58 protein-coding genes and 2 other annotated features (1 of these 60 running past the window's edge) are annotated in these 57,671 nt (G+C 41.7%); of the genes, 3 read left to right on the forward strand and 55 right to left on the reverse strand.

The window, feature by feature from the left end; all coding sequences use genetic code 11:
- Positions 1–132: 132 nt before the first annotated feature.
- From yajC to AC25Y5_RS11270, 39 genes are all read right to left on the reverse strand, one after another.
- The gene (yajC, locus tag AC25Y5_RS11080) at positions 133–399 is read right to left on the reverse strand and encodes a preprotein translocase subunit YajC (protein WP_482100834.1); all 267 of its coding nucleotides are present in this window, start codon (positions 397–399) and stop codon (positions 133–135) included.
- Positions 400–439: 40 nt separating this feature from the next.
- Positions 440–1,579: a tRNA guanosine(34) transglycosylase Tgt gene (tgt, locus tag AC25Y5_RS11085; protein ID WP_488140343.1), complete on the reverse strand. Its 1,140-nt coding sequence runs from the start codon at positions 1,577–1,579 to the stop codon at positions 440–442.
- A gap of 1 nt (position 1,580) precedes the next feature.
- Positions 1,581–2,630 (reverse strand): tRNA preQ1(34) S-adenosylmethionine ribosyltransferase-isomerase QueA, encoded by a 1,050-nt coding sequence (gene queA / locus AC25Y5_RS11090; RefSeq protein ID WP_488140344.1) that lies wholly within the window; start codon positions 2,628–2,630, stop codon positions 1,581–1,583.
- Positions 2,631–2,658: 28 nt separating this feature from the next.
- The gene (gene ruvB / locus AC25Y5_RS11095; RefSeq protein WP_488140345.1) at positions 2,659–3,669 is read right to left on the reverse strand and encodes a Holliday junction branch migration DNA helicase RuvB; all 1,011 of its coding nucleotides are present in this window, start codon (positions 3,667–3,669) and stop codon (positions 2,659–2,661) included.
- Positions 3,670–3,701: 32 nt separating this feature from the next.
- Complete coding sequence (gene ruvA / locus AC25Y5_RS11100) at positions 3,702–4,307, reverse strand: Holliday junction branch migration protein RuvA (RefSeq protein WP_482105322.1); 606 nt, start codon at positions 4,305–4,307, stop codon at positions 3,702–3,704.
- Positions 4,308–4,483: 176 nt separating this feature from the next.
- Complete coding sequence (locus tag AC25Y5_RS11105) at positions 4,484–5,719, reverse strand: ATP-binding protein (protein ID WP_488140346.1); 1,236 nt, start codon at positions 5,717–5,719, stop codon at positions 4,484–4,486.
- Between the two features lie 149 nt (positions 5,720–5,868).
- A complete protein-coding gene (locus AC25Y5_RS11110) occupies positions 5,869–6,597 on the reverse strand; it encodes a YebC/PmpR family DNA-binding transcriptional regulator (RefSeq protein ID WP_488140347.1) in 729 nt (242 codons plus the stop codon).
- Between the two features lie 13 nt (positions 6,598–6,610).
- The gene (locus AC25Y5_RS11115; RefSeq protein WP_488140348.1) at positions 6,611–7,501 is read right to left on the reverse strand and encodes a phosphotransferase; all 891 of its coding nucleotides are present in this window, start codon (positions 7,499–7,501) and stop codon (positions 6,611–6,613) included.
- Positions 7,488–8,693 carry a LysM peptidoglycan-binding domain-containing protein gene (locus AC25Y5_RS11120; RefSeq protein ID WP_488140349.1) on the reverse strand — a complete coding sequence of 402 codons (1,206 nt, stop codon included), beginning with the start codon at positions 8,691–8,693 and terminating at the stop codon, positions 7,488–7,490. Before AC25Y5_RS11120 ends, AC25Y5_RS11115 begins: the two co-directional genes overlap by 14 nt.
- A 430-nt stretch (positions 8,694–9,123) precedes the next feature.
- Positions 9,124–10,014, reverse strand: a complete 891-nt coding sequence (pheA, locus tag AC25Y5_RS11125; protein WP_488140350.1) for a prephenate dehydratase — start codon at positions 10,012–10,014, stop codon at positions 9,124–9,126.
- Positions 10,015–10,029: 15 nt separating this feature from the next.
- Complete coding sequence (locus tag AC25Y5_RS11130) at positions 10,030–10,485, reverse strand: ACT domain-containing protein (protein ID WP_488140351.1); 456 nt, start codon at positions 10,483–10,485, stop codon at positions 10,030–10,032.
- A gap of 62 nt (positions 10,486–10,547) precedes the next feature.
- Positions 10,548–11,840, reverse strand: a complete 1,293-nt coding sequence (gene obgE / locus AC25Y5_RS11135) for a GTPase ObgE (RefSeq protein WP_488140352.1) — start codon at positions 11,838–11,840, stop codon at positions 10,548–10,550.
- Positions 11,841–11,851: 11 nt separating this feature from the next.
- On the reverse strand, positions 11,852–12,370 hold the full coding sequence (locus tag AC25Y5_RS11140; RefSeq protein ID WP_488140353.1) for a Spo0B domain-containing protein: 519 nt from the start codon (positions 12,368–12,370) through the stop codon (positions 11,852–11,854).
- A 169-nt stretch (positions 12,371–12,539) separates the two neighbouring features.
- Positions 12,540–12,830, reverse strand: coding sequence for a 50S ribosomal protein L27 (gene rpmA, locus AC25Y5_RS11145; protein ID WP_482100847.1), 291 nt, complete (start codon positions 12,828–12,830; stop codon positions 12,540–12,542).
- 15 nt (positions 12,831–12,845) lie between these two features.
- The gene (locus AC25Y5_RS11150; RefSeq protein ID WP_482100848.1) at positions 12,846–13,175 is read right to left on the reverse strand and encodes a ribosomal-processing cysteine protease Prp; all 330 of its coding nucleotides are present in this window, start codon (positions 13,173–13,175) and stop codon (positions 12,846–12,848) included.
- A 6-nt stretch (positions 13,176–13,181) separates the two neighbouring features.
- A complete protein-coding gene (gene rplU / locus AC25Y5_RS11155) occupies positions 13,182–13,490 on the reverse strand; it encodes a 50S ribosomal protein L21 (protein ID WP_482100849.1) in 309 nt (102 codons plus the stop codon).
- A gap of 14 nt (positions 13,491–13,504) precedes the next feature.
- Positions 13,505–13,577, reverse strand: a sequence feature (ribosomal protein L21 leader region).
- A 42-nt stretch (positions 13,578–13,619) separates the two neighbouring features.
- Positions 13,620–14,231, reverse strand: a complete 612-nt coding sequence (locus tag AC25Y5_RS11160; RefSeq protein ID WP_488140354.1) for a M50 family metallopeptidase — start codon at positions 14,229–14,231, stop codon at positions 13,620–13,622.
- A complete protein-coding gene (locus AC25Y5_RS11165; RefSeq protein ID WP_488140355.1) occupies positions 14,228–14,779 on the reverse strand; it encodes a hypothetical protein in 552 nt (183 codons plus the stop codon). The genes AC25Y5_RS11160 and AC25Y5_RS11165 overlap by 4 nt, the downstream gene beginning before the upstream one ends.
- Before the next feature lie 172 nt (positions 14,780–14,951).
- A complete protein-coding gene (minD, locus tag AC25Y5_RS11170; protein ID WP_488140356.1) occupies positions 14,952–15,749 on the reverse strand; it encodes a septum site-determining protein MinD in 798 nt (265 codons plus the stop codon).
- 1 nt (position 15,750) lies between these two features.
- Positions 15,751–16,422 (reverse strand): septum site-determining protein MinC, encoded by a 672-nt coding sequence (gene minC, locus AC25Y5_RS11175; RefSeq protein ID WP_488140357.1) that lies wholly within the window; start codon positions 16,420–16,422, stop codon positions 15,751–15,753.
- Between the two features lie 43 nt (positions 16,423–16,465).
- Positions 16,466–16,969, reverse strand: a complete 504-nt coding sequence (gene mreD / locus AC25Y5_RS11180; protein WP_488140358.1) for a rod shape-determining protein MreD — start codon at positions 16,967–16,969, stop codon at positions 16,466–16,468.
- Positions 16,966–17,856 carry a rod shape-determining protein MreC gene (gene mreC / locus AC25Y5_RS11185; protein ID WP_488140359.1) on the reverse strand — a complete coding sequence of 297 codons (891 nt, stop codon included), beginning with the start codon at positions 17,854–17,856 and terminating at the stop codon, positions 16,966–16,968. The genes mreD and mreC overlap by 4 nt, the downstream gene beginning before the upstream one ends.
- A gap of 19 nt (positions 17,857–17,875) precedes the next feature.
- Entirely contained in the window at positions 17,876–18,892 is a 1,017-nt protein-coding gene (locus tag AC25Y5_RS11190) for a rod shape-determining protein (protein ID WP_488140360.1), read from the reverse strand.
- Positions 18,893–19,038: 146 nt separating this feature from the next.
- A complete protein-coding gene (gene radC, locus AC25Y5_RS11195) occupies positions 19,039–19,710 on the reverse strand; it encodes a RadC family protein (protein ID WP_488140428.1) in 672 nt (223 codons plus the stop codon).
- A 16-nt stretch (positions 19,711–19,726) separates the two neighbouring features.
- Entirely contained in the window at positions 19,727–20,341 is a 615-nt protein-coding gene (locus AC25Y5_RS11200; RefSeq protein WP_488140361.1) for a Maf family protein, read from the reverse strand.
- A 95-nt stretch (positions 20,342–20,436) separates the two neighbouring features.
- Positions 20,437–21,084, reverse strand: a complete 648-nt coding sequence (locus tag AC25Y5_RS11205; RefSeq protein ID WP_488140362.1) for a hypothetical protein — start codon at positions 21,082–21,084, stop codon at positions 20,437–20,439.
- A gap of 124 nt (positions 21,085–21,208) precedes the next feature.
- Positions 21,209–21,964, reverse strand: coding sequence for a prepilin peptidase (locus AC25Y5_RS11210; RefSeq protein ID WP_488140363.1), 756 nt, complete (start codon positions 21,962–21,964; stop codon positions 21,209–21,211).
- Positions 21,961–22,644, reverse strand: coding sequence for a hypothetical protein (locus AC25Y5_RS11215; protein ID WP_488140364.1), 684 nt, complete (start codon positions 22,642–22,644; stop codon positions 21,961–21,963). The genes AC25Y5_RS11210 and AC25Y5_RS11215 overlap by 4 nt, the downstream gene beginning before the upstream one ends.
- A complete protein-coding gene (locus tag AC25Y5_RS11220; RefSeq protein ID WP_488140365.1) occupies positions 22,637–23,281 on the reverse strand; it encodes a PilN domain-containing protein in 645 nt (214 codons plus the stop codon). Before AC25Y5_RS11220 ends, AC25Y5_RS11215 begins: the two co-directional genes overlap by 8 nt.
- A gap of 2 nt (positions 23,282–23,283) precedes the next feature.
- Complete coding sequence (gene pilM / locus AC25Y5_RS11225; RefSeq protein WP_488140366.1) at positions 23,284–24,243, reverse strand: type IV pilus biogenesis protein PilM; 960 nt, start codon at positions 24,241–24,243, stop codon at positions 23,284–23,286.
- Positions 24,244–24,294: 51 nt separating this feature from the next.
- Positions 24,295–24,744 carry a prepilin-type N-terminal cleavage/methylation domain-containing protein gene (locus AC25Y5_RS11230; RefSeq protein WP_488140367.1) on the reverse strand — a complete coding sequence of 150 codons (450 nt, stop codon included), beginning with the start codon at positions 24,742–24,744 and terminating at the stop codon, positions 24,295–24,297.
- 123 nt (positions 24,745–24,867) lie between these two features.
- A complete protein-coding gene (locus AC25Y5_RS11235; protein WP_488140368.1) occupies positions 24,868–26,079 on the reverse strand; it encodes a type II secretion system F family protein in 1,212 nt (403 codons plus the stop codon).
- 2 nt (positions 26,080–26,081) lie between these two features.
- Positions 26,082–27,119, reverse strand: a complete 1,038-nt coding sequence (locus tag AC25Y5_RS11240) for a type IV pilus twitching motility protein PilT (protein ID WP_488140369.1) — start codon at positions 27,117–27,119, stop codon at positions 26,082–26,084.
- Between the two features lie 12 nt (positions 27,120–27,131).
- A complete protein-coding gene (locus AC25Y5_RS11245; protein ID WP_488140370.1) occupies positions 27,132–28,790 on the reverse strand; it encodes a GspE/PulE family protein in 1,659 nt (552 codons plus the stop codon).
- Between the two features lie 26 nt (positions 28,791–28,816).
- Positions 28,817–30,181 carry a VanW family protein gene (locus AC25Y5_RS11250; protein WP_488140371.1) on the reverse strand — a complete coding sequence of 455 codons (1,365 nt, stop codon included), beginning with the start codon at positions 30,179–30,181 and terminating at the stop codon, positions 28,817–28,819.
- 7 nt (positions 30,182–30,188) lie between these two features.
- Positions 30,189–30,638, reverse strand: coding sequence for a hypothetical protein (locus AC25Y5_RS11255; protein ID WP_488140372.1), 450 nt, complete (start codon positions 30,636–30,638; stop codon positions 30,189–30,191).
- Between the two features lie 417 nt (positions 30,639–31,055).
- Positions 31,056–32,765, reverse strand: a complete 1,710-nt coding sequence (locus AC25Y5_RS11260) for a sensor domain-containing diguanylate cyclase (protein WP_488140373.1) — start codon at positions 32,763–32,765, stop codon at positions 31,056–31,058.
- Between the two features lie 24 nt (positions 32,766–32,789).
- Positions 32,790–34,493 (reverse strand): sensor domain-containing diguanylate cyclase, encoded by a 1,704-nt coding sequence (locus tag AC25Y5_RS11265; protein ID WP_488140374.1) that lies wholly within the window; start codon positions 34,491–34,493, stop codon positions 32,790–32,792.
- 117 nt (positions 34,494–34,610) lie between these two features.
- Positions 34,611–35,816, reverse strand: coding sequence for a bifunctional folylpolyglutamate synthase/dihydrofolate synthase (locus AC25Y5_RS11270; RefSeq protein ID WP_488140375.1), 1,206 nt, complete (start codon positions 35,814–35,816; stop codon positions 34,611–34,613).
- 61 nt (positions 35,817–35,877) lie between these two features.
- Here AC25Y5_RS11270 and AC25Y5_RS11275 point away from each other — a divergent pair, with 61 nt between their 5' ends.
- A complete protein-coding gene (locus AC25Y5_RS11275; RefSeq protein WP_488140376.1) occupies positions 35,878–36,744 on the forward strand; it encodes an ATP-grasp domain-containing protein in 867 nt (288 codons plus the stop codon).
- Complete coding sequence (locus tag AC25Y5_RS11280; protein ID WP_488140377.1) at positions 36,741–37,532, forward strand: ATP-grasp domain-containing protein; 792 nt, start codon at positions 36,741–36,743, stop codon at positions 37,530–37,532. Before AC25Y5_RS11275 ends, AC25Y5_RS11280 begins: the two co-directional genes overlap by 4 nt.
- Positions 37,533–37,801: 269 nt before the next feature.
- Here AC25Y5_RS11280 and AC25Y5_RS11285 read toward each other — a convergent pair whose 3' ends face one another.
- The 4 genes from AC25Y5_RS11285 to AC25Y5_RS11300 form a co-directional block, all read right to left on the reverse strand.
- The gene (locus AC25Y5_RS11285; RefSeq protein WP_488140378.1) at positions 37,802–39,061 is read right to left on the reverse strand and encodes a hypothetical protein; all 1,260 of its coding nucleotides are present in this window, start codon (positions 39,059–39,061) and stop codon (positions 37,802–37,804) included.
- A gap of 17 nt (positions 39,062–39,078) precedes the next feature.
- Positions 39,079–39,510 carry a PilW family protein gene (locus tag AC25Y5_RS11290; protein WP_488140379.1) on the reverse strand — a complete coding sequence of 144 codons (432 nt, stop codon included), beginning with the start codon at positions 39,508–39,510 and terminating at the stop codon, positions 39,079–39,081.
- A gap of 37 nt (positions 39,511–39,547) precedes the next feature.
- Complete coding sequence (locus tag AC25Y5_RS11295) at positions 39,548–39,967, reverse strand: PulJ/GspJ family protein (RefSeq protein WP_488140380.1); 420 nt, start codon at positions 39,965–39,967, stop codon at positions 39,548–39,550.
- Positions 39,968–40,184: 217 nt separating this feature from the next.
- Positions 40,185–42,830: a valine--tRNA ligase gene (locus tag AC25Y5_RS11300; protein ID WP_488140381.1), complete on the reverse strand. Its 2,646-nt coding sequence runs from the start codon at positions 42,828–42,830 to the stop codon at positions 40,185–40,187.
- A gap of 104 nt (positions 42,831–42,934) precedes the next feature.
- Positions 42,935–43,210 (reverse strand) — a binding site (T-box leader).
- A gap of 67 nt (positions 43,211–43,277) precedes the next feature.
- On the opposite strand from AC25Y5_RS11300, the gene AC25Y5_RS11305 reads away from it, so the two are divergent.
- A complete protein-coding gene (locus AC25Y5_RS11305) occupies positions 43,278–43,469 on the forward strand; it encodes a hypothetical protein (protein WP_488140382.1) in 192 nt (63 codons plus the stop codon).
- On the opposite strand, the gene AC25Y5_RS11310 is transcribed toward AC25Y5_RS11305, so the two are convergent.
- From AC25Y5_RS11310 to AC25Y5_RS11365, 12 genes are all read right to left on the reverse strand, one after another.
- Positions 43,437–44,018, reverse strand: a complete 582-nt coding sequence (locus tag AC25Y5_RS11310; RefSeq protein ID WP_488140383.1) for a hypothetical protein — start codon at positions 44,016–44,018, stop codon at positions 43,437–43,439. The genes AC25Y5_RS11305 and AC25Y5_RS11310 overlap by 33 nt on opposite strands.
- Before the next feature lie 851 nt (positions 44,019–44,869).
- On the reverse strand, positions 44,870–46,162 hold the full coding sequence (gene hemL, locus AC25Y5_RS11315) for a glutamate-1-semialdehyde 2,1-aminomutase (RefSeq protein ID WP_488140384.1): 1,293 nt from the start codon (positions 46,160–46,162) through the stop codon (positions 44,870–44,872).
- On the reverse strand, positions 46,163–47,143 hold the full coding sequence (gene hemB, locus AC25Y5_RS11320) for a porphobilinogen synthase (protein ID WP_488140385.1): 981 nt from the start codon (positions 47,141–47,143) through the stop codon (positions 46,163–46,165). It abuts the gene before it with no gap.
- Between the two features lie 2 nt (positions 47,144–47,145).
- A complete protein-coding gene (locus tag AC25Y5_RS11325) occupies positions 47,146–47,904 on the reverse strand; it encodes a uroporphyrinogen-III synthase (protein ID WP_488140386.1) in 759 nt (252 codons plus the stop codon).
- Entirely contained in the window at positions 47,897–48,826 is a 930-nt protein-coding gene (gene hemC, locus AC25Y5_RS11330) for a hydroxymethylbilane synthase (protein ID WP_488140429.1), read from the reverse strand. Before hemC ends, AC25Y5_RS11325 begins: the two co-directional genes overlap by 8 nt.
- 63 nt (positions 48,827–48,889) lie before the next feature.
- Positions 48,890–49,720, reverse strand: a complete 831-nt coding sequence (locus AC25Y5_RS11335; protein ID WP_488140387.1) for a cytochrome c biogenesis protein — start codon at positions 49,718–49,720, stop codon at positions 48,890–48,892.
- 89 nt (positions 49,721–49,809) lie between these two features.
- On the reverse strand, positions 49,810–51,174 hold the full coding sequence (hemA, locus tag AC25Y5_RS11340) for a glutamyl-tRNA reductase (RefSeq protein ID WP_488140388.1): 1,365 nt from the start codon (positions 51,172–51,174) through the stop codon (positions 49,810–49,812).
- A gap of 286 nt (positions 51,175–51,460) precedes the next feature.
- Positions 51,461–52,042, reverse strand: coding sequence for a ribosome biogenesis GTP-binding protein YihA/YsxC (gene yihA / locus AC25Y5_RS11345; RefSeq protein ID WP_482100885.1), 582 nt, complete (start codon positions 52,040–52,042; stop codon positions 51,461–51,463).
- Entirely contained in the window at positions 52,039–54,363 is a 2,325-nt protein-coding gene (gene lon / locus AC25Y5_RS11350; protein ID WP_488140389.1) for an endopeptidase La, read from the reverse strand. Before lon ends, yihA begins: the two co-directional genes overlap by 4 nt.
- 124 nt (positions 54,364–54,487) lie before the next feature.
- Positions 54,488–55,753, reverse strand: coding sequence for an ATP-dependent protease ATP-binding subunit ClpX (clpX, locus tag AC25Y5_RS11355; protein ID WP_482100887.1), 1,266 nt, complete (start codon positions 55,751–55,753; stop codon positions 54,488–54,490).
- A 145-nt stretch (positions 55,754–55,898) separates the two neighbouring features.
- Entirely contained in the window at positions 55,899–57,185 is a 1,287-nt protein-coding gene (tig, locus tag AC25Y5_RS11360) for a trigger factor (RefSeq protein ID WP_488140390.1), read from the reverse strand.
- A 113-nt stretch (positions 57,186–57,298) separates the two neighbouring features.
- A protein-coding gene (locus tag AC25Y5_RS11365; protein ID WP_488140391.1) for a tetratricopeptide repeat protein crosses the window boundary here: on the reverse strand, positions 57,299–57,671 show its 3' portion. Its footprint extends 599 nt past the window's final position; 373 of the gene's 972 nt are visible here — the last part of the coding sequence; its start codon lies off the right edge, out of view; it ends in the stop codon at positions 57,299–57,301.

Here is a 57,671-nt window from a genome sequence, read left to right on the forward strand (position 1 = left end):
TTCGATTAAATTGTATGGATACCCCAACAAATATTATAGAACCGTAAAAAGAAGCGATTATCTGAACGGGAAAATGCCCGTCAAATAATCGCTTCTTTGTTTTTTTAAAAAACCACTTAAACTTCGGTGTGATTAAATTGAAGTCGTTACTCGACCTACTGCTTGTCTGTCGAACTGCAACGTAGTGCCTTCAGATACTTTTAGGAAAACCGATGAATCATCTACAGCGTCAATTGTACCGTGAATTCCACCGATTGTGATGACCTTATCTCCACGTTTCAAATCTGATTGCATTTGTTTCGTCGCTTTTTGTTTCTTCTGTGCTGGTCTGATTAACAAAAACCACATCACTGCGAACATCGCAACGAATGGTAATAATTGTACTAATCCTCCACTCATATAAATAGCCCCCTTTCAATCAAGATTAATTATACAAGATTTAAAAGTTTTTTGCATTCGGTTTATTAAATCCGTAGCTTTCAAAAAACTCTTCACGGAAATCTCCGAGACGATCTTGGCGAATTGCTTCCCTTACTTGCTCCATTAAATTAAGAAGAAAATGAAGGTTATGATAAGAAGTCAGCCTGATACCGAATGTTTCATCTGCTCTGATCAGATGCCTAATATAAGCCCGACTGTAGGTTTTACATACATGACAGCTGCAATTTTCATCAAGTGGACGGAAATCCCTTTCAAATTTCGCATTACGGATGTTCAAACGCCCTTCACTCGTCATGAGCGTACCGTTTCTCGCTATGCGTGTTGGTAGGACACAGTCGAACATATCAATACCGCGGATTGCGCCGTCAATGAGTGAATCAGGAGAACCTACACCCATCAGGTAACGTGGCTTGTCCGATGGCAGAAGAGGTGTCGTGTGTTCCAGAATACGGTTCATGATATCCTTCGGCTCGCCAACGGAAAGTCCGCCGATCGCATAACCTGGGAAATCAAGTGACACAATGTCCTTTGCACTTTGCGCGCGCAGATCCTCAAATTCGCCCCCTTGCACAATTCCGAACAGCGCCTGGTCATTCGGACGTGCATGTGCCCCCAGACATCTTTCAGCCCATCTAGACGTCCGTTCAACGCTTGCTTTCATATACTCACGTGTAGCCGGGAATGGTGGACATTCATCGAATGCCATCATGATATCTGCACCTAGTGAATTTTGGATTTCCATTGCTTTTTCGGGACTTAGAAAGAGTTTACTGCCATTTAAATGGTGTCTAAAATGGACGCCTTCTTCCTTAATCTTGCGGAATTCGCTCAATGAAAACACTTGGTAGCCGCCTGAATCAGTTAGAATCGGTCTATCCCAATTCATGAACTTATGTAGACCCCCTGCTTCTTCCACGATATCCTGCCCTGGACGCAACCATAGATGGTATGTGTTACTCAAAATAATACCCGCTCCGACTTCCTTCAGTTCTTCAGGAGACATGGTCTTAACGGTTGCCTGCGTACCAACGGGCATGAATGCTGGTGTTTCAAATGATCCGTGCGGTGTATGGACGATTCCAAGACGAGCCCCGGTCTGTTTACATGTTTTTATATGTTCATATGTGACTGCTGGCATTTTATAGTTCCTTCCTTTGTGACGGTTTGATGAACATTGCATCTCCAAAGCTAAAGAAGCGATATTTCTCCGCAACCGCTCGTTTGTATGCTGCAAGTATATGGTCCTTCGTTGATAAAGCTGAAATTAGCATGATTAATGTAGACTTAGGTAAATGGAAATTAGTTACAAGTCCATCTAGAATACTGAATTGATAACCCGGGAAAATAAAAATGGATGTCCATCCACTTGAAGATACGATTTTACCATGATTAGCTGATGCAATGGTCTCCAAAGTTCTAGCAGATGTCGTACCGACCGCTATGACACGTCCTCCAGACTCTTTTACCTGGTTAATGGCATCCGCTGCTTGTTCGGTCACATGATAATATTCGGAATGCATTGTATGTTCCTCAATCGTATCTGCACTGACAGGACGGAATGTGCCTAAACCAACATGCAGTGTGATGAATGCAATGTTCACTCCTTTATTCCTAATGCTATCCAGAATTTCATCCGTGAAATGAAGTCCTGCCGTCGGTGCCGCGGCGGATCCCCGTTCTTTCGCAAACACCGTTTGATAGCGTGCCTGATCATCAAGCTTTTCAGTAATATAAGGTGGTAAAGGCATTTCGCCAAGGGCATCTAGAATTTCATAAAAAATCCCTTCGTAACGGAATTTAAATGCCCGTCCGCCCGTTTCCATAACGCCGGTGCATGTTGCAGTTAAACGTCCGTCACCAAATGTGACAATTGTTCCAAGCTTCACACGTTTCGCGGGTTTTACAAGTGTTTCCCACTCATCATCTCCTGTTTGTTTCAGGAGTAAAACTTCAATCATGGCTCCAGTTTCTTCTTTAACACCCATTAACCTTGCAGGCAGTACGCGCGTGTCATTCAGAACGAGCATGTCTCCAGCTTCGAGTTCATAAAGAAGGTCCCGGAAATGACGATGCTCCACTTCCCCAGTTTCACTGTCGAGAACCATCAGGCGGCTTGCTGTACGGTCTAGTAGCGGTGTTTGCGCTATCAAGTTATCTGGTAGTTCGAAATCGAATTCATTTACATCCATCTACATATATTCTCCCTTTATAAGTAAGTTAAAATTCATGATGCTCCGGAATCGAATATCCGAAATGTTCATAAGCAAGACGAGTTGCAACACGTCCGCGTGATGTACGCTGAATAAAACCTATTTGCAGCAGATACGGTTCATAGACATCCTCTATCGTCACGGATTCTTCACCAATACTTGCTGATATCGTGTCGATGCCTACGGGTCCCCCTCTGAAGCGCTCAATCATTCCTGCCAGTAACTTATGATCGATGTGGTCAAGCCCCCTGGAATCGACCTGAAGCATTTCGAGTGCTTCATTCGCCATATCTAAAGTAATGCTACCGTTACCCCTGACTTGTGCGTAATCGCGTACACGACGCAACAGTCGGTTCGCAATTCTCGGAGTACCGCGAGACCTGCGGGCGATTTCAACAGCTGCCAGACCGTCTATTGAAACTTCAAATAGACCTGCACTACGAATGACGATTTCTTTAAGTGGTTCAACATCATAATACTCAAGTCGGAGCGGAACACCAAATCTGTCGCGCAAAGGCGCAGACAATGCTCCGGCACGCGTTGTTGCACCAATCAGAGTGAATGGCGGCAAATCAAGCCTAATTGACCGTGCAGATGGCCCTTTCCCGACAACGATATCAAGACAAAAGTCTTCCATTGCGGGATATAGCACCTCTTCAATCGCGCGATTCAGCCTATGTATTTCATCGATGAATAGTACATCCCCTGGCTCAAGGGATGAAACGACTGCCGCTAGATCACCAGGGCGTTCAATAGCAGGTCCGCTAGTCATTCGAATATTGACGCCCATTTCATTGGCAATGACGGTTGCGAGCGTCGTTTTCCCTAAACCAGGCGGTCCATATAATAAGACATGGTCTAAACTTTCGCTTCGGCCTCTTGCCGCTTCAATGAAAATACTGAGATTTTCCTTCACTTTTTCCTGTCCGATATACTGACTTAGAAATTGTGGTCTAAGCGATTGTTCAAAGCGCTCATCGAAATCCGATACTTCTCCCGAAATAACACGTTCCTCCATTGTCCACCCTCCTTTCTCTCATTGATAAAAATTTAAGTCTGTTTCAGAAGTAACCGAAGTGCCAACTTCATATAACCTTCAGTATCATGCTCTTCTTGTTCTAATTTTGACTTTATTTTTGTCAGTTCGCGCTGTGAATATCCGAGTGCTTCCAATGCGAGTAACGCTTCATCAAGTGCTCCATTCTCCGCCATCGTCAGTAGTGTGACATCATCCTCTGGCATGTCCATTGCATTAAATAAATCATACAATTTACCTTTCAGATCAAGTATCATCTGTCGAGCAGTCTTTTTCCCCACTCCGGGAAATTGAATTAGGAAAGTCTCGTCTTCACGTTCGATGGCACCAATAACTTGTGATGGAATGCCGCTTGCGAGTATCGCAAGCGCCCCTTTAGGTCCGATGCCCGAAACGGTAATTAGCTTTTTAAATAACTCCCGCTGTTCAAGTGTTTTGAAGCCAAGAAGCAGCTGGATGTCTTCACGAACATGCAAATAAGTGAACACTTGCTGAATATCTTCAGTTTTATGAAAAGCGTATGGATTCGGCGTTGCAATAAGCCAACCAATTCCACCTTGTTCAAGTGTGATATGTTCAGGAGTCACACGTGTGACCTGCCCTTTTATGTAGTCGTACAAACTTCTCTCCCCCTATATATATTAACCAATTATACCATACGAACGCACCTTCTACCTTTAACAGGAGTCGTTTTGCAAAAGAAAAGATGGCCGCTTTGTCGGCGGCCACCGGTCGTACAGTCGTTTTTAGCAGATTACATATATCATAGCAAGTACCTCGTTTTTAATCAATGAAGTTATACGGGTATGGAAATCAGAAAAGTGGTACCTTTTCCGACACTGCTTTCCACCTTGATTTCCCCATTCAAATGCCTAATTGTACTATAAACCATTAGCATTCCTAGGCCTGTCCCCTTTTCTTTTGTAGAATAATAGGGTATTCCCAATTGAGAAATTCCTTGTTTCGACATACCAATTCCGCTGTCTTTAACAGTGATCAGTATATTCTTTTTGTATTCCGATATATCTACTTGAAGCGTTCCCCCATTTTGTTGCATCGACTCAATCCCATTTTTGAATAAATTAATGAGGCATTGTTGAATTTGATTCGCATCATAATTCCTTTTTAATGTATTGGTAAAATGTACTTGGATATCTACTTGGTTCATCTTGGCGTAAGGATGCATAATGTTTTCCACGTATTCAACTTCTTTTCTAAAATCAGATAAAACCATACTTTCTCCTTGGGGTTTCGAAAACATTAGAAAATCACTAACTATCTGTTCTGCCCGATTCAATTCTTTTATAGAAAAATCTATATATGCTCTTTCATTGGATGTAATTGTTTTCGATTCGTTTAACAGCTGCAGGAAGCCATTCGTAACAGTTAAAGGATTTCTAATTTCGTGGGCTATGCTAGCCGATAAATCACTTATGTCATTCAGTCTTTCCGAACGCAAATACAATTCCCGCTTTTTAATATTAGTAATAATTTTTTCGACGATAGACACGATAATGAATACCACAACGAGGTGAGTGGTTATATAAAAGAGCACTAATGTCCAATACTCAATGGTTAGCTTTGGGAAAACAAAACTTAATGTAAAAAAATAAAAAGAAAATACTGATACACCGGTAACTGTTGCACAAAAAACTCTTTTATGCGAGGACTGACGTATGAAATAACTATGCAATAAAGGAATTACTAGAAAAATGAGAGTGGAGAAAATGAGGGATTGATAAATCCCCTCTCCGCCGATGATAAACCGGTAAGCATTTAAAACGAGGTATAGTGGAAAAACCATCTTATACCCACCGTAAAGAGCTACAATTATAAACGGAATATATCTCAAATCTATGATGTATCCTTGATCTAATTTAATAGGGAATGCCATGCATAATATGAGGGAAACTGCCGATAGCGAAACGAGTATGTATTTATTGGAATTCGTTAACTTATCTTCAAAGAAAATTAAGGCCGTTAAAACCGGAAATAGTAAAAACAAGAAATTCAACAATATTGTTTCTATCAAGCCAAACTTCCTCCCTGACTTTCATCAATTTACATTCTTCATTGAAATTGTACACTATGGAACGACGCTAGTGTACATAATTTAATCACTCTAAAAAAATATCCATCCACCATTTCTGCCTAGTGGATGGATATTACTATGAGCCAGATTTAATCTTTCAATTCTGCATTATGGTAAACGTCTTGAACGTCGTCGTTATCTTCAAGGACTTCTAGCATTTTTTCAAACTGCTCTTCATCTTCTCCGCTTAAAGCGGTATACATAGAAGGGATCATCTCAATTTCTGCAGAAATAAAATTGATTCCTTCCGATTCAAGTGTTTCTTTTACTGTTAAAAAATCTGATGGTTGTGTGATGATCTCAAAGCCATCTTCCGTTGAATCGATATCATCAGCCCCAGCTTCGAGCGCAGCCATCATGACGGCATCTTCATCAGTGTTGTTCGTCCGTTCAATGAAAAGACGTCCCTTGCGAACAAACAGGTAACCTACTGAACCCGCTTCACCAAGATTACCGCCATTTTTACTGAATCCTACCCGAACATTCGGAGCAGTCCGATTACGATTTTCTGTTAAACAGTAAACGAGAACAGCCACTCCACCGGGGCCGTATCCCTCATAGATGACTTCTTCATAGTTTTCGTCTGCACCCGACCCACTTGCTTTATCGACCGCACGTTTAATGACATCATTCGGAACATTGACGCTTTTTGCTTTTTCAATAGCCAGGCGAAGAGCTGCGTTCGAATCCACATCCGGACCACCTGTTTTTGCCGCCACAAAAATCTCTTTCGACATCTTTTGAAACACCTTACCGCGTTTTGCATCTTGTGCACCTTTACGATTTTGTATGTTTTTCCACTTCGAATGCCCTGCCACCTGACATTACCCCCTATATGTTTATCCGCTCTATATCATACCATAATTTCGGCCAATGAGAGAGTGCGGATTTTGTAAAAGGGATTAGCTGTTTCGCTTGCCTCTCCCTAGCTGACGGTGTCAGGGAAAAGAGGTGTAGCCATTCACGGAGCAGTTCATTTGGAAAAAGAAGCAACGTCTTTGATGCATGATCGAGCTTTTGCAGTGAAGGTTGTTCATCAAATAAAAAATCAATATCATATCCGATTTGGGGAAGCACACGATGTATCCAAAGGGCAATTTCAGTACCCGCTGGACCAGTGCTTGCCAAATCGAAATCGATAAAACGAATACTCCCTTTTCTATCACGAAGAATATTATGATGGACGACATCCCCATGAAGCAACGTTCCATCCAAGTTGTCTTTATAGGTTTTCTTTACAGCGCTAATCGCGTTTAAAGCATAAAACAAGATTTCATCGACAAAGCCTTTTCCAATATACGCCTCACATGCTCCACCAATTTCGCGGAATCGACTTATCCGATCTTCCCACTTCGCGATGAGGGGGTACGGATGTAAATAAGGTGAAGCGTGCCAGTCGAGTTGTGCATTCGTTTCATGAAGAGCATGAAGAGCAGCAAGCGAATCTGTACGATCTGCTCTTTTCTTAAAATTAACTGCTTTAGCTCCATCTAGCCAAGGTTGGACAAACGTCAGCTGATTTTCTTGCTTAATAACATCTACAACATGTGGAAACGATACAGATCGGAGTGCCTGATGTATACGATGTACTTTCATGGCAGTGGAGCTGGAATGGTAACGTTTCACCGAAAATCGATTACCGTCTTTTTCCAACTTCCACACATTATCTTTTATTTTTTCTAATTTCCCGTCCGGCCCCACAGGCCTTTCAATACGCTCCATACCAGTTCGGTCCGTTATAAGGCTGAGCCATTCCGCTATGCGGTGATTGTTGCATGCATGTAGGACATCCACATGGCTGCCCGTAATATAGCGGAACCATCATTGGCTGATGAAACGGTTGTTGGTATTGTTGGTGTTGAGCTTGCTGGTCATCACATCCAGGACACCCACATCCGCATCCAGGCGGCGGACTCGGCTGTTGCATGGGATAACCGAATTGTGCAGGATTCCATTGTGTTTCAGCCGCTGGTGAAATTAACTGCGGTATATAGCTTTGTTCAGGAGGACACGGAACAGATGGCTGTAGGTCAAAGTCTGGTGATTCGTCAAACATTAATGCGGGTGCAACTGGCTGCTCATCTGGGTACATAGCAGTGTGTGGCATGACAAAACCGGGTGATTCTGTGGTCATAAACTCTGGCGATTCAATTAATTTCCATCCCTCAATAAGAGGACTTTCTTCTAAGTCCATTATAGGCTGCTGAACAGGGAGTATTGGCGATTCCAGTTCAGGCATCGGAAACTGTGTGGATTGTAGTGGCATTTGCATTGGCGGAGTAGCGTGGTGCATGGGTACCTCCGGACTTTGCATTGCTTGAATTTGACCCGAATGCATGAAAGGATAACAATCCGCATCATAGATTGGCATCCAGCCACATGGAATCCCTATAATTGGCTGTACGAATGTAGGCATCTGACACGGCTGTACAGGCATTGGCATTGGCATTGGCATTGGTGCTGGCATTGGTGCTGGCATTTGAACTGGCATTTGAGCTGGAGGTGCTGGTATCGGCGGCTCCATTTCCGTTGGAGGCAATGTTATCGGTATAGGTACTGGCGTCGGAGCTTTCGGCAACGGTACTGGAGCCGGTGGTTTCGGCATGGATACTGGAGTCGGAGCTTTCGGCAACGGTATGGGTGCTGCCGGCGTCGGCTTTACTTCCGTTTTTTGTTGCGGAGGCACTTGCCCCTTCCCTTTTTCAGGTTGCTTAACTTGTTCTTTTTTATCACCTTTCGTTCCTTGCTGTCCTACATTATGGTGTTTTTTGGGTAGGAATATTTTCATTCCAGGTACAATATAATCCGGATTGGCAAGATGCGCATTCACCCGCTTTAAATCTTCGAATGGGATACCGTATTGACGCGCAATCTTCCACAACGTATCTCCTTTTACCACAATATGGACTTCCACTTAAAAAATTCCCCCTTCCATCAACTCATCGTATGAACGGACGCCCGTCTGTGTGACGCTCATTTTAGACGAGATGTCCTCTCTAACCATGTATATGCTGGAATGGGTTGTTTATTCAAACGAAAAGCGGAAACGTCCTGGGTAGATGCGACAGGCATAAGGCGGAATGGCGGAGCGGTGTTTTCTCCGCAAAGCCAGACCGACTTATGACCCGAGCATCTGGACGTTGAAGCTAGACATCAAGAAAAGCGGAAACGTCCTGGGCAGATGCGACAGGCATAAGGTGGAATGGCGGAGCGGTGTTTTATCCGCAAAGCCAGACCGACTTACGACCCGAGCACCTGGACGTTGAAGCTAGACATCAAGAAAAGCGGAAACGTCCCGGTAGATGCGACAGGCATAAGACTCGAAAACAAAAAAACCGGCACTGTCATTTTAAATGACGTGTCGGCAGTTGGTCGTATGTATAATAAGATCCGAACGAATTGACAGAACAGTTTAGTGCAGCAAGTTCTTCCAATGCGCCCTTCATCATTGGATGTTCATCAGATTCCATTACATCAATGATAAAGAAATAGTTTCCAAGCCCTGTCTTCATCGGCCTTGATTCAATTTTACTCAAATTGAGCCTGCGCCATGCAAAAACGGATAGTACCTGATGTAGTACCCCTGAACGATCATCTTCAGGCAGTTTCACCATTAATGTTGTTTTAATTTTTTCGGAATGGCCTTCCATTTCCAATAAACCTTTTCGCAATGACACTATGACAAACCGTGTATGATTAAAATGAAAATCATGTATATTTTCTTCTGCGATATGTAGACCGTATTTTTCGGCTGATAACTCGTTTCCGATTGCAGCAATCTTTTCTCCCGGATTCTCGGAAATATATTTGGCGGCAGCTGCTGTTGACGTTGTCTGAATCAACGGGACACGGCGGTAATGATATTGTAAGTACTTATGACATTGAGCAAGAGCATGAGGGTGGGAATTAATGGATTCTAGTTCATTAATAAAGGGAACTTGAGCTTTATTGACCATGAGATGCTGTTTAACTGGAATTGATGTTTCAGCATTGATGAATAGATCTTTGCCATGAAACAAATAGTCAATCGTCATCGGTACGGACCCTTCCAATGCGTTTTCAAGCGGGACAAGCGCATAGGCAACACGCCCTTCCACCACTGCTTCAATGCAATCCGGTATCGTCGGAAACGGAATCAGTCCCGACGATCCAAATAGATTGTTTGCTGCAACATGTGTGAATGATGCTTCTGGTCCTAAATAGGCAACACTTGGTGTATATTTTCCATTTTCCATCCTATGATTCCCCCATCAGAGTGCACCTGAACTGATTAAAATTACTGAATCTACAAAGTCAGGTGATTTCAACCGTTGCAGGAACTCTTCCATTTTTATAGTCATTTCTGTCACGTCCAGCGACAAGGTAATATTAGCCCGAGCCTGGACCGGTATTGTCTGGTGAATTGTCAAGACGTTGCATTTCGACTCCGAGACAATTTGCAATAATGTCGAAAGCGACCCCTTCCGATCTTCGAGTTGAATGAAAATCGTCAGGATACGCTCGCGTGCAATTGATTCAAACGGGTACACAGTATCACGGTATTTGTAAAATGCACTGCGGGACAGGCCTACCTTTTTTGTTGCATCTTGTATCGTTGATTCCTCTCCGCTTGCCAAAAGCCTTTTCGCTTCAAGCATTTTCAGCATCGATTCTGTCAGTACGTCTTCCCTTACAAGGTAAAACTGACCTTCCCCCAACCGCTTCATAGGATGTCCCCCTCCGTGTGCACCACACATTTTGTAATTGCATCGAATCATAAACCAAGTAGTTAATCCATGAATTCAAATTCAAAATCAAGAAGTCGTACGGTATCTCCGTCTTTCGCACCGCGTTCACGAAGTGCATCATCTACACCCATTCCACGCAATTGTCTTGAGAATTTACGGACCGATTGGTCAAAGTTAAAGTCCGTCATTACAAACAGACGTTCAATTGTATAACCAGACAAGATGAATGCTCCATCGTCATCACGTGAAATTTCAAACTCAGGTGCTTCCGCTTCATGTTTATAAAGAACAGAAGTTTCTTTATCTTCATCTTCAATTTCATGCATCGGGAATTCTGAAGTAACTTCAAGTAAATCGACAACAGCATGAAGAAGTTCGTCAAGACCGCTTCGAGTGAGTGCAGAAATCGGGAAAACCATTGCATCTTCATCGTTCAATTTTTGCTTGAATGCTTTGAGATTATCTTCCGATTCAGGCATGTCCATTTTATTTGCAACAATAATTTGTGGGCGTTCTGTTAATCGCAAGTTATACTGCTCTAGTTCTTCATTGATTGTTAAGAAGTCCTCATATGGGTCGCGTCCTTCAAGCCCGGACATATCAATAACATGGATAATAACTCGTGTCCGTTCAATATGACGAAGGAACTGATGACCTAGACCAACACCTTGGTGTGCTCCCTCTATTAAGCCCGGAAGATCAGCCAATACGAATCCACGGTGATCATCTGTTTCAACCATTCCTAAATTCGGAACAAGTGTAGTAAAATGATAATCCGCAATTTTAGGTTTCGCTGCTGAAACGACAGACAATAACGTCGATTTCCCTACACTCGGGAATCCAACAAGACCCGCGTCCGCAAGAACTTTCAGCTCTAGATTAATTTCGCGATTGACACCAGGTTCTCCTTTTTCAGACAGTTCTGGTGCAGGATTTGAAGATGTAGCAAATCGGCTGTTACCGCGTCCTCCACGACCACCTTTAGCAATGACTGCTGTCTGGCCATGTTCAACAAGGTCAGCAATAATTGTACCGTCTTCAGCATCCGTCACAATCGTGCCAGGCGGAACTTTGACAACTATGTCTTCTGCATTTTTGCCATGCATGTTTTTACTACCACCATGCTCACCGCGTGGCGCCTTGAAATGACGTTGGTAACGGAAATCCATCAGTGTACGCAATCCTTCATCTACGATGAAAACGACGTTAGCACCTTTTCCTCCATCACCACCTGCGGGTCCACCATAGGCGATGTATTTCTCGCGACGAAAGGCAACCATTCCATCACCACCGTCACCGCCTTTAACATAAATCTTAACGTGATCGACAAACATGTATTTTCCTCCTATTGTCCACTGATTGTGAACGTCCATTGATTGTGTAAAATTGTTTCGTGAACAGTAAAGTTTCCAGTCGCTTTTGGTGCTGGAACTTTGTGTTCCATATTCCCCTGGACATTGATTGTAATTGACCAGCCCGTTAAATTGGCTTGGACATGGATTTCCGTCTTATACTCGGAGGTCGGGTCCAGTGTTTTCTCTCCTACACTGAATACGTTTTCCAAATAGGCTACAACTGATTCATCCTCTGCTTCACGTTTGCCAGAAATAATGGTGGACGTCAGTGTAGTGGAATAGGAAACGTAGAGCCAATTGAATTCAGCTAGCCACGTTTCAACAGCAGGCATTCCAAGCCTTTCCAACATCGCTATCTGACGCATCTGTTCTGTTGTATCCATAATTTTTTGTCTTGCTTCGGGTAGTTTATCGAGGTCGATATAGAGCAAGATTAATTGGAGTTCATTTAAAAAATCATGTCTTGCAAATTTTAGCGCTTGCGCCGTGGTTAGCTCTTTGTTCCCCATTTTCATTCACCGCCAACAATTTTCATGTATATAGTATAGCATCTGTTACCTAGAAATGCGCTAGGCGTTCGCTTATACGCAACAGGCATTAGAGATGAACACTTTTTTAGCGTTTGAAAAGAGAAAAAGGACTGCACATTTGTATGCAGTCCTTTCTGTCGTACGTATATTATGCTTCCTGAACTTCAGGGTATACGCTAACTTTCTTTTTGTCACGACCATAACGTTCGAAACGAACGACGCCGTCAACTTTTGCGAAAAGAGTATCGTCACCACCGCGACCGACGTTTTCACCTGGATGAATTTTCGTTCCGCGCTGACGATAAAGGATTGAGCCGCCAGAAACAAACTGTCCGTCCGCGCGTTTTGCGCCAAGACGTTTCGAGTGAGAGTCACGACCGTTCCGTGTAGAACCTACCCCTTTTTTCGATGCGAAAAACTGGAGATCTAAACGTAGCATGTATGCCACCTCCTACTATTTAAGGATAATTTTTATATGTTGCCCATAGTCATTCTCAATCGTCTGCAATGAAACAATCATCGCCTTTACAATCAACTGTGTATCGTGATCGTTTTTTTCACTTTCCGGAAAAATGACTTTCAAATAACCGCCGTCCGATCCTTGTAGAATCTCAGGGGTATTGCCTGTTAGTGCAATGATGGCATTAACAGCACCAAACGATACTGCAGATGCTCCCGCACAGACAAGGTCTTTTCCATGTTCCGCGAAATCAGCGTGGCCCGTCATCTCAAAAGAGTTTATACGACCAGTAGATTGGTTCTTGTTTATGATGATTTTGATCATGCCGGCTTACAGGTTGATACCGTCAATGACGATTTTCGTGTATGGCTGACGATGACCTTGTTTTCTGTGGTAGTTCTTTCTTTTCTTGTATTTGAAAACAGTGATTTTTTTAGCACGGCCCTGTTTAACAACAGTTCCTGTAACTGTAGCACCTTCCACGAATGGAATGCCTACTTTCACGTCTTCTCCACCTACGAAAAGAACTTTGTCGAAAGTGACGACTTCGTCAGCTTCACCAGCTACTTTTTCAATGTAGATTTCCTGGCCTTTTTCAACTTTGATCTGTTTTCCACCAGTTTCAATAATTGCGTACATACTTGCACCTCCTCTTATAAATACAGACTCGCCTTCAAAGGTGATCCTACGGATACTTGTACCTTATCAGTGCGGTTGTAGCACGGGTGCTACAAACATTAACATTTGAATATTACCACGTATATTTTTTTATGTCAATCTATTTAATTTAATTTCTGCAAATGCTTTTTCATATTTTCGGAAACGAAAAACGGAGATGTTCTGAATTAGAAGAAATAGCGCCAGAAGAATGTATGGCAATGTTTTAGGTAATCCTGAAGTTAACAGGATGATACCCGCGGAAATGAATAGAATGGAATGTAGAAGAAAGAGTGACCTAGTACGATAAATTGAGCCTTCTGTCTCAAGCAGTGCGCAGATTGCCTGTCCACCGTCAAGAGGAAGAACAGGAAGTAAATTGAGTAAAAGAAGTGCTACCTGAACCTGTATGACCAGGTCGTCACCCGGAAACGGAATCCACATAGCCATTAAAAAGACTACCAGAGTTGCGAGTGGACCACTGAGCGCGACGATAATACGATCATTTTTAGAAGCTTCATGACGGTTCAAAAAAACGATTTCACCGCCATATGGCATGATCGTACAAGATCGAATTCGCATGCCTGTAAGATACGCCGCGACCAGATGCCCCGCCTCGTGAATAAGCAGTGATATAAAGATAATTGCATATATGGAAATACTACCTGTTATTATTAAAAAGAAGAAAAAAGGCAGGAGAACGGGATGAAGCCGGAGTTTCATTTGTTCCCGCCCGAAAGATATGCAGGTAAGAGTGAAGCTTCTATTCTCACACCATCTTGCTTCACCTTGAGGTAAATTGCTCCCTCATCCATCCGAGCCAGCGTGTCCCCTTTTTTCACGGCAGTATACGGCAGTTTAAAAAATTCCCCGACGAACCCATACGTCACTTCATCTCCGCCTTCATACAGCACTGTGACGGTCTTACCTGATTCGCGGGTGAAGCCAGTGAATATGACAAGTCCATTATCAATTGCGTCAATCGCCATTGGTTGTGTATAGGACACAATCACTCCGTCTTTATAGGGCTGCATTGATTCGTAAGCAGATAAAGGGTCTAGCTGTTGCGGATCTCCCATAACTGCAATTTTGTCTGGCCCCGAATCTTTAATTATCGTTGCCACCCATTTCTTCATCGCCACAAAATCTTTCCCTGACGTGACATATTGCGTTACAGGTTGTTTGATAACACCAGTATCTTCAAGCTTCGCCACACCCAAAATGCTTAGCGTCAGGACAATTGCTACCATCCATTTCGTTTTCCATTTCAAAAGGTCACACCACCCGTTTTTTTTAGTATATGACGCCTGCGCTGTGAATATTTTGGGTGTGGTAAGATTTACATGATTTCGGGTAAATATATGTGATTACAGCACCCCTCATAATTAACCTTAATAACACATGAAACCCCCGACACTCAAAGCGTGTTGGGGGTTTCATGTGTTATTTTGAAAATAGAGCTTTCAGTTTTCCAAAGAATCCAGGTTTTCCGGTGTCGATCGACATGAGCGGAACAGATTCTCCGAGAATACGACGTGCAATGTTGCGATAGCCGACGGAGGCCGGGTTCGATGGATCCATCACGACAGGTTCTCCTTTGTTCGAAGAGGAGATAACATTTTCGTCATCAAGGATAATACCGAGCAAATCAATCGACAAGTGTGTCGTAATATCATTGACGTCAAGCGCATCTCCGTTGTTCATAAGATGTCTTTTGATACGATTGATGATTAGTTTCGGGGGTTCGATGTCCTCTTGCTCAAGCAGGCCGATGATACGATCAGCATCCCGTACAGCTGAGATTTCAGGGGTCGTTACGACGATAGCACGGTCTGCACCGGCGATGGCATTTTTGAACCCTTGTTCAATCCCAGCCGGGCAATCTATTAATATATAATCATAATCTCGTTTTAGTTCGGTGATTAATGTTTTCATCTGTTCAGGGTTGACCGCATTTTTATCAACAGTCTGTGCAGCCGGTAATAAAAAGAGTCCGTTTTCAAAGCGTTTGTCTTTCACAAGTGCCTGTTGTACTTTACAACGGCCTTCGATGACATCCACAAGATCATAGATTATACGATTTTCAAGGCCAAGAATGACGTCAAGGTTTCGGAGACCAATGTCGGTGTCAATGAGACATACTTTTTTTCCTTGAAGGGCCAATGCGGTTCCAAGGTTTGCCGATGTGGTCGTTTTACCGACGCCGCCTTTACCAGATGTTATTACGATTGCTTCTCCCACACTAGCTTCCTCCTTTGAATGATGACAGACCAGGCCGAAGAATTCGGAGTTCCTGCAGACGATCAATGGCGATGAAGCCGTTCGGATGCAAATAAGCACATTCCATTTCGGGCTGTTCCGACAATATCGTCAACTCATCAGTCATAGTTTCCATTTTGTCCGCAATCATGAGATGCGTTGCCTCAAGCCATGATGCCGCGATGACAGCATTTGAATTGCCAGTTGAACCTGCGTGAGCGATTCCTTTCAACCTGCCTAGAATATAAATACTGCCAGCAGCAACAACTCGACCATTGGGATTCACATCACCAATGACAACTAGATCCCCTTCAGCTGTAACGACCTGACCTGATCGTACAATACCGACATAGGTTTCGGATTGGTTTTCAAGCACTTTTCTGTTACATTCATCCATCGTAATAACATCACTTTGGATTTTCGATACACGTAAATTCGGTGAGTCATGAATGGTATTCATGATTTCCTTCAATTCTTCTTCATCACAAAAGCGCTTGCCTGTATGGACCTGAACTTCAGCAAGGCCTTCCAATCCGTCTTCATCTACTTTTCTACGGAGTTCGGCAATCATGTCCGAATAAGCACATTTGTCGTCTAGCCGAAGAACAAGACCGTCTTTTGTCCCTTTTATCGTTACATATTGCTGTTTCGTCAATTGCGTCACCCCGCATTTTCTTTTACAAAGTTTCGCCACGTAGCTAAACTACCCTTTTGTAAATAAGGTTTTTAAATAACCAACCAAACATACCAACGAAAAATGAATTAGCGATAATCGTCGGGACAAGCCTGCCTGATATGAATTCATCCATTCCAATAGTTGTTAGTGAAAGAAGACTAGCATAAAAGTATGATAATAGTTCGAGAATCATAATTAAGAATAACGAGAGGAACATCACCGTGACAATATGACGGTGGATTTGACGAATAATCAAGCTTGCGATGTAACAAATTAATGGATATAAAAATGCGTATAGTCCAATAATATCAATATGGTACATATCATACAAGAGTCCAAATATAATTCCGTAAATCAGCGCACGCTTACGGCCGTAATAGACTGCTATAAAGACTAGATAAACGATGACAAATCGCGGGACAAGCGTGTATGTTTCCCCTCCAATTTCAACTGGGGAAAACAGCGTAAATACAGGCTCCAGAAAAAACAACAGCACGGCAATTAGAGGGATGACGGACCGGATCATGATCCTTCCTCCCCCTCAATATCTGCAGTGCCATCGCCGTCCGTTCCCTCAACCGTAATTGAAGAACGCTTCGCAATGATTACGTGATCCAACATTGAAAAGTCTGCTGCAGGTCGGATATATGCCAACTTCGTTAATCCATAATCATCTGTCGATACTTCCGTAACTTCCCCAATTAAAAGACCTTTCGGAAAAATTCCGCCAAGTCCTGAGGAGATGACTTTCTGACCGATTTTAACTTCAAAACTCGAGTCAATTCGTTTCATGATGAGTTCACTTCGTTCCCGGTCATACCCTTCGATAAGTCCAAAAACACTTTCGCCCGAAATGACAGCAGCAACACGAAAATTGCGATTTTCTGTCGACAATAGTTCCACCGTTGAAGTGAAATCTGTTACTAGAATAACTTTACCAATCAGACCGTCAGCTGTAATGACAGCCATATTCTTTTCAATGCCGTTTCTTTCGCCTTTATCAATGATAATTTTTTCTTCCCACTGATCAGGATTCCGGGAAATGACTGTTGCATGTACCGATTCAAAGTCATGCAAATCATCTTTTTGACCAATAATATCGAGCAGACGTTTGTTTTCAGTCTTAATATCCATAAGGCCTGCTTGTTCGGAAGCGTATTCACTCAATCTAACTTTTAAATGCTTGTTTTCTTCATATGTATTCAAAATCCCATCAATATTCCCAATTACGTTCGTTATGTAGTGCGCCGGTTTGGAGAATAAAGATTGCCCAAAACCGACGACGTCTTTCACAACTTGTTCTGGAAGGGAGGCGTTCTGCCGGTCTTTGAGGGAGAATGAAATTAATGCAACTAGGACGATAATGCCCACGAGCAATAAAATCAATCGTTTATTTGAAAAAAATCGCGGCATTGCCGATGTCCTCCCTCACTTATCTTCCTTGCATTTTTTTGATCAGTTCAAAATTATCGAGTGCTTTGCCGGTACCAATAGCAACACAATCGAGCGGATCTTCAGCTATGAAGACTGGCATATTTGTTTCATCAGAGATGACCTTATCTAGATTCTGAAGTAATGCGCCACCGCCTGTTAGAACAATTCCACGTTCCATAACGTCCGAAGATAGTTCAGGAGGTGTCGTTTCAAGTGTCTTCTTCACACCATCAATGATTTGTGAAATTGACTCACGCAAAGCTTCTGCGATTTCATCAGAAGAGATATCAATCGTTTTCGGAAGACCCGTCAGTAGGTCACGTCCGCGTATTTCCATCTTTTGTGTTTCTTCTGTTACTTTTGCAGAGCCGATTTCAATTTTAATAGCTTCCGCAGTACGTTCACCGATTGTAAGATTATATGTTTTGCGAATATAGCTAATTATCGCGCCATCCATAGTGTCGCCACCGACACGAATTGATTCGCTCGTTACGATGCCGCCAAGAGAAATTACAGCGACTTCAGTTGTTCCGCCACCTATATCGACGACCATACTACCAGTAGGTTCCCAAACCGGAAGATTTGCACCGATTGCAGCTGCAAATGGTTCTTCAATTGTGAATGCTTCTTTTGCACCAGCTTGACGTGAAGCGTCTATAACTGCGCGTTGTTCTACGGAAGTAATCCCATAAGGCACACAAATTAGGACATTAGGCTTCTTCCATGCTCCGCCTGCTGTCTTCGTTGCTTCTTTCATATAATGTTCAATCATCGCTGTCGTAATTTCAAAATCAGCGATGACGCCGTCTTTCATAGGACGCGTTGCCACGATAGATCCAGGCGTACGACCGATCATGTTTCTTGCGGCGCTACCGACTGCGACAATTTCACCTGTATGTGTATTTTTCGCTACTACTGAAGGCTCTCTAAGGACAATACCTTTTCCTTTAATGAAAACTAATGTATTTGCTGTGCCGAGGTCAATCCCGACATCTCTTGATCCAAATCCAAACAATTGTGTTCTTCCTTTCTGCTAAACCGTTAATTACGGCATTCATGAAATCATACACCATAGTATAACGGATAGAAGAACAAATTCACAGCGTAACATGTATCCTCATTTGAATATCGTGCCATTCGACCGATAATTTCAGAATATATTCACATATACCCCTTCTCTTTTAAACTTAAAAACTGGTGGTCTCCGATGATGACGTGATCGAGCATTTCTATGCCCATAATGGAGCCTGCCTCTATTAATCTCTTGGTCACTTCGATGTCTTCTGGAGAGGGTGAAGGGTTACCACTTGGATGATTATGCGCCACAATTATCGAGGCAGCAGAACGTTTTACGGCTTCACGAAAAATTTCGCGTGGATGTACTATCGAAGAATTCAAGCTTCCTATGAATATAGTTTGCTTATGAAGCACTTCATTTTTGACGTTTAAAAAAAGCACTACGAAATGCTCTTGGTTGAGCGAAGACATATCAGTCATTAAATAAGCGGCTGCGTCTTCTGGTGAAGTTATTGTGTAGCGTCCCTCTGAATGCTTGCGGTATAGACGCTTACCAATTTCCGCTGCAGCAAGAAGCTGGACGGCCTTTGCTTGGCCGACCCCTTTCACTTGCATCATTTCTTCAATTGTTGCGTATTTCAAGTCTTGGATTTTATCGAATGAGGAGAGGATTCTATTTGCAAGAACCAAGACGGATTCTTGCTTAGTTCCCGTACGGAGTAGAATTGCAATTAGCTCTTGGTTGGATAAACTTTCAGCACCTTGTCTGATTAGACGTTCACGTGGCCTGTCCGCGATGTGTACATCTCGAATCATCATTGTTGGTTCCAAATCAATTGTCACTGGATAGGTCACCATCCTTTAAAGCGATTAAAGCAAACTTCCGCATCGTTTCCGTCAATTTTGAAATGGGTAAACCCATCACATTATAGTAATCGCCTTCAATTTTTTCTACGAGCAATGCTCCAGCGGTTTGGATGCCGTATCCACCAGCCTTGTCCATTGGATCACCTGATTCTACATAAGCATCAATCAATGGATTATCGAGTTCACGAAAAGTAACTTTCGTCTCAACAGCGAACGTCCGGATAGCACCATCAATACATAAACCGACACCCGTGATAACTGTATGCGTTTTACCGGAAAACGCTTTTAAAAATGCTTTCGCCTGCTCTTTACTCTCAGGCTTTGGATAGACCTTTCCTTCATGTACCACGATTGTATCCGCTCCGACAACAATGGAATCGGGTTCATGATCAGCAACTGCCCATGCTTTCTTTGCCGCAAGCTTTTGTGCATATTCCTGAAAGTCATTGTTTTCCAGTTCCAGATCTTCAGAAACATTGCTAGGTATTATTGTGAAAGGAAAGCCAAGTAATCCAAGAATTTCCTTCCTGCGCGGTGATGCTGAAGCTAGAATGACCGGCTTAACAGATTCAAATCTCATCTTTTTTTCCCCCTTTTGTCAATCATACGGGAATTATTGAGATCTGAAAATTTTCTTATAATCCTCTTAACTTAAATTCGGGTTCATTTCGGCCATTAAAACGTAATTTTGACACACTTGTTTGCCTGCGTATATTCAGAAAGAAGGTGGAGTCTCATAATGCGTAAATCATTCGTAAACGTTGTAATAGCGGTTATATTCTTATAAAAATCTTTTGTTTTTGTGTCCTGGTTTCCATCTCCTTGCCCTTCCTCCAATTTTTTAATTTTGGCCATTTCTGTTTGTGTAAGAACTTCGCGTAATTTACCCGCTCCAATGGCACCGCAAGCTGATGTCTCCGCCGTAAAAGCTTTCTTGAACGTGCCTTCAGCTGCATTTGAATCGATTTCATCTTCCGTCAATCCGACCGCCGTCCAGACGAAAAAAGTATCGCTCCCTTTGATAACCACTGCTTTAGAGAGTGCCGGGTCTTCCGCCATAAAGAGGTTCGCGGACTCTGCTGAAGAGAAAGCGCCATGCTGCTTTGCGAATAATTGCAACGGCTTTTCCGAAGGAGACGCGGAATTTTCAACAGGCGGAGGTCCAGATGCAGGCACTTCTTTTTCTACCGCGTTGCTGACATCCTTCCCTTTAGTCCCCATTAGTAGTAAACCAATTACGGCAACAGCTACAACACCTATGAGAACGCCGTGAATCATCGCCATAAAAATTGTCACTTTCGAATAGCGTTTACCGAATTTCATTGCTGACCACCCCGTTTTCATCTAGCGTAAACGACTTGGCGCTTACGCTTTTAATACAACGGTATCAGAATGGACGTGAAAAAGAACAAGACGCTTGTCGCCTTGCTCCAATAAACTTATCGACTTAACTAAACAGACTTCCATACCAAATGACAAAATCGGCTCCCCAGAAATAGGAGATGATTGCCGCAATCGCAATTGAAGGCCCGAATGGAATAGGTGTCTTTCGTCCTTTTCCAGTTATCTTTAAAAGTATAATTCCAACGATAGAACCAATAAGGGCGGCGAGAAATAGCGTTACAAGTGTATTTACCGTACCGAGAACGAGACCAAGAACGAAGAATAACTTGATATCTCCACCACCCATACCCCCTTTCGACACAACCGCGATAAGATAGAGGACTCCGAAGCCCACTAGCGCTCCTAACAAGCTATCCCACCACGGCTCTAAAGGAATGAACAGCCGAGCCCCAAACAATACGACAGCGAATGGCAACAGCACCTTATCGGGGATGAGCATATACGCGATGTCTGATACCGTAATAATGACAAGAAGCGACATGAACAAAATGGCTATAACAAGCTCCGCACTGAAACCGAGCATATAAAATGACAACGCAAATAGAAAACCCGTCACAAATTCCATAAATGGATAGATTGGACTGATTTCCGAACCGCATTTCCTGCACTGCCCTTTCAAGAACAGATAAGAAAAGACCGGGACGAGGTCCAGTAGCCCTAGGTTCCGGTCACAGGTCTTGCAATGGGAAGGCGGTGATATGATAGATTCTTTTTTGGGTACACGTAACCCGACTACGTTAAAGAATGAGCCAAAGACGATGCCGTAGATGAAGAACAGGATTGTGTATAGGATACTCATTCAGGTTCCCCTGCTTCCGTTCCATCATTGAAAGGTGTGGGATCTATTTTTTCACTTGGTGGCGGCGCATTCGTTTTTGGTGCCTCGATTTGTAAATCTATCAAATCGGGACGATAAAAAGCGGAAAACGACACCGTCATTTCAATAAACTCTTTTTCTAGTTCTTCATTGCGAATCTCCTCTGGTACATTGAAGTTAATTATATCTATGATGAAAATACGTTCCATTTTCTCAATCTCATCGACAAATTTTTCTATTCCTATGTATGAGTCCGATTGGAGAACAACTTCAGTTAACAGTTGACTAACGTTTTCAACCAGTTCAGGTGGTTTCTCAATAACGAATTCTCCTTGCGTAAACGTTATCCCTTGTACTGATGTGCCTGACTTTGTTTCTGCTTTGCCGATTTGAAGGACGACAGCATCTTCCAATGGCTTCGTAGGTACTTTACGCTGCAATGGCTGGGAACTGGCGGTATCCGTCCGGCCTGCGGAAGCGGACTGCTTAAGGAGTGCAAATAACACATCTCGTTCATTGGATGTCGTCAACTTTACTTGATCATTGGTTTCTTTCGCAGGTGCATAGACTAAGAAATAGGAATAAGCACAAAGTGATAGGAATAGGATAACGGATAGGACGACCAATGCCATCTCTTTTTGACGTTTGGTCAAATTAGTCATTCGATTCATCCCCTTCATCCATAATCGGCTCTTCATCAAGCCCTTCAGTTGTTTCAGCTGTCCCTTCAGCCACAATGCGATTATCAACGAACTGAACGGAATACGTAGCTAGGTAACGCGGTAGGACTTCTGTTGAGTCAGCAGTTTCTTCATCAGATACCTCATCAATGATCACTGAATCCAGATGGATTTCTGAAACAGTCGGTGACGATTTCAAGCGGGTGTAATAATAAGCACTATCCGGTTTGGTGTCAAACTGGACAGTAACCATCGCCAAATTGGGACCTGTAAAGTCAAACGTTTGAAAAAAACCTCGTTTCGGCAATAAATCGATAAGCTCATGGAGGAGTGGAACGGTATCAAACTGATATTCTTCCGCCCAGCCCACAGTAGTGGCAAGTACTTTTTTCGCATCGCCCGATTCGGATTGTTGAAGTTCAGCACGAATTCCTTCTTGACTCGCTTGAAGCGCAACAAGCTGATTCTCAAGCATTGCACTCTCCTTATCGAGACTATTCGCCACCATCATTACGACAAGCCATACTAAAACAGCTGCACCAAGGATTACCAGGGCTCCGATTAGAAGCTGCGACCGCTCCGTCTCTTTTTCAGGTAACAGATTTATATCGACTAACATGTCTACACCTCTTTCAATGCCAACCCAATGACTTGGTTGAAACGCGCTGGGATTTTCTCACCGTTCGCCAGCTGTAAAGGCTGCTTAACCAATAAATCCGCTTTGATGGCAAGTCGTTCTCTGATCGTGGAGAGTAACTCTTCCATCCGGCTGTACTCACCGTTTACAAGAAGATGTGTGATGGAAGCTGTGCCGTTCCACATATTATAACGGTAAAAATTGATAAGTTTTTCAAGTTCCATCACGATGGTTGTCGGTGTGACAAGGCTCGTATCAACAGTAAGTCCTCTTTCAACAGACAAATCCGTTGAGTTTTCCAAATCGACAGGTCGCATGAAAAGTGGGTAATGCTCATGGAAAATTGAAACAATCAATTTACCGTTTTTTAAATCAGCCATCAAAATATGCTCTTTTCCCGAGAACGCGTGCTGTCTGTAGGCAAGCCGATACAAAGCAAGAGGTGTAATATCGGCTTTCACGGGATCAAGTTTCACTTCTTTTAAGACGGCTTCATAGCGTTCTAAAACGGCTTCTTTTGACGCAATGAGTATCGCTTCGTTCGTTTCGGTGTTCGGTATGTATGGAACAACGTCAAAGACAGGATCATCGAACGGCAGATAAAGCGTAGAACCAATTTCAATGAAGAAATAGCCTTTCAGCTCATCAGTCATGACTTCCATGGGGTAAGGAACTTTGCGGATAATAACATATTGATCCGGGGCAAGGAATTGGACGGATCGTTTGGAGATTCCCCACTGTCCGACAGCCCCATCCAAAATCGTCGCAAGTGTTTCCGAATCGACAATTTTCCCCTCGACAACGACATTCGGAGGAAGCAAAACTTCCTCCGCAATGTCAATGACGAGCGGTTCAATGGATTTCAACCGGACAAACCGGACTGCATCTTCTTCAATTGTCATGGACTCGGTGCGCTTGCGGCGGGTGAATATGGACATGGGCATTGGAACAGCTCCTATTCTTATTGAAACGATAAAAATAAAATTAAAACTTTATTAGAGCCCGGTTGTGAGTGCTGAAGTATACGCCGTTTTCCCATCTTCACTTAATTCCTTGTTTGTTTTCCCCGTTATTGTTACTGTATTCTTTCCTGCCTTACCAGTAGTCGTAATCGTGATCTTTCCTTCAGCATCGATTCCGATATTGCCACCTAAAAGAGATCCAGCATCCTTAAGGAAACCAGAGTCCTCAAGATTTTTTTTCGTTTCTTCACTCTTGATAAAAACAGTTGTTACCCCATTGTTTTCAGTGAAGTATAAATTAGCTGCAGCTAAAGCATTTTGTGCATCCGCAACTACTGCTTTCTCACGTGTATTCTGAATGATATTCCCAATCGACGGAATCGCAATCGCCGCAATAATCCCCAAAATAACAATAACCGCCAATAGCTCGACAAGCGTCAACCCTTTTTCGTTATACAATCGTTTCTGCAAAAACTTCTTCATGTGTAATTCCTCCCTTTGCATCATCTCGTTCACTTCGCCTTAATTATACCTTATTTAACACAATATGAAACTAGTAAATCACAATAACACTATGTCTTTTTTACCAATTCACCAAATTAACCCCTACATTCCATCTACATTATTAAACATCTCAAACATTGGCATCATAATTGCAAGGACTATAGTCCCGACTAATCCAGCTAATAAAACAATCATCAATGGTTCAATCAACGCTTTCAATCGATCCGTCGCAGCTTCCACTTCTTTCTCATAGAAATCCGCCACTTTCGACAACATCGCATCCAACGAGCCCGTTTGCTCCCCAATCGCAATCATATGAGGAATTAATGGTGGAAATGCCCAGTGCCCGTTCATCGGTTCTGTTAACGACCCGCCCCGCTCTAGGGACTCCCGAGATTTCGCAATCACCCTCGAAATGACTTCATTTTCAACAATCTTTTCTGTCATAGACATCGCCTGTAAAATCGGAACGGAGCTTGCAAATAACGAACTCAACGTCCGTGTCATTGTTGCAAGGACGGATTTTTTCATGATGTCACCGAAAATCGGTAGCCTTAATAGAAATGTGTCCAGTATCAATTTGCCTTCTTTATTGTTCTTCATCATCCAAATGCCACCCACGACAATCACCGCGAATAAAACGAGCAAGTACCAGAACGAGGTCACAAATGTACTTGCATTCATAACGAACCGTGTTATCCACGGTAATTCGCCTCCGAAACTAGCAAACATGTCCACAAACATAGGAACGATTGTCGTTAGTAAAAAGATAACAACTCCGATTGCCAACACCGCTACGATGAGTGGATAAGACATGGCGGAGACAACTTTTTGCCTCAACTGGTGTGATTTCTCATAATGGTCAGCAAGACGGTCAAGTGAATCATCGATTGTCCCCGACATCTCTCCTGCCCGCACCATATTAACGACGATTGGCTCAAATGCTTTTGGATGTTTTAAAAACGCTGCCGATAAGGATCCGCCTCCACGTAAATCATCATTCACCGAAACGAGAATCTTTTGGAATGGTTTTGAATCTACTTGTAATGCAAGAATTCTTATTGCATCTATAATTGTTACGCCCGCCCGAAGAAGCGTTGAAAATTGGCGAAGGAACATAATCAAATGCTCCCGTTTAACCGGTTTTCCAATGACAATGTCTTTTGTCAGTGCCGTTTCCGCTTGGACAGTAATGTTGGTTACTCGAATCCCCTGGCTTTTCAACTTAATTGCAGCTTCACGTTTGTCCGCTGCAACAATTACACCCGAACGAATTGATTTGGCATCGCGTCCTTCATACTTAAAACGGGCCATTGTTACTCATCACCTTCCAGGTATGGCACGGCGGTATCATAAGAAATGATCTCTTTGTCAAGAAACGTACGGACAGAAGATGCCATCATATGCATACCCGCCGCGCGGTTCGTTTGAATGATGGATGGAATCTGATGGACCTTCTCAGTACGAATCAGGTTGGCGATCGCCGGATTATTGATCATCACTTCCGTTGCTGCCCTTCTCCCTTTTCGGTCAGCAGTCTGGAGTAAGCGCTGTGAAATGACAGCTGTAAGCACACCAGCGAGCTGCACGCGTATTTGAGACTGTTGTCCATGTGGAAATACGTCAATAATACGGTCGATTGTAGATGCCGCACTCCATGTATGCAGCGTCGCAAGAACCAAATGACCCGTTTCTGCAGCAGTTATTGCTGTAGAAATGGTTTCCAGGTCACGCATCTCTCCAACCAGAATGACATCCGGATCTTGTCGCAATGCCGCTCTGACACCTGAAGTAAATGATTGCGTATCGAAGCCGACTTCTCGCTGATCAATGATCGACGTCCCGTGCGAATGCATATACTCAATTGGATCTTCCAGTGTAATGATGTGTTTTCGCATCGTTTCATTCATATATTTAATCATTGCCGCGAGCGTCGTCGATTTACCTGATCCCGTAGGCCCTGTCACTAGAATTAATCCCTGATGAGTCTCTGCCAACTTCTTCAATGTATCAGGCAATTGCAAGTCATCAATTGTAGGTATTTTCGTAGGTATCGTCCGGAACGCGAGCGATACGGAACCGCGCTGCTGAAATGCATTGACACGAAATCGAGCCACTTCCGGTACTTCATACGAATAATCGATTTGACCTTGTTCCATAAAATCCGCATACATCTTATGTGGAATCGTCAATTGTGCAACCGTTTCAGTAAAATGATTATCAATCATCAAATCGCCGTACCGCTTTAAATCACCATGAACCCTGAATACTGGTGGCACGCCGACTGTAAGATGGACATCAGATGCATTAAAACCAAACGCGATCTTCAACAGCTCATCTATCTTTTTTTTCATTAACAGGGCCCCCTATTCAATCAACGCGACACGCAACACTTCTTCTGTCGTCGTAATCCCTTGTTTTACCTTCAACAAACCATCATCCAATAAAAACACTGTCTTATTCCGGGTTGCAATTTCTCGCAATCTCGCCGAGGAACCGCCATTATTGATTATATCCCGCATCTCATCGTCCAATACAAGTACTTCATGAATCGCAATTCGCCCACGATACCCAGTCATATTACAGACTCCGCAGCCCGCACCCCTCATCACTTTTTCTATTCCAAGTCCACGCTTCGCAAAAATTTCTACTTCACGACTTGTCGCTTCCATTTCTTTTCCGCAGTCTCGGCACACACGGCGAATCAGTCGTTGGGCAATCACCGCATTCAGCGATGAAGTCACAAGAAACGGTTCAACGCCCATATCTAGCATTCTTGTAATTGTAGCAATTGAATCATTCGTATGAATGGTACTGAGCACTAAGTGTCCAGTTAACGAAGCACGAATCGCTATTTCAACCGTTTCTCGGTCACGAATTTCCCCAACCATAACGATATCTGGATCTTGCCTTAATATCGATCTAAGTCCAGCGGCGAATGTTAATCCGACGTTCGGGTTTACTTGTATCTGGTTTACCCCTTCAAGCTGATACTCGACTGGATCTTCAACCGTAATGATATTCACTTCTTCTGTGTTCAATTTATTGAGCGCCGCATAGAGTGTCGATGATTTACCCGATCCGGTTGGTCCTGATATAAGAACGATGCCACTCGGTTTTTCAATTTGTTTCAGAAAGCGTTCTAGATTCAGTCGATTGAAGCCAAGTTTCGTCAAATCGTTTAACGAACTGCTGAGATCGAGGATACGCATAACGATTTTCTCACCATAAATCGTCGGTAACGTCGAAACCCGAAGATCGATCGGACGGAAATCCACATTCGTCTTAATGCGGCCATCTTGTGGTATCCGATGCTCCGTTATATCGAGATTCGCCATGATTTTAATACGCGCACTAACCATTGCCTGCATATGCTTCGGTAAAAAACGTTCTGATTTCAACATGCCATCTACTCGGAAACGGATTGCAACCTGATGTTCCTGTGGGTCGAAATGGATATCACTTGCCTTTTGAGTAATAGCTGACGACATTAGCTGATTTACAAGCCTAACAATCGGCGAATCCAAATCCGTCAATTCATCTTGCTGTTCTCTTTGCTCGGGCGTCTGTTCCATGAAAAGCTCATCAAAAGACTCTTCATCATAATACTTGGAAATTGTACGCATAATATCATCTTTTGAAGCAATCGCCGTTTCAATATAAAAACCCGTGGACAATCGCAAATCATCTAACGTAATGTAATCCATTGGATCAGACATCGCCACAAAAAGCTTATCTTCTTCCGCTTTCAATGGGACAATTAAATTTCGTTTCGCAAAATCTTTCGGAACGACATTAAATAGTTTTGGATCAAACGGATACCTATATAGATTAACGTGCGGAATTCCAAGCTGAAACTCCAATACTTCAATAAGTTGCTGCTCGGTAATAAAACCATGTTGCAGCAACGCATCCCCCAGTTTCTGATCGCCGGGTTTTTCATCCAATGTCGTTTGCAGTTGTTGATCTGTAATTAGACCAGACTCGACAAGCAAGTCACCAAGTCTTTTGCGCGCAGTTGTCATGCTGTCCCCCCCATTCGTACGAACGCTTATTTAATGATATTTCCACCTTTATCATACTGAACGTCAGTATCCGTTTGACTATCACTCTCGTCCTGTTCTTGCTTCGATTCTAGATGGGACGGAGATTTTGATTGTTCCTCGGAATCTTGCGTAGTAGAAGGAGTAGATGGGACAAGATTCCCTTGCGAATCAACTGTTCCACCATTAGTAGTTCCATCCTCTGAATCTTGGTTGCCAGTTCCCGAAGACTGTGTTGTCTCTTTTATTAATGTATGGATTTCAATTTTAGGCAGCGGCGCATAAAAGTCAGATGTAATTTCCTCATCCACGAGTACTACTCCTTCATATGAAATGGTTCGATGGACGTTCACTTCCATCCCTTTTTGACCTTCATCCGCTATTCGGATTGCCCCGCTCGGTACAAAAGCACTGTACTGCTTAACTGTTTTCGGCTCATACGATTCACTATTTCCAATATACGGCTGATAAGAATAACTGAAAGGCATGCCTGTAATGGATGAATGAATCGTGTCGCTAGCGGATGTAATCGCAAGGGTAAAAGTTGTTTTATTTGGATTCGTGAATATAAAATTCAAACCAAGTTGCTTGTTAATGGCTGCTTCGAAACCCGGGTCTGTAGATGACGGAAATATTGTACTGATATTCCGTTCATCTACTACAAAATTCGTTTGTAAAATCGTCATATAAAGTGCAGTTGCTAGTGTAGATAATTCCTCATCCGAAACGGGTCCTGTTTCATTCGTTTGAATAAAATCGAGTAAAGAAAAGGTAGAAAAAGGTGCGATTTCTATGCCGTTCAGTGCAGCCATTAGATTTCTGAAAGAAGTCGATTGCTCTAAAGCAGACATAGAAGCTGTTGCTACTTCAGTTTCCGTAAAATCGGAGTAATCCGTAATATGAACAGTCAGCGGCATAATGCCTGTCCCAAGTTCTCGTTCAATACCTGTTGCGATTGACTGTATACTATCATCCGTAAAGTTAATAGCTGTAAATTGTTGTCTAAGCACCGTCTCTAATCCTTCAACCGATACGGTCGCAATAATCGGGTTCTCTTTACCAGAACTCGATTGTTGAATCGTTTTTTCTATATCAAATACAACCACTTCTTGTGGCAGTTCTATAGTGACATCCTGATAAGTCAAATTGACCGCAAATTCTTCCTGAAGTGCAGCATAATCGGCTAACAGCTCTTCTCTGACAGCCTTTTCTTTTTGTCTCGAAACATCGAAAGGTCCAATATAGGTTTGATCACCAAAGTTTTTTGAAGAGGTATTGGTAATTGCGAGCGCACCAATAGAAGAAAATCCATAAAAAATGAGCGTCGCTGCTATGACTACGATAAACGTATTTAAAAACCCTTTATTCCCCACCTGAACCCTACTTTCTATCGTGAATTTCACTATTCCAAGTCTCACTCTCTGCCCGGTTCATTGTCACCCATCGGCTTAAATCATCCTCAATTGGTTGAATGGTAAATACATCTTCCTCGTCCAATGATGCAGCCGTTTCATTATCCCCACCGCCTCTGTACGATTCTACAGGTACGGGTAATTTATCTTTTACTGATTGTCGTTTTAATTTAACTACTCCATCCTGCTTAGATCGCTTGTCCAACAAAACGGATAGTGCAAACGCAAGTCCAAACATTGCAAGCAACGCATAAAGCGGATTGAATGTCTCTTGCATGATGAGCCCTATTAAGGATATTAATAATCCAGCAAAAGTGCTAGGAATGATCCAATTGCCAAGACTTTTCCGCCGAACGATATAAATTAATACAGGAAAGACAATTAGTGCACCTATAAGTAGAATGATATACTTTACCATTAGTTCTCTCCTAACTCATTACTAATTCAAGTCTCTTTTAAAATTTGAAGAAGGTTGATGTACACTTCAGGCGGACGCTTTCCGCCTGGGAAGCGTCAACTTCTTTCTCTTCCTGGCCGTTCCCTCTGGAGACGCCTCCATCCGTTATAATTAACTGAACAAACGAATGATAGATTAAGAAATTTCGTTAATATTAGGGTCTTCCTTTAAATAAGCAATTATGAAATTGATTCAGTTGATTAAAAAATCCGACTATTTTTATATTTAATGATTCTTATACTACTATTATCATAGACTCGACATGATTTGTCACGGAAAAATTATACAGACAGGAAAAAAGTCCGTTAAAATAAAAGAAGAAGCATTTTTGCTTCTTCTCTCTGATAATTATCGCATTTAGTATTCTATGATGTAGATCTATTCCCTACCGTAAACCCCAACTTTATTCCTACCAGCCTGCTTGCCTCCAATATAAAGTGCTCGATCCGCATGGCGCAGAAGCTCTTTTGCATCCCCCGAATCTTCCGGTACACAGGCAACGCCAATGCTGACTGTCATTTGCACATCAATTGGTTCACGTTTTTCCGACAAATCAGGAATGATCCGAAACACGGACAGCTCCACTTCGTTTCGAATCCTTTCTGCAAGCTCAATTGTCTCATTTTTACTGAAATTCGGAAGTGCAAAAACGAATTCTTCACCGCCGAAACGCGCTAGGGTAACCCCTTCGGTTACATAGGAGCTAAGCAAATCCGCAAGCGCAATAAGCAGATCATTCCCACACTGATGACCATATGTATCATTGATAGATTTAAAATGATCGATATCCAACATGATCAAGGACAATGTACTACTTTCCCCAATGTGGAAACGTATCATCTCTTCGTCCAACTTTTCTTCCAGGTAGCGGTAGTTATACAATTTGGTTAATCCGCATCGTTCGCTTTGCTCGATTGTTTTCTCATAATAACGTGCTTTGACTAACGAGATTGCAAAATAACCCGTTAACACATCAATAATTTTCATTTCAAGTGCTTGGAACATATTTTTCTTTTTTGACGTTAAGATCAGAAATCCTTCCGTCTTCATTTGACGTTTAATTGGAGCAGTCATAACACTTTCCACATCTTTGGAAAACTTGAAGTTTTTAAGTACCATTGCTTCTTTTTTATTGGAGTATATTTTTGGATTATCCATTTCCAATCCATCATCACTTGATTTTTCAGATGTAAATTCAAGTTCATAAACGTTTTTTGAAATGAGGCCGTCTTCAGAACCCATCAGTGTAATTAGCTGTTTTCCTGCTCTTAAGTCAATGACATATGCACTTTCATACGGAACAATATCTTTCAGTTTGCTGATGAACGTCCTGATCACATCTTGGAAACCAAGTTGTTGGGCTAGTTCGTGACCGATGATACTTGCTGAAGAAAGTTTATCATTCAAGTTATCGGATTGGTTGTACTTTTTCGCTATAAATAAAACGAGAATAAAAGGGACGCCAATCAGGAGAACAGCTTTATTTCCAAAATGGTCACTTAAAAAGTATAGTCCAATACTAAAAGGGAGTACCAGCATTGTTGAAACAAAATCCCATGCAATATACTTTTCTATAATTGAAAACGTTCCGGTTTCAAAAGCTAAATACACTTGCATAATTATGCTATTCAAAACAGAATAACTCACAGCATATAAAAGCCCCAAGAAACAAATAATCATGAAATCCAGCGAACCAATTACGCCTCCCGCATAATGAAAAATCGTTGCACTTAGTAATGAAACAGGTGTAAAGATCAACGAATTCACGAGAAATCGATAAATAGGAGGTAAATCTGACTTTCTAGTAAATAGTAGTAGAAACATCGCGATTTGTGTAAATAATAATTCCGCAAATACACCGTATTGAAAAAAAACAGTGAATGTAATCCACCGCTCCAATGAAACTGACATTTTATTTAACTTCAAAGGTACCATCATCGTTATTACTAATAGTGCGAATAATATCAACAGATTCAACCAGTTGACTTCATTTGAATTATAAAAATTGCGCGCCAGGAAAAAGCCTAATGGAACAACGATTAACCAAAGAATAAATATTATAGAATATTGCTTTTTTGTTATCGTCATTCTACTTAATCCTCCTCAATCTACTCATTTGACATATTCCGCAACCCGATTACGACCTGCATGCTTCGCTCCCAAATATAGTGCACGGTCAGCATTTCGCAACAGCGTCATTGCGTCGTCTGTATCTACTGGGGCAGAAGAAACACCGATACTGGACGTGATATTCACTTTCATTGGGTTCTTATCTTCGGCTAAGTCCTGGATAATCGTAAATCCATAACCACCAATTGCAGTACGTAGATTTTCTGCGAATTCGACCGCTTCTGCTTTCTTCATGCCAGGTAAAATGAAAACGAATTCCTCTCCCCCGTAGCGTCCTACAGTCCCACCTGCGGGTAGCGAGTCCTCTAGTTTTCTGGCTAACATCGTTAGAATATCATTACCGCTCTGATGTCCATACGTATCATTCACTTTTTTAAAGTGATCGATATCGAGCATAACTACTGAAAGGTCATCTATTTCCTTATCATTTAACCTGTCCATTTCATAGCCTAACCTGTCTTCTAAATACTTATAGTTATAAAGTTTGGTGAGCGCACAGCGTTCACTCTTTGAGAGCGCTTCCTGCAAATACCGTACTTTCTCCACTGAAACAGTAAAATAAGAACAGAGTAAGTCGAGAATGTTTAGTTGATATTCATTAAATGAAGATTTTTTCTCTGAAGATAATAGTAATACCGCTTCAATTACCTGATTCCGCGAAATAGGGACACATAGAACACTTTGCATATCATCAGGAACATAGTCTTTCGAAATGGTTTCCCATTCCTTCCGCCGCGAATAGATAACAGCTTTGTTATGCTGGAGAACCGACCCAGCAATCCCTTGTCCCGAAGATAATAGTGCAAAATCAATCGTTACAAACTTATTATTTTCGTAGGAACGGATCAGTTCAAGCCAACCTTCTTTATTATCAAAAAGATACACCTGATCCGCATCGAACATGTCTGAAACTTTCCTAACGAACTGATCAATGACATCTTTTTCAGTTACTAAGTCTGATAATCCGTGACCGATATCCCCCACTTGTTGTAAATTGATGTTGACTTTTTCCGAATTATTATAAAGACGAATCACGAGCGTTATAAAGAAAAAGGGTACTGCCAGTAAGACGAATGCACCCATTCCGACTAACTGCAATAAATAATATAACGTAAGCGACAATGGAAGTATGACCAGAATTAAAGCGTAATCGAACCATACATCTTTTGAAAAGAACGGTGAATTAATTCTTTTAAATGTCGCATATATTTTAAGCAAGATATCATTAACGATTGTGTGTACTAATTGATAGACGAAGACAGCCAAAATAATTGGCCAAAACTCAACAGAACCTATCTTCCCACCAAAGAAGTAAAACACCGAGGATGCAATGATCGATAAAATAAAAAAGAGTATCGAATTAAAATAAAATCGTTGCATCAAAGGCAATTTACTAGGTAATGTGAGGATAATTGCTACGATTGAAATTTGCATAAGGATTATTTCAACAAAGAGTCCGTACATTAAGAACGCGGGCACTGTCACCCACATTACTAGGAATACAGGGGTACCATTTCTCAAAATCGGATAATATACTGTGAAAAATCCTAGTACAGTGAACGTTGCTACAATTGACCAATCTACCTTGTTTGGCGGGTAATTCCATAAAATATAGACCAAGCCCGGTGGAACGATAACTAACCAAAGAATGAAATAACGTATGATGGAACTATTAATAGCCTTCATTACAGTACCCACCCCTACAGTTAATTAGTTAGAAAAAGAAAGAATCAATTGAAATTTTAACATTTTTTTCATATTTGTCACTACCGTCCAAGTTGGATGCAATGTCAAATCCAAAAACTAGTTCATAAGGCTCGTTATCAAATAAAGCGACCCTGTGACTATTAGCTTCTCACTATTTCTCGATAATGGTATTATAGTATCACTATCGCTATTTGTCACCTTTTTAACTTTGTGATGGCAATATTCCATTAACTCTTCACCGGTTGCCGCCTGCGGATGTGGGAAAGTCAGGAATGTGAAAGAGGCTGCCACAGGAATTAGCTCATCAAGCGTTTTCTCGATATCTTTGCCTTTTAGCATTCCGATGACAAAATCTACTTTTTCTCCCGGAAATTCAGAGCGAATCGTATCCGCTAGAACTTTTGCGGCAGCCGGGTTATGCGCACCATCCATGAATACACCAGGCGCGACTTCTTGAAACCGGTATGCAAGTTGGGCTGTAGCAACCGCTCTAGACACCAATCTCTCCGTAAGTGAAATACCCGCAACCAACAGTGATTCAATCGCAACTGCCGCATTGACGCCTTGATGTGCCCCTTTCATCTTTCGTTCAGCCATTTGAAATCTATTGATCCCACTAAATTTATCTTGATCCATCGCAAACTGTTTTCCATAATAGAATGAAAGACTTCCTACCTTTTTAGAGATATCTTGTACTACACTTAGCGCCTCATCAGGCAAAGGTCCTACTACAACTGGGACACCTTCTTTAATAATGCCACCTTTATGGCTTGCTACTTCCGCAAGTGTCGCCCCTAGAAATGCAGTATGATCGAGCGCAATAGATGTAATGACAGAAACACGTGGTGTCACAACATTCGTACTGTCTAGTAAGCCCCCCATCCCCGTTTCTAGCAGAATATAATCAGGTGATAATCGACTAAATGTGACAAATGCAGCGACAGTAAGTAATTCAAAGTCAGTTAAAAGTCCGCTTAATCCAGCCTTTTTCATTGCGCGAAATGATATATCCAGTTCTTCTTCAGAAATCGATTTACCATTCATTCGTATTTGATCATGTAGATCGATAATCGCAGGCGATGAAAACACACCTGTCGACAAACCATGTTCCCTTAATATTGCTTCCATAAAAGCAATCGTCGAGCCCTTGCCATTCGTACCCGCTACATGAATGATTTGTAATTGTTTTTCTGGATTACCCATTTTTGCAAGCGCATCTTGCATCGCCATTAAACCAGGTTTGATAGAATCTTCGCTGTCAATTGCCCATCGATTTTTATATACATTCATCTTTGGAATCAAAACTATCCCTCCGTATGTTAGAATCTAGATAGAAAAAGTATATCATTTCCGGAGGTACATAATGCTAAGTTGTTGGGTAATTTATAATGGTAGTTTAACGAGTGAAAAATTTATAGATCAGGCTGAACTGCTAAAAGAAGCGGCGGAACGCGCGGGTGTAAATACTGAAATTAAGAAGAATTATGAAGTGATGATGAATTTAGATACAAATCTGGAGAATCGCCCAGACTTTGTTGTCTTTTTAGATAAAGATATTCTGCTCGCGACGTTTCTTAAAAACGCTGGGATTCCTGTTTTTAACGATCCGGATGTGATTGAAACATGTGATAACAAAGCGAAACAATACCTTAAACTATCGAAACAAGGTGTTCCAATGCCTGAGACGATTATTGCACCTAAAGTATATCCTAATTTCACAATCAAAGATTCAGGTTACTATGAACAAGTGTTGAAAACGCTTGGCTTACCGATGATTATTAAAGAAGGCCATGGTTCATTTGGCATGAAGGTGTATTTGATTGAGACGGAGGAGCAGTTTTATGACAAGACAGATGAATTGCGTGGCGTCGACTATATATTTCAGCAGTTCATCGCAAACAGCAGAGGACGAGATATTCGCGTGAATATTGTAGGCGGTGAAATTGTCGCGGCAATGTACCGCCATTCCGAAACTGATTTCCGGGCGAATATTACAAACGGTGGTGTTGCAACAGTTATCGAACTTACAGACCAACAAAAAACGTTAGCGATACAAGCTGCCCACGCAGTCGGAGCGGAGTTCGCGGGTGTCGACTTATTGTTCGGTGACAACGAAGAGCCGCTTGTCTGTGAAGTGAATGCAGCCGCCCACATACGTAATATCTACAACGTCACGGGCATTAATGTTGCAGATGCGATGATTGCGTATATATTGAGGAAGCTTGCATGAAGGGCTATGTGTATTACACAGAGGCCGAATCGGTTAGGAACCATGCATTCATTGATGATTTAATGAATGAATCGAAAAAAATTGGAATCGAACTCCGCTTACTAATTGAAGACGAACAACCTGATGCAGATGCAGAATTCATCCTTTTTCGGGATCGTAATACCGAATTGGTCGAAAAATTCGAAGCAGCAGGCATCCGGTTGTTCAACCGCGCAGCAGTGAATCGAATTGCGAACGATAAATTGCAGACATTTGAACTAGCTACCCTGCTCGGGATACCTTCAGTCCCAACATTAAAGATTCGTTCCATTGATGAAATCGGGAAGTATCCATGTGTGTTGAAAACGGTTGATGGACATGGAGGTAATGAAGTATTTCTTTGTACGTCAGAAGCTGATGCTGAATCGTTTTTCCTTCAGTTCCCTGACCGTAAACTAATTGTACAACCATTTATCGAATCTGGAGCGCGAGATGTACGGGTATTTATGATTGGTAAAGAAGTGGCCGGTGCTGTAAAACGGACTGGAAACGGTTCGTTTAAATCGAATTATACGCTTGGCGGTTCAGTTGAAAAATATAAACTTTCTAAATGGCAGGAAAAAGATGTGGTAACGATTGCAAATGCGATAAAAAGTGATTACGTTGGGATAGATTTTTTGTTGTTGCCAGATGGTAGATGGATGTTGAATGAGATTGAGGATCCTGTTGGGGCGAGGTCGTTGTATGTGACGCATGATTTTTCGGTTGCAGAAAGACTGATGGAACACATAAAAAGGCAGGTGATATGAAATATTGGATTTTATGCAAAAAAGAGACGGACAGAAGAAATACCACTCCTGTTTATCTCTTTCTCATCATCGATTTTTTATAACTAACCATGTCAGGTCTGCCTTAGTGCAATGAAAATCATTTCAGAAATGGCAGAAAAGCACAATGAAAAAGTCGGATTCGGGTTGCCTACATCAAAAAATTACCGGATTATAAAACAATTCTGTTTCTTTATAATCTGGCACCCTAAATCTGTACCTCCCTACTCACTACTGGTATCTTTCACACGTTAATAGGTTACATCTATTTCAAATAGTATGTCTTCACTGACTTCGTTGTAACCTGGTAAATCCTCTCCTGTAGGTTCGGGCTTTGAAAGAGGAAGACCACTACAATTTTTCACAAAATTAATCAACGAGCCTGTTTGTTTTTGACTATCTTTTACGTTTATTGGCCATTCGACATCAGAATTGTTCGAATAAAAACTTACTTGATTGTCGACTATGCTTGAGAAATCAATAGATTCTATCACTTCATTTTCGTAACCATCTATATTTATACATACTTTACCCCTTGATTCTAAACTAATGTTCTTACCGATTTCTAAGGTACCCTTCTTCCCCGTTTCTCCAATAAGTACTAAATTACCTTTAACATTTGTTAGATGATTTTTTATATTAAGCGATTGAACAACCAATGTAAAGTTGATTTCTTTTAAGTTGATAACTTCAATTTTGCCTTTATGAAGCCAAACTAGACTAGTTTCGTTTTTTTTATCAATAATTATGTTATTGATATTATTCTTTAGACCTTCTGAAAAATAATTCCCGCTATTAGCGCAATCATTATTCTTTACACAGGGGTCCTGCTCCGTAAAATGAGCCTCGTCTATGAAATAATCGTATATATCCTCTGGTAGTGTGACAGGATTGGATTCAGAACTAGATGCTTTTATTACTTGATAAAAATCAGGTAATTTAAAATCCAGACTGACTTTAAGTGGGACGTTGGATTTTGTTGCTGATGACCCATCTACTGTAAAATGTATCTGTATATACTCCCCGTTTTTTGTCGAATTGGCGTTGTCACTCAAAACGTATTTTATCGGATTGGAGTAATCACTCAAAACATATTTTATTGATGGATTGGCATTATTAATAATTGTTGAATCTTCTTTTTCCAAGCCATCTAGTATATTAGAAAATTCCGAAAAATATTTTTCATCAATTATATTTTTCTTAATAGCATTGAATGAATCTGCGTTATCACAATTTAAATCTGGATTGTTTATACAATCATTGAACGCTTCCAATATTTTATTTTTAGTTCCTTTATACACCTTTCGTTCTTCTATTTGCAATTTTGTTTTATAATAATCCACCCCCATCTCCGCTGCCACAACAGCCATACTATTCATGTCGATGGTTTTTTCCTGTTTAGCATTGCTGATTGAGGCTCTCATAAATACCGCAGAAGAGATTGTAATGATTACGATGAGCAGTAGTACTATGACCATGGCGTATCCTTGTTCATTTCCTTTATGTTTCATCAAAATCATCCTCCCTATTAGTTATAGGATTTGTAGCGTGAAATATTTGTCTCTACTTCAACCTTAAGTTTACTATTTTCCTTAGGATCCTCTACAGTTAAAGTGAAAGATAAGTTATCTTCTTTTGGCTTAATTTCACCAGAATTATATTCTGTATATTTATAACTTTTTCCAATCACTTTAATAAGCTCTGGAGTTATGTCGCAATTAAAAAGTTGAACTCTATCTTCTTCTATGTCTAATTGATAACATTCCAACTGACGATGTTGCTGTTGTATTTCTGTTAATATATAATTCGCTTCTTGCTGTAATTGGAGTTTAGTTGTTTCCATGATGTTATGTTTTGCCAAGATGGAGAAGGTCGTCCAAATAAGAACAACTACCATGGAGAGAATTGTAAGTGTGGCTAAAGCTTCAACAAGCGTCATACCGGATTCATTTTTCTTCACTATTATTCTCCTCTCCATTCCTTAATCACCTATTCCCTTATCTTACTTCAATATATCCATATGTTTCACTTATAATTTTACCTTCTCTTAAAATCTTAATATGAATTTTATGTAACGAAACAGAGCCTTCATGGGTATTTCCTTTTAAAACTTCCAACTCATAAAAGTCAATTTCAGAGTTTTCAACATCTCCGGGGAATCGTCTTGCTTTGTCCCTATCAATAGTTACCACTGGGTACTCATCAAAATCGCTTAAGGAATATATACCGTTCTTCCAATCAGCAAGTTCAATCTTCGCTGAATTCATCGTTTCAAGTTTATCTCCAGTCTTTTGATTAAATGCAGTCATTTGTGGGAAAACCGTCATAAATCCAATAAATACAATACCAAGAATGACGAGCGCTGCTAATATTTCAACCAATGTCATTCCATTATCATTTTGAAATTGCTTTTTCACAGACACTCCCCCTTCATTTGTTATTAGTAAATCTGTTAATTTATATTTGCATAAAACGAACTCTACTAAGCCGTTAAACCTATAATCTCAAAAAAATACAACTCTACTACTCTCTCTTATACATCTATTTTACCACATCCTGTTATTATCAATCAAAGTTAACCCTACAAAAAACACCCTACCACAAATTAAATTGTGGTAGGGTGTTTCATGTTTATCAGATTTCCTTCAATTCCTGCATACGCCGTTCAACTGCCGCGTATTTTTCTAGATAGTCACTTTCTTTAGCTCTCTCTTCCTCAACAACTGCTTCAGGTGCTTTCGACATGAAGCGTTCGTTGGAGAGTTTGCCTTGGACGCGTTTTACTTCGCTTTGCCATTTCGCAAGTTCTTTTGTTAGACGCGCAAGTTCTTCGTCTATGTTGAGCAACCCTTCAAGTGGCAAGAACAGTTCTGCTCCTGTAACGACCGCTGACATCGATTTACCTGGTGCTGTGATACCGTTTCCGAGTGTCAATGTCTCAGGGTTACAGAAACGTTCGATGTAGCTGCGGTTTGCTTCTAACACGGCTACAGTCGCATCGTCTTTAGCTGAAATATAGAGTGGAACCTTTTTGCTGAGTGGCGTGTTTACTTCTGCACGGATATTACGTACAGCACGGATAATGTCCATCAACAGTTTCATATCCGTTGCACGCGCTTTATCAGTTAGAGCTTCATCCGCAACCGGCCACGCCGCGACTGTGATTGATTCACCTTCATGGGGTAGGTTCTGCCATATTTCTTCTGTGATGAAAGGCATGAACGGATGTAACAAACGCATCGTGTTATCGAGCACATAAGCAAGAATCGAGCGCGTCATTTTCTTCGCTGTTTCGTCTTCACCGTATAATGGCAGTTTCGCCATTTCGATGTACCAGTCACAGAAATCATCCCAGATGAAGTTATAGAGTGCGCGGCCGACTTCACCGAACTCATAGCGATCTGCTAACTTCGTCACTTGGTCGATTGTTTCATTCAACCGCGTTAAGATCCATGCGTCTGCTACGGATTTTTCACCTGTTAAATCAATTTCATCGTATGTCATGCCATCCATATTCATGAGTGCGAAACGGGATGCATTCCAGATTTTATTGGCAAAGTTCCAGACGGATTCAACTTTTTCAGTTGAGTAGCGTAGATCCTGCCCAGGTGAAGAACCTGTCGATAAGAAGTAGCGCAGTGCATCCGCGCCGTATTTATCGATGACATCCATTGGGTCAACGCCGTTGCCAAGCGATTTAGACATTTTACGGCCATCTTCAGCGCGAACGAGCCCGTGAATTAAGACATCTTTAAATGGACGCTGTTCTGTAAACTCGATTCCTTGGAAAATCATCCGTGATACCCAGAAGAAAATGATATCGTAGCCTGTTACGAGTGCATCTGTTGGATAATAGCGTTTAAATTCTTCGTTGTCGAGATCCGGCCAGCCCATTGTTGAGAACGGCCAAAGCGCAGATGAGAACCATGTATCGAGTACATCATTGTCCTGACTCCAGTTTTCACTGTCAGCCGGCGCTTCTTGACCGACATATATTTCGCCAGTTTCGTTGTGGTACCAAGCTGGAATGCGGTGGCCCCACCATAATTGACGGGAAATACACCAGTCATGGACATTTTCCATCCATGTTAAATACGTTTTTTCGAAACGGTCCGGTACAAAGTTTACTTTGCCTTCCGTATCTTGTAGCTTGATCGCTTCATCAGAAAGTGGCTGCATTTTAACGAACCATTGTGTCGATAAATACGGTTCAACGACTGCACCACTACGCTCGGAATGACCGACAGAATGATTATGTTCTTCAATGTTAAATAGAACACCCATCTCCTGCAAGTCTTTGACGATTTCTTTACGGCATTCGAAGCGATCCATTCCTTCGTATTTGCCGGCAAGCTTATTCATCGAACCATCTTCATGCATCACGAGAACACGTGGGAGATTGTGGCGGTTACCGATTTCAAAGTCATTCGGGTCATGTGCAGGTGTAATTTTAACCGCGCCACTTCCGAATTCCATATCCACGTAATCATCTGCAATAATTGGAATTTCGCGACCGACAATCGGTAATTTAACCGTTTTACCGATTAAATGTTTATAACGCTCATCTTCAGGATGAACTGCAACCGCAGTATCTCCAAGCATTGTTTCAGGTCGAGTTGTTGCAATTTCGATACTGCCCGTTCCGTCTGCCAATGGGTAACGCATATGATAGAAAGCACCCTGAATGTCTTTGTGGATGACTTCGATATCAGATATAGCCGTTTTCGTAGCGGGATCCCAGTTTATAATATATTCACCGCGGTAAATTAACCCTTTGTTGTAGAGTTTTACGAAAACTTCCTGTACCGCTTTCGAAAGTCCTTCATCCAAGGTAAATCGTTCACGTGTATAATCAAGCCCCAAACCAAGTTTCGCCCATTGTTCACGGATATGTCCTGCATATTCGTCTTTCCATTTCCATGTTTCTTCAAGAAATTTCTCACGCCCTAAATCATAGCGTGTCGTTCCCTCTTCACGAAGTTTTGCTTCAACGCGTGCTTGTGTTGCAATTCCAGCATGGTCCATTCCCGGAAGCCATAGAGCATCATAGCCTTGCATCCGCTTCATGCGTGTCAATATGTCTTGTAGCGTTGTATCCCATGCGTGGCCAAGGTGTAGTTTACCTGTAACATTCGGCGGTGGAATAACGATTGTGTAAGGTTTTTTATCGCTCTTAGGTTGTGCTTCAAAATATTTACCTTTCAGCCACCAGTCATGGCGACCTGCTTCAATGGTCTTCGGATCGTATTTCGTCGGCATCGACGTGTTTTCATTTGTCATGTTGGTTCCTCCTTTAATAGATACAAAAAAAAGCCACATCGGCTAATTGCTTAAGGCTGCATGACCCACTTCCTGTGGGCCCACACAAAAAAACTCCTATCGCCTTAAAGGACGAAGGAGCTGTTCGCGGTACCACCTTTATTCGTGCACACAAAAGTACAGTGCACCTCAAACTTCGATAACGGCTTCAAACCGGCTCCCGCTACTGTTAGCTGTATTCATGCTGAAAACCTAATGTTGCTGATTTTCATGCTGAAAACAGCTTATTCACGGAAACTGCTCACGGGTTACATTCAGCAAATAATCGACAGGCCCTTTCACCACCGGAACCCTCTCTTTAGTCCAATCAATTCACGTACTATCCCAATCATCGCATCTCTATACAATTACTATAATTGTAACGGAACTGCTTATGAAACGTCAAGTAAATTACGAAAGGATTGTGTTATGCGAAGATCATATAACCCTTATCTTCTACCGCCTTGGCTTCGGAAAACCCGATTTTACTGCAAAGGAATTATTATCCCACTTTGTGTTTTTCAATTGATACGATTATTACTCGTTCCAACAACCGGTGATTTTCTACTGTTGTGTCTTCTCTGTGGATTAGCTTTCGCTCTTTACAAAAACATCATTTGAACGGAATACAGTCGTCGATATCCCATCTGTTAGTTCCATAATGAATGAGAGCACTTCGTCCGCCTCTGTGAATGAAGTGCTTTCTATTATTGCGATTGGAGTCGCCTCTACTACATTTACTTCAACTTCAGGCTCCTCCACTTGCGCGACCGCTTTTGTGTACGAACACTCCACATGCCAGACAATACCGTAAGTACCTTGTCCGTCAGATTTGCCCGTCGCATGGGTCGTTACTACATTCAACGTGCTCTCTGTTTCGGGAGGTAGATCAATATTGAGTGGGACTGCGTATTCAAAGTAACCCTCTTTGCCATCCAACTCAACATCATCAATGAGAATATACGAATCATCGAGTTCTGCTGAACGCAGGACCCCATCATCAAATTCAACATTCGCCGCAATGTGGTAAATGCCTGTCAACCGGACTGCATCTTCCGTTCTTTCTTCGGTATATCTTGGAGTTACCGTGACTGATTGACCCCCTGTAGGTATGCCCGCATGTTCAGGGAAGTAAAAGTCTTCCTGCATTGGCCACTGTTTTATCTCCATATACGTTCCCTCCTTCTATTCCTTCACAAACAATTGTATGCGCGACAGCGTCTTGATAGAAGAATATATTGAGTGAACAAAAAATCCCCTGACCATTTAACAAGTCAGGGGATTTGTATTTAATTTGTAAAATAACAGTAATTAACTTAATTACAAACGGGGCACTACGTGTACAGTTTCATTTGGATTACTTTAGATTGAACAACTACTATACCATTATCGAGGTGTCTTAATAAGTAGGGATGCGACTTCGTCGCATCCCTACTTACTTTTTCGGTAATCTTATGGTGTTTGTTCATCCACCGCACTCCAAATACACAAGTACTAGAAGTACTGAAGCTTTTCGGTACGAAAGAATAGCTCGCTTCTTACCTGTAGAGGAGCGGCCAAAGATACAATTTTGGCCGCCTAAGCCTTCTACTATAGTTTCTCAGTTTTTATTTAAGGGAAGTGTCACTTTCATATAAAGCATTACTTAATCTTTTTTAATAGTAAGCAGAAAATACAATGTACAAGTGCTATAGTGCCCGAAATTGCATTTTCGGGCACTTACACTCTTTATAGAAAGTAACCTATTCTTTTCTTTCAAATTAACTGCATTTTCATTTTCCACTTGAATATTGTAGGAACGCGACAGGCGATTAATCACAACAGTATAACCGAAAAGAGTGTGGCAAGAAGTGACGGAGTCACTTCTTGCCACACTTGCCCCTCGGTATAAGTGTAGTGGATTAATTCGCCGAAAGCGGGCCGGAAATAATCCAGTGAAAATAGCGATTTCCAAGCCCTTCTCGCCAAAGTTTTATGCATGTGAATGGTTAATTAACAGACGTAGTAAAATAAAACAGTTCTTATTGCTTCAGTTTGGCAAATACAGTATGGAATGCTTCAACCGTTTTCGCGATATGCTCTTCGGTATGCGCAGTCGATAGGAACATGCCTTCAAACTGAGATGGCGGTAGGAAGATACCTTCTTCCGCCATTAAGCGATAATAATCAGCGAATAATGCAAGATCGGATGTTTTCGCTTTGTCGTAGTCAGACACTTTTTCATTTGTGAAGAAAAAGCCAATCATCGATCCAGCACGGTTCACTGTGTGTGGAATACTGTATTTTTCTGCAGCAGCACGGAAACCGGCCTCCAGCTGATCACCTAGTTTCATGAAATGATCATATGATTCGGGTGTCAGTTTTTTCAACGTTTCAATACCGGCAGTCATTGCAAGCGGATTTCCTGATAATGTGCCTGCTTGGTAAATCGTCCCCGCAGGAGCCATATTTTCTAGGATTTCACGTTTTCCACCATACGCACCTACAGGTAACCCACCGCCAATTACTTTTCCAAGACATGTGATATCAGGTGTAACACCAAAATAGCCTTGTGCACAATTGTAACCGACACGGAAGCCTGTCATGACTTCATCGAATATAAGAAGTGTGCCGTTTTGTTCAGTCAGTTCACGCAATCCTTCAAGGAAGCCTGGTTCAGGAGGAACAACGCCCATATTACCTGCGACGGGTTCCACAATGATTGCAGCTAGATCGTCGCCGAATTCTGCAATCGCGACTTTAATGCTTTCAAGATCGTTATATGGCACAGTAATCGTGTTTTTAGCTACCGACTCTGGAACGCCTGGGCTATCTGGAAGACCCAATGTCGCAACACCTGAACCCGCTTTAATGAGCAGTGAATCGGCATGGCCGTGGTAACAGCCTTCGAATTTTAAAATTTTATTGCGTCCCGTATAGCCGCGCGCTAAACGCAATGCACTCATTGTAGCCTCAGTACCTGATGAAACCATACGAATCATCTCGATCGATGGAACGCGCTCGATAACTAGTTTCGCAAGCTCATTCTCGGCTAATGTCGGGGCACCGAAGCTAGCTCCAGTTTCCGCAACGCGCTTGATACCATCGACGACGTCACTGTCAGAGTGACCATGAATAAGCGGGCCCCAAGACAAGACATAGTCAATGTAGTCATTGCCATCGATATCCGTTATGATAGCGCCTTTTCCACTTTCCATGAAAATCGGGTCCATATTAACCGATTTGAATGCACGAACTGGTGAGTTAACCCCGCCCGGCATCAGATTTACTGCTTCTTCAAATGCTTGTTTTGACTTATCATAACTTCTACCCATTTATTTCTCCTCCAGCCAGCGCGCAGCATCTTTCGCATGGTACGTCATAATAATATCCGCACCTGCACGCTTCATACTCGTTAACGTTTCTAAAACAATCTGTTTTTCGTCAATCCAGCCATTTTGAGCAGCAGCCTTTACCATTGCGTACTCGCCACTTACATTGTAAGCCACGATTGGTAATAAAAAGGTATTTTTCACATCGCGTACGATATCAAGATAAGACAATGCCGGTTTGACAATGAGGAAATCGGCACCTTCCAATACATCTGATTCCGCTTCACGTAATGCTTCCATTCGATTTGCTGGATCCATTTGATACGTTTTACGGTCACCAAACTGCGGTGTAGAATCTGCTGCATCACGGAACGGACCGTAATAAGCGGAAGAATATTTCACCGCATAGGACATGATCGGTATTTCTGAAAAACCAGCTGCGTCAAGCCCTCGGCGTATAGCCACAACAAAACCGTCCATCATATTTGAAGGGGCGATAATATCAGCACCGGCTTCTGCTTGGCTTACAGCTGTCCGCGCCAATAAATCTAGAGAAGGATCGTTCAATACTTTCTCTCCTTCAACCACACCACAGTGACCATGGTCAGTAAACTCGCAAAGACACGTATCTGCGATAACGACAAGGTCAGGATAACGTTCTTTCGCAAGACGGATTGCTTTTTGAACAATTCCTTCAGCGGAATAAGCTTCTGAGCCCACATCGTCTTTCGTTGATGGGATACCGAACAAAATAATTGAAGGAATACCTAGTGAGACGACTTCATCGAGTTCAATTGCAAAGTGGTCAAGTGATTTCTGGAAAACACCCGGCATTGAAGCAATCGGATTATTGATATCCTCACCGTCGATAACAAAAATCGGATAAATGAAATCCTCTTTCTTCAGAACAGTTTCCTTTACCATTGACCGTAATGTGCTCGATGCACGAAGACGTCTGTTGCGTCTGAATTGTAATGTATCCATAATTACCCTTCCTTTCGCCTCGCCAATTTCTCAACGAGATCTTTAAGTGTGTATGTATCCGGCCTAACATGGACAGGTGCGCCAACTTCTACTAGCGCACTCTCCGTCACATGACCGATAGCACCGATTGTATAGCCATTCCAGCCTGTACGCGGCACAACTTCTTCCGCAAAAACAGCCACTGCCGAAGGACTTGCGAACAACACGTTCAATTGCTGTTTTTTCTGCAACAAAGCAACAAGTGAATCAATGGAATCATTTGCACGCTCTGTTGTATAAACAGTCCATTCATCCACTTCAAAAGGCAATTCTTCTTTAATGGTCACTCCAGCAATCGATCCACGGAGAAATAAGATACGTCGAATATCTGTTTCAACAGGATTGAATTCCTTAACGAATGTATCCGCGCTGAAAACAGTTGGAATGAAATCGACCGTAAAGCCAATTTTCCTGAGTGCTTCAGCAGTACGAATACCGACCGCCGCTATTTTAGCTGGAATTGCATCTGGTGAAAAATTGTGTCGAATGAGCTTGGCTCCAAAAGCCGTAACCGCACTTTGACTGGTGAATATCAACCAGTCGTAAGTAGGACATGCGTTCAAACGGAGCTCATCTGTCTGTTCCACCAACTCTGCCACTTGAATAAGCGGCAATGAAACTGGCGTACCTCCATAGAGCTTCACCAGTTCGAATACATCTTCTGATTTCGGCGTTCCTGTGAAGACGACCGTTTCAGCTAACAGTGGTTTACCGTTACGCATCCATATCCGCCTTCACTTTCTCAATCACCTCAGAAGCTCCTTCAGCACGTAAAGTTTTTGCAACTTCCTTGCCAGCTTCAATAGGATCTTTACTCGTAAATGTACTTTTGAATACTTGTATAGCGTCGGGAGAAGCGATATAACCAGTCAATTCAACTTCACTGCCATTGTATTGCGCAAAACCTGCAATTGGAACTTGGCAAGAGCCATCCATTTCAGTAAGGAAAGTACGCTCTGCTTCTACTTCTTTCCACGTTTTCTCATCAGTTAGTTTGGCAAGTTCGGTGAGTAGTTCTTCATCATCAATACGGCATTCAATTGCAAGTGCTCCCTGCCCTACTGCAGGAATACAATCCTCAACAGACATATATTCCGTGGTGATATCTTCACTCCACCCCATCCGTTTCATTCCAGCGGCTGCTAGAAGAATCGCGTCGTATTCGCCGTCGACCATTTTTTTTAAACGTGTGTCGATATTGCCACGAATCCATTGAATATCCAGGTCGGGACGTAGTAAAAGCAACTGTGAACTTCTACGTAAACTAGAAGTTCCTACAATCGCTCCCACCGGCAAGTCCATGAATTTCACATGATCTTTTGAAATGAAGGCATCACGTGCATCTTCACGCGGAGGGATACAGCCGATAACAAGTCCTTCTGGTAATACTGCCGGCATGTCTTTCATGCTATGTACTGCAAAATCGATTTCTTTATCGTACAATGCTTGCTCGATTTCTTTGACGAAAAGACCTTTCCCACCGACTTTAGACAACATGACGTCAAGGATTCGATCGCCTTTCGTAACGATTTCTTTCACTTCAAACTCAAATGGTGCACCGGCCGCTTTCATTTGTTCAATGAACCAGTTTGTCTGTGTTAAAGCAAGTTTACTTCTTCTTGAACCTACAATTATTTTTCTCATTTTCATAAAACCAACCTTTCAAATGAATAATTCACTTTTAAAATCCATTATGGGATCAAATATTTAAATCCAGGAATGGAATTCAGATAATTTGCTTGCTAGGAAAAAATTGATAATAACAAAGAGAAACGCAAATACATTTGCCCAAGCAAAGTCATTTCCTGTAAGCTTGCCACTCCGCTTCAAGAATAATACAGAACCATAAATGGCAAGCAAGAAAAATGAACCCAATATTTTTATATCGGATACGGACCACTTGTCTAGGGCAACAATCGCCCACTGCATACCTAGAACTAGGCTAACAAAAAGAAATGGTATTCCCGTGTAAAGAGCGGCTTTTATTCCTATATCTGCTTGATGAAGGGACGGTAGCCTGCCAAATTGTTTCGTCCATTTCTTTTCTTTTAAAACCTTATAGACAAGGAGATAGAGAATCGATAAAACAAAAGACATTGCAAATGCGGCATACGATAAAATTGCAAAGGTTATATGGATAATAAGAAGTTCAGAAATGAGTGCTTCCCCTATCGGTGATTGTTCAATTTGTACAGGTGCAAACGTATGAATCGTCATGAATATAAAACCGATGACATTCAAGAAAAACACGGCGTGACTCACTTTGTAAAATAGGTGCAGGACAATCGATAATGTAATCAAAAGCCATGCGTAAAAAAAGATGCCTTCAAAGAGAGTCAGTACCGGAAACCTTTTCATTTCGATAATATACATGACTAGGAAAAAACTTTGCAGAAAATAGACAACGGATAAAATCCAAAAAGCGCATCGATGTGCAAAGGTATCCTTATTTAAATAATCTATAAAATAAAAAACGAGGCTAACCGCGTAAAGGACAACCATTACTTCATGCAGCCTCGTCATCATCATATCTGCCATGATCACTTCTCTGCCTTTCCGAACCAATAAGGGCGTTTCCGCATCTATAGTGTATCACACTGATGCGGAAACGCCCCTTTGACAAATGCTCAAAATGTCAAATTCGGTTGTGCCATCGCATTTCTTTCCGCTCTGACTTTTAACCGTTCTACTGCTTGTCTTGCAAGCGTTTCTTTCTCCTTCACTACATCCTCACCGATACCGAAAATTTGCTGGAAGAGCTCTAACTTTTCGTTCGATTTCGGATCCATAGATAATTCTTTCACCTGTAAAATAGGATCTTTCAATAACTGATTGACAATCGATTTCGTATGTTTGTTCAACACTTTCTTTTCGCGTTCCGTCAAATTGGGCATCTTGTTTTCAATACTCGCCATCGTTTCTGTTTGAATAATATGTGCTTTTTGACGAAGTGCCGAAATGACAGGGACAACTCCAAGTGTAGCAACCCATTCTTTGAAAACGACAATTTCTTGTTCAATCATTAAACCGATTTCCTCAGCTGCATGCTTTCTTTCTGCAAGATTCGCCTCGACGATACCTTGTAAATCATCGATATCATAAAGAAAGACATTCGGTAAATCACCGATACGCGGATCTAAATCGCGCGGAACAGCAATATCAACCATAAATATCGGTCTTCCTTTACGCAACCGTACTACTAATTGCATGAGTTCCAAGTCGATTACGAAGTCACTTGCGCCAGTTGAGCTAATCAGTACATCCGCTTCAAGTAAGGTGCATTGAAGCTCTGCCATCGATTTTGCAACTCCACCGAATTTATCGGCAAGCAGTTCTGCTTTTGAAAGTGTTCTATTGACAACTGTCACTTTGCTTGCACCACTACCATGCAAGTTCTTTAAAGCGAGTTCGCCCATCTCACCTGCACCAAGAATGGCTACATGCTTCTGATCCAATGTGCCAAAAATTTTCTTACCAAGTTCTACAGCTGCATAGGATACCGACACTGCATTATCACCAATTGCGGTGTCAGTATGCGCTTTTTTAGCAAGTGTAACTGCTTGCTTAAATAGTTCATTGAAAACAGTACCCGTTGTCCCCGTTGTTTGGCCCATGAGGAAACTTTCCCGTACTTGGCCTAATATTTGTGTCTCGCCAAGAACCATGGAATCTATGCCTGCCGAAACACGCATTAAATGCTCAACTGCCCCGTCATTTTCCATGATGACCAGGTGCGACGAGAATGTTTCAAGTGGAATATCGAACCATTCAGCCAGGAAGTTCTTCACATAATAACGACCTGTATGTAACTGATCGACAACTGCGTATATTTCAGTACGGTTACATGTGGATATAATTATATTTTCTAATATACTTTTTTGCTGTTGCAGTGTTTGCATCGCCTGTGGCAGTTCTGTTTCAATAAAAGAAAGCTTTTCCCTTATTTCAACAGGTGCTGTCCGGTGATTGACACCAATTATGATTGTATGCATCAGGTGTTCACACCTTTCACGTTCTATTTCACGCTTTCTATTATACCATACGGTTGTCCCTTTTTCTGTTTAAAATTGTGAACAACGTATGAATACCAGCGGTTTAATGAACCTATTTATAATGATTATAAACTAATACTAACAGCCTTTGAAATGACAAGCAATCAATGTGCAATATACATAGCCTTTGTACGATGCCCACTCATAATCCGAAGCATACCTATTCGTACAAAATAAATAATCCGGAAAACGATTTCAACTCGTCTCCAGATTATTATTTATATAATTACATTCTACTCTCAATTTCTTTCCATGCTTCTTCCATGCCAATTCCCTTTTCAGATGAAAAGACAATCAAAGCATCATATGGACGCATAGCAAGTGTTTCACGAACTACTTTTTTATGCTTTTCCCATTTCCCCTTTGGTATCTTGTCCGCCTTCGTCGCAATGATGATTGCTGGCATATTGTTATCCACGAGGAAATCATACATATTACAATCTTCGGCACTTGGCGCATGACGCAAATCAACAATTAGGACAACAGCACGGAGAGGTTCCCGTTCTGTCATATATTGTTGAATAAATTTCCCCCATGTTTCACGAGATGACTTTGATACTTTTGCATAGCCATATCCTGGAACATCGACAAAAAATAGTTGCTCTTCAATTTTATAAAAGTTTAATGTTTGTGTCTTACCCGGTTTCGAAGAAGTTCGAGCAAGACTTTTTCTGCCAATCATCTTGTTGATAAAAGAAGATTTCCCGACATTGGAACGTCCTGCTAGCGCAAATTCTGGATATCCTTCTGACGGGTATTGGTCTGGTCGTACGGCACTCATAATCATTTCTACGTTATGGACTTTCATTTGGAAGTCTCCTCCAATGCAATTTCGAGGACCTCTTCTGCGTCAGAAACGAGCTTGAATGTCATTTCCTTCCGGACGCTTTCCGGAATATCTTCGATGTCGCGTTCATTTTCAATTGGCAAGATAATTGTTGTCAAGCCAGCTCGATGGGCACTTAATGTTTTTTCTTTTAATCCACCAATTGGCAACACTCTGCCTCGTAATGTTATTTCACCAGTCATGCCAACTTCACGGCGAACTGGACGTTTTGTCAACGCGGAAACTAGCGCTGTTGCAATGGTCACACCAGCCGATGGACCGTCTTTTGGAATGGCCCCCTCAGGAACATGGATATGAATATCACATTTTTCGTGAAATTTCGGATCAATTCCGAACTCCACTGTTTTTGAGCGTACATAAGACAGTGCAGTTTGTGCAGATTCTTTCATTACGTCCCCAAGTTTACCCGTCAAAATTAACTTCCCTGCTCCGGGGGATAAAGAAACCTCAATCTGCAAAGTATCTCCTCCAACTTGGGTATAAGCAAGCCCTGTCGCAACGCCGATTTGATTGACTGTTTCCGCCTGCCCATACCTGTGTTTCTTTTTACCTATGAGTGATTCAAGCGTTTTTGGGCTAACCGTGATGCTTTTTTTCTCACCTGTAACTATCAATTTCGCTGCTTTACGGCAAATGCCTGCAATTTGACGCTCTAGTCCACGCACACCCGCTTCACGCGTATAGTATCTCACAATGTCCTGGATTGCCGGATCACTGATGCGAACTTGGGATTTGGTCAATCCGTGTTCTTTTAACTGTTTTGGAATTAGATGATTTTTAGCAATCGAACGTTTCTCAATTTCAGTATAACCTGCAATTGAGATGATTTCCATACGGTCTCGGAGTGGTCCTGGAATCGCACTTAAATCGTTCGCTGTCGCAATGAATAGCACATTTGATAAGTTATAAGGTTCTTCAATATAATGATCACTGAATTTGTCATTCTGTTCCGGATCAAGTACTTCCAACATAGCAGAAGATGGATCACCACGGAAATCATTCGACATTTTATCGATTTCATCTAGCAGGAACACCGGATTAATCTTTCCGGCCTTTTTCATTGCCTGGATAATCCGTCCCGGCATAGCACCTACATATGTCCGCCTATGTCCTCTTATTTCTGATTCGTCACGTACTCCACCAAGTGAAATACGAACAAATTTTCTACCAAGAGATTCAGCTATGGATCTGGCAAGTGATGTTTTCCCAACTCCTGGTGGACCTTCAAGACAAAGAATTGGACCTCTTAATGAATTGGTCAACTGACGTACCGCCAAATATTCCAGTATACGTTCTTTTACATTTTCAAGTCCGTCATGATCACGATTAAGGATTTCTTCAGAGCGGTTAATATCGAGCTGATCTTTTGAAGCATCAGACCAAGGCAATGTTACAAGCCACTCAATATAATTCCGTATAATACCACTTTCAGCTGCAGCAGAAGGAATCTTTTCGTATCTATCCAGTTCACGCAATGCCGCTTCTTTGACCACTTCTGTCATACCGGCTTTTTCAATACGACTTGTTAAGTCTGCAACTTCCAGCCCTTTTCCGTCTTTATCGCCCAGTTCAGTCTGGATAGCCTTCATCTGTTCGCGTAGATAGAATTCTTTTTGCGTCCGTTCCATTGCTTCCCTTACACGTTCGTTTATTTTCTTTTCAAGATTGAGCACTTCCTGCTCGTTATATAGCCTGCTCGTAAGCCATTCTAGACGTTTATTGATGTTTGTCGTTTCTAGAACTTCCTGTTTTGCCGCAAGCTTGAGTGGCAAATGAGAGGCTACCGTATCTGCAAGTCTTCCCGGTTCAATAATTGATGCTACAGAATCATATGTTTCTTCCGTTACTTTTTTCGAAATTTTCGAATACTTCTCAAAATATGTAAGCAGGGTTCTCATTAATGCTTCTGATTCCGCATCTATTGTCTCATCATCCGGGAACCCGATTACTTCAACAACAGGATAAAGGTCGGCTTCTTCATAGTTAGACCATTCTGCACGTTCAATACCCTCAATCAGTATGCGATATGTTCCATTTGGTAACTGAGTCAGCGATTTTACCGACGCCAATGTACCTATCTTATATAAATCTTCAGGTTCAGGATTTTCTATGCTAATATCTTTTTGTGTCGCTAGGAAGATTAGATTGTCTTTGGCAATCGCGTGTTCAATTGCAAATACGGAGCGTTCTCTTCCAACATCAATATGTAAAATCATCGTAGGGTAAACAAGCAACCCTCGAAGCGGTAAAAGCGGTATGTTATTTAATTTATCTGTCGACATAGGGTAGTCACCTCCGATAATTATGTATATCCTACTTTATGTTCAGTAAAACATTGAAAAAAAGCTGACATCCGATGAGCGCATATTCACGCGCTTCGTCGGAGTCAGCTGCATCCTACAGGCGTTACGCCGAGTCTTTCTCATTATCCAGAATAACCCGGGTACCATCTTCCGTTAAGAGAATCGGATTTGATTGTCCCAACACGGATTCTTTAGTAATGATGCACTCTTTCACTTCTTCAAGTGAAGGCAGTTCATACATTACATCGAGCATGATATTTTCAATGATTGAACGCAGACCACGGGCACCTGTTTTTCGTGTAATGGCCTCTTTTGCAATTTCAAGCAAGGCATCATCCTCGAAACGAAGTGCAACATCATCCAGTTCGAACATTTTTTGATATTGTTTTACGATTGCATTTTTTGGAAGAGTCAATATCTGATAAAGCGTATCTTCACTCAACTGTTCAAGACTTGCAAGAACAGGCAAACGACCAACAAATTCTGGAATTAGACCGAAACGCTGAAGATCTTCAGGTATCAGTTTAGCAAGATACGATTCCTCTTCAATAATTGTGTTGGGTTCAGCACCGAATCCAATTACTTTTTGACCGATACGACGTTTGATGATTTCTTCGATTCCATCGAATGCTCCACCGACAATAAAGAGGATATTCGTTGTATCGATTTGAATGAATTCTTGATGAGGATGTTTGCGACCACCTTGTGGCGGAACACTCGCTACAGTTCCTTCAAGAATTTTAAGTAGTGCTTGTTGAACACCTTCACCTGAAACATCACGTGTTATAGATGCATTTTCAGATTTACGAGCGACTTTATCGATTTCATCAATATAGATGATTCCTTTTTCCGCACGATCAACATCATAATCTGCTGCTTGAATTAGCTTCAGCAAAATATTTTCTACATCTTCACCGACATATCCCGCTTCAGTCAATGATGTAGCATCTGCAATAGCAAAAGGTACGTCAAGGATTCTTGCAAGTGTTTGAGCGAGTAATGTTTTACCACTACCCGTTGGTCCGATGAGTACAATATTAGATTTCGATAACTCGACATCATCAATCTTACTGTTCGAGTTAACGCGTTTATAATGGTTATAGACAGCTACCGAAAGTGATTTTTTCGCGCGATCCTGTCCAATCAGATATTCATCGAGGATACTTTGTATTTCTTTTGGTTTCGGAACGTCTTTAAGTTCAAATCCTTCTTCAAGACCGACTTCCTCTTCTACAATTTCAGCACAAAGTTCAACACATTCATCACAAATATAGACGCCTTGACCTGCGACTAGCTTACGAACCTGCTCCTGGGATTTCCCGCAAAAAGAACAGTTTAAGTTATCTTTTTCATCGTTAAATTTGAACACTAATCTCACCCCTATTTAAGTGACAATCTTACAAGATTCCCAGGTTTTTATCAACTAATTAGAATTCATTGCTATACACGTTTTTTTATGTCTTTCTATGAAAAACAAGGTACGGTCTTCCGTACCTTGTCCTTAATTCACTTTATTATTCAGTAATCTTTGCGTTTTCTACCAAGAATTCAACTGTTTTGTTGAAACGAAGATCGTTTTCAAGAACTTTAGTTCCACCAAGCGTTGTTTTAATTTGCTCGATATCCATGCCGAACTGCTCAGACATTTTTTCGAGTTCAGCATTAATGTCTTCTTCTGCAACTTCAATGCTTTCAGCTTTACCAATTGCTTCAAGTACTAATGAAACACGGACACGATTTTGTGCGTCTTCTTGCATTTGAGTACGAAGCGCTTCTTCATCTTGTCCAGAGAACTGGAAGTAAAGCTCAAGATTCATTCCTTGTGATTGTAGACGTTGTCCGAATTCTTCCATCATACGTTCAACTTCAGATTCGACCATCACTTCTGGGATGTCTACTTCCATATTTCGTGCTGCTGCTTCTACAAGGTCATCACGAAGTGCTGTTTCAGAAGCAGTTTTTTTCTCTGCCAAAGTTGTTTCTTTCAACTTCGCACGCAAAGCGTCAAGACTTTCAACTTCTTCATCAATTTCTTTTGCAAGTTCGTCATCTAATGCAGGAATTTCTTTAGATTTGATTTCATGAAGTTTCACTTTGAAAATAGCTGCTTTACCCGCAAGTTCTGCCGCGTGATATTCTTCAGGGAAATCTACTTCAACATCTTTTTCTTCGTCTGTTTTCATGCCAATCAATTGTTCTTCAAATCCAGGGATAAATGAACCTGAACCGATTTCAAGATCGTATTGCTCGCCTTTACCACCATCGAAAAGTTCTCCATCAACCGAACCTTCAAAGTCAATTTTCACTGTATCACCGTTTTCAACAGTGCCATCTTCTTTCAAAGCTAGTTCTGCGAAAGCTTGTTGACGTTCTTTTAGTTGTTCTTCGATTTCCTCATCAGTAACTTCAGTATCCTGACGTGTTACTTCAAGACCCTTGTAGTCGCCAAGTTTAACTTCAGGCTTCAATGCAATAACTGCTTTGAAAATAAGCTCTTTCCCTTTTTCCATTTGTTCGATATCGATTTCAGGACGGTCGATTGGTTCAACGCCCGCTTCGTCAAGTGCACTAGAATATGCTTCTGGAAGAATGAAATCAAGTGCTTCATTGTAAAGTGATTCTACACCATACATTTTTTCAAACATTTGACGTGGCATTTTCCCTTTACGGAATCCTGGTGCTTGTACTGTTTTCACAACTTTTTTAAATGCTTTATCAAGACCTGCTGTTACTACCTCTGCAGGTACTTCTACTGTAAGAGTCCCTTTGTTTCCTTCTTGTTTTTCCCATTTAACTGACATAATTAATTACCTCCGAATCGTTTTGGCCAATATGTTTTGATACGTATATACTCCATTGACAACCATTTCAGTATATCATAGTCTCTTCATCTTTCAACAGATTTCGTACTTTGCTAAAGGTCCGAATCGTTGTCAATCTGCTGGATAAGTAAGTTCAGTTCTGTCTCGGGCAACTGCTCACCCGAAAAGAGGCTTTCTATGTAGTTTACATAAGCTGTCGCAACGTCTTCCGAATTACTATTCCCCCATCCAAAAGGGAATGCAGTAATTGCGAATTTCTCGATGAGCCCCTGCGCCATTTCCAATCTGGATGGATCTTGAAAGAGTTGCCGTTCTATCTTTTCAAGGACTTCTTTCGTCATTGCATCTTGTCCGGGCAAAGTCATATTGGCAGGAACAACTTGCTTTTTCCAACCAAATTTACTGATTACAAGTTCTTCATCGTCCCCTGTTTGATGCAACAGTGTCAAAGCGAAGGTAATGGCT

The sequence above is a fragment of the Sporosarcina sp. Y1011 genome, assembly GCF_057669885.1.

Coding starts and splice junctions, on each gene's coding strand:
- yajC (WP_482100834.1), bottom strand. CDS start 399: ATGAGTGGAGGATTAGTACAATTATTACCATTCGTTGCGATGTTCGCA.
- tgt (WP_488140343.1), bottom strand. CDS start 1,579: ATGCCAGCAGTCACATATGAACATATAAAAACATGTAAACAGACCGGG.
- queA (WP_488140344.1), bottom strand. CDS start 2,630: ATGGATGTAAATGAATTCGATTTCGAACTACCAGATAACTTGATAGCG.
- ruvB (WP_488140345.1), bottom strand. CDS start 3,669: ATGGAGGAACGTGTTATTTCGGGAGAAGTATCGGATTTCGATGAGCGC.
- AC25Y5_RS11115 (WP_488140348.1), bottom strand. CDS start 7,501: ATGGAGCGTATTGAAAGGCCTGTGGGGCCGGACGGGAAATTAGAAAAA.
- pheA (WP_488140350.1), bottom strand. CDS start 10,014: ATGGAAAATGGAAAATATACACCAAGTGTTGCCTATTTAGGACCAGAA.
- AC25Y5_RS11130 (WP_488140351.1), bottom strand. CDS start 10,485: ATGAAGCGGTTGGGGGAAGGTCAGTTTTACCTTGTAAGGGAAGACGTA.
- obgE (WP_488140352.1), bottom strand. CDS start 11,840: ATGTTTGTCGATCACGTTAAGATTTATGTTAAAGGCGGTGACGGTGGT.
- AC25Y5_RS11140 (WP_488140353.1), bottom strand. CDS start 12,370: ATGGGGAACAAAGAGCTAACCACGGCGCAAGCGCTAAAATTTGCAAGA.
- rpmA (WP_482100847.1), bottom strand. CDS start 12,830: ATGCTACGTTTAGATCTCCAGTTTTTCGCATCGAAAAAAGGGGTAGGT.
- AC25Y5_RS11150 (WP_482100848.1), bottom strand. CDS start 13,175: ATGATCAAAATCATCATAAACAAGAACCAATCTACTGGTCGTATAAAC.
- rplU (WP_482100849.1), bottom strand. CDS start 13,490: ATGTACGCAATTATTGAAACTGGTGGAAAACAGATCAAAGTTGAAAAA.
- AC25Y5_RS11160 (WP_488140354.1), bottom strand. CDS start 14,231: ATGAAACTCCGGCTTCATCCCGTTCTCCTGCCTTTTTTCTTCTTTTTA.
- mreD (WP_488140358.1), bottom strand. CDS start 16,969: ATGATCCGGTCCGTCATCCCTCTAATTGCCGTGCTGTTGTTTTTTCTG.
- mreC (WP_488140359.1), bottom strand. CDS start 17,856: ATGCCGCGATTTTTTTCAAATAAACGATTGATTTTATTGCTCGTGGGC.
- radC (WP_488140428.1), bottom strand. CDS start 19,710: ATGATTCGAGATGTACACATCGCGGACAGGCCACGTGAACGTCTAATC.
- AC25Y5_RS11200 (WP_488140361.1), bottom strand. CDS start 20,341: ATGAGATTTGAATCTGTTAAGCCGGTCATTCTAGCTTCAGCATCACCG.
- AC25Y5_RS11205 (WP_488140362.1), bottom strand. CDS start 21,084: ATGAAATTCGGTAAACGCTATTCGAAAGTGACAATTTTTATGGCGATG.
- AC25Y5_RS11210 (WP_488140363.1), bottom strand. CDS start 21,964: ATGAGTATCCTATACACAATCCTGTTCTTCATCTACGGCATCGTCTTT.
- AC25Y5_RS11215 (WP_488140364.1), bottom strand. CDS start 22,644: ATGACTAATTTGACCAAACGTCAAAAAGAGATGGCATTGGTCGTCCTA.
- AC25Y5_RS11220 (WP_488140365.1), bottom strand. CDS start 23,281: ATGTTAGTCGATATAAATCTGTTACCTGAAAAAGAGACGGAGCGGTCG.
- pilM (WP_488140366.1), bottom strand. CDS start 24,243: ATGCCCATGTCCATATTCACCCGCCGCAAGCGCACCGAGTCCATGACA.
- AC25Y5_RS11230 (WP_488140367.1), bottom strand. CDS start 24,744: ATGAAGAAGTTTTTGCAGAAACGATTGTATAACGAAAAAGGGTTGACG.
- AC25Y5_RS11235 (WP_488140368.1), bottom strand. CDS start 26,079: ATGGCCCGTTTTAAGTATGAAGGACGCGATGCCAAATCAATTCGTTCG.
- AC25Y5_RS11240 (WP_488140369.1), bottom strand. CDS start 27,119: ATGAAAAAAAAGATAGATGAGCTGTTGAAGATCGCGTTTGGTTTTAAT.
- AC25Y5_RS11245 (WP_488140370.1), bottom strand. CDS start 28,790: ATGACAACTGCGCGCAAAAGACTTGGTGACTTGCTTGTCGAGTCTGGT.
- AC25Y5_RS11255 (WP_488140372.1), bottom strand. CDS start 30,638: ATGGTAAAGTATATCATTCTACTTATAGGTGCACTAATTGTCTTTCCT.
- AC25Y5_RS11260 (WP_488140373.1), bottom strand. CDS start 32,765: ATGACGATAACAAAAAAGCAATATTCTATAATATTTATTCTTTGGTTA.
- AC25Y5_RS11265 (WP_488140374.1), bottom strand. CDS start 34,493: ATGAAGGCTATTAATAGTTCCATCATACGTTATTTCATTCTTTGGTTA.
- AC25Y5_RS11275 (WP_488140376.1), top strand. CDS start 35,878: ATGCTAAGTTGTTGGGTAATTTATAATGGTAGTTTAACGAGTGAAAAA.
- AC25Y5_RS11280 (WP_488140377.1), top strand. CDS start 36,741: ATGAAGGGCTATGTGTATTACACAGAGGCCGAATCGGTTAGGAACCAT.
- AC25Y5_RS11285 (WP_488140378.1), bottom strand. CDS start 39,061: ATGAAACATAAAGGAAATGAACAAGGATACGCCATGGTCATAGTACTA.
- AC25Y5_RS11300 (WP_488140381.1), bottom strand. CDS start 42,830: ATGACAAATGAAAACACGTCGATGCCGACGAAATACGATCCGAAGACC.
- AC25Y5_RS11305 (WP_488140382.1), top strand. CDS start 43,278: ATGCGAAGATCATATAACCCTTATCTTCTACCGCCTTGGCTTCGGAAA.
- AC25Y5_RS11310 (WP_488140383.1), bottom strand. CDS start 44,018: ATGGAGATAAAACAGTGGCCAATGCAGGAAGACTTTTACTTCCCTGAA.
- hemL (WP_488140384.1), bottom strand. CDS start 46,162: ATGGGTAGAAGTTATGATAAGTCAAAACAAGCATTTGAAGAAGCAGTA.
- hemB (WP_488140385.1), bottom strand. CDS start 47,143: ATGGATACATTACAATTCAGACGCAACAGACGTCTTCGTGCATCGAGC.
- AC25Y5_RS11325 (WP_488140386.1), bottom strand. CDS start 47,904: ATGCGTAACGGTAAACCACTGTTAGCTGAAACGGTCGTCTTCACAGGA.
- hemC (WP_488140429.1), bottom strand. CDS start 48,826: ATGAGAAAAATAATTGTAGGTTCAAGAAGAAGTAAACTTGCTTTAACA.
- AC25Y5_RS11335 (WP_488140387.1), bottom strand. CDS start 49,720: ATGGCAGATATGATGATGACGAGGCTGCATGAAGTAATGGTTGTCCTT.
- hemA (WP_488140388.1), bottom strand. CDS start 51,174: ATGCATACAATCATAATTGGTGTCAATCACCGGACAGCACCTGTTGAA.
- yihA (WP_482100885.1), bottom strand. CDS start 52,042: ATGAAAGTCCATAACGTAGAAATGATTATGAGTGCCGTACGACCAGAC.
- lon (WP_488140389.1), bottom strand. CDS start 54,363: ATGTCGACAGATAAATTAAATAACATACCGCTTTTACCGCTTCGAGGG.
- tig (WP_488140390.1), bottom strand. CDS start 57,185: ATGTCAGTTAAATGGGAAAAACAAGAAGGAAACAAAGGGACTCTTACA.